Raw genomic sequence first — 57,671 nt, forward strand, 5'->3', positions numbered from 1 at the left:
AGGCATTGGTTTTTCACTGATGCCGGGGCGCATGAAGAGAGCCTATGAAAATTCAGTGCAGCTATTAACCCTCGCCACGCCTTACCAGATGCAGCAGCAGATAGCGATTGTCTTCGCCCGCAATCGCGAACATGACCCGAACCTGCTGGCGCTCGCCGCAGAAGGACGCATGTACGCCCGCAGGTTTCATTCAGCGACCTGATGGCGTTACGCGGTAAGCCGCTGCGCCAGGTGCAGCGCCACCTCCACGCCGCTACGCTCCAGCGCAATTGACTCGCCGACCCACTGCGCCTGCCGTGTCAGACAGGTCAGCACGCCACCGGGAGGCATCTCAATGGCGAGTCTGGCCTCACGCTCGTTCGCGGCCACCACCGCCTCCTGCCAGCGAACCGTGCGCGCCATGTTCATCGCCAGATCCTCGGCAATCTTTTCCGGTTGCCACAATACGCGCCCGGTACTGCCGCTGAGATAGGCCCGGGTCGGTCGATTAAGGTTCACGTTTGCAAACGCCGCCGCCAGTTTCTGCGCCGGTTCAGTCAGCAGCTCGCAGTGGGAAGGGACGCTCACGTCGAGACGGCGGACTTTGTTTGCCCCTTTCGCCAGCGCCTTATCACCCACGCGCGCCATATCCTCATCGCGGCCTGCAATCACAATCTGCGTTTCGGCATTGAGATTAGCCACATAAGCCCCGCTTCCTTCCAGCAGCGTTTCCACCTGCGTCAGCGTCAGACCCATGATTGCCGTCAGCCCATAACCGTGGGGGTAGGCCTGCTCCATCAGATCACCACGCAGGGCCACCAGTTTCAGCGCATCGGCGAAATCAAGCGCACCGGCAATCACCGCCGCCGGGTATGCCCCAATCGACAGGCCGCTGACGATATCCGGCGACACGCCGCGACGCATCAGCTCACGCGCCCAGGCCACACCGGCAATGAGCAGAGACAACTGCACGGCGCGGGTGTGGTGCAGGGCCTCTGCTGAATCCAGGGCCTCCGCTTTTACCCCTAACACTTCACATGCCTGCGTCAGTTCCGTACCCGGCAGGTTGTGTAACATTCCGGGGTGCTGGGTGCCCTGTCCCGGAAAGGTAAACAGAATTTTCATTGATGCCTCCCTTATGTTTCCTGGCACCAGGGGTCGCTCACCAGCCGTGGCCCCTGGGCTGTTTTCAGCAAGGTTTTCCCGTCGCGCAGCCACTCTGCCAGCGCAAAACCACCCTCAGGGGTATCCACCTGGGTATCTACACGGCACAGGACGCGGTTGAGCTGCGACTGCCAGAACAGCACATCGGTAACCGAGAGCGGAAGCGGCGCACGGATAATCAAATCCAGATCGCTGTCGGCATGAATCACCGGAATACCGGTTGCCAGCGCATAGCCCGTGCTGCCGGTAATGCCCCATGACCACGGCCAGGCCTGACGGGAAAGCTGTACTGCCACCTGAACCGGCGGCTGGGTGATAAAGGGTGAGCGCAGCAGGTCATCTTCAACCGCCAGTTGCTCAGGGGAGACCACACGTGCGACATTTCCAGGGTGAACCCACCCCGCCGCACGCTGGTCGCGTTTCAGGCCGCGCACCCCCACGGGGATGCGCCCGTTAGCATCAACATCACGCCGCACCACCACCGGTAGCCCGATATGCCATGCCTTTGCCACCCAGGGGTCGCTAATGTCTTCCAGTGCATCGGGGGTGGTCAGCCAGAGCAGATCGTGTGGGCGTGGTGTTGAGGTCATGATTACATTCCTGAAGTCAGCGAGATAAACAGCGGCAGCGACAGAATACACAGTACCGAACTTAACAGCAGCACCGCTTCCGCATCCGGCGACTGCACGCCAAAACGGTTACCAAACACCACGCCAAAGAAACCCGCAGACAGCGCAATCATCAGAATAGCGGTGATCGCAACGCTACCGTGCAGACCGAAGACCAGCACAATGCCCCAGGCAATCAGCGGCTGAATCAGTAGTTTAGCGATGGTGGAGGTCATCACCATAGTGTTGATTTGCAGCTTACGGGCCGACAGAATCACCCCGGTCAGGAACAGCGCCGCTGCGGTAGCGGACAGCCCCAGTGGTTTAATGGCTGCCAGCAGCAGTTCCGGCATGTTGATGCCAATCGCTGAGAGAATGACACCCAGCAGCGGCCCCATCACAATCGGTTTTTTCAGCGAACGCCACATCAGTACCGGCAGCATTGCCAGAGTGGAGCCGGTGTCTGCCCCTTCGGCGCGGGCTTTTTCACGTTCAAGGATCAACAGGCAGAACGGGGTCATCAGCACGGAACCACAGGCGATGGAGACCGCCACGGAGAGCGACGTTGAAGCCCCTTCACCCAGTACGCTGCCCAGAATCGGCAAGCCGAGAGCAGCATAGTTAGGCAGCGCCACGGTCAGTGTCAGCACGGCAGCATCCTGCGGCGACTTCCTGAAGACTTTTGTCGCAAGAAAGTAGATGGCGGCATAGGTCACCCACATCGCCAGCGTCAGTACCAGAATCAGCGGTGACTGGGCAACAATGCCCGCCCAGGGAGTTTGCACAGTGGCGCTGAACAGCGTCGCCGGTAAAGCGAAATCCATAACAAAAATGTTCAGCAGTGAGACATTTTTGTTATCAACCATTTTGGCTTTGCCTGCCCAGAAGCCCAGCAGCATGATGATGAAGATCGGTGCGAGGGCATGAACGATTACATAAGTCATAAAATCACCTGTAATAAGAAGTTTAAGCACTGTCGCGATGATTATTATTTTTCAGATGCAGTCACCCGCGCGGGCGCAGCAGGTGCGCCCACGGGGTGTTACATCTGGCAGGTCTCTTTTTTCTTACCAGCTTGCTTTCATGCGTTCGCGCACAAGAGCAGAACTGCGGCGGTTGTCAGCACCCAGACGGTTTTTGAGTGAGGTATCCTGACGAGCGTCATTGATGGCCTGGTGCAGCGTGGTGTTCACCAGCGTCAGATCGTTAGCGGATGGCGCATCCGGGTTGCTGATATCCAGCAGGTTTTCCAGCAGCCCCAGGGTGGCATAGTTACTGATGTCATATGCCATCGGCGGAATGGTCGCCGCCAGTTTTTCCAGCGCCTCTACGGTACGCAGGGTGATACGCGCCGCAGATTCTTTACCCATCGCGTGGATCAGCACCCCGTTGTCGTTGAAGGCGATCAGGCGGTTAGCCTGGTAGCCGTGCGCCAGAAACGCGCCGGACATCGCCTTGCCGACAATCAGGCCAATCACCGGATGACCGGCCAGGCGCGCATTAGCGTAAGCCGCAGCGGCACCAGCCAGCGCCTGGTGGATACCAAACGCCTCTTCACGACGACCATAGGCCTGACTGGGGACATCAATCACCGCCACAATCGGACGCTTAACGGCGTTATCGGCATCGGCGGCAACGGTTTCGCTGACCACTTTTGCCAGCGTCCAGCCTTCAAGCAGGCCAACTTCGCCTTTTGCTGCGCGCGGATAGTGGTTGTTGGCATCCGGGACCACAGCGATGAAATGCACCGCTTCACCGTTGATCTCACCCTCTGCCGCCTGCACGGACGGGCACAGCCCTTCCAGACGTTTGACGTTCGGGGCGAGGATTTCCAGCCAGCGTTCGCCACGGCTCATTGCATTACTCATCATTTCACCTCCCGGGCAAAAAGCGCGTTAATCTGTTCGGCATCCGCCTGTTTGCGGGTGTCGAAATGCGTCAGACGGTTCAGGTAATCGTCGTAGTTATCAGTACGGTGTTTCGCCGGCACGCCTTTCGCTATTGCGTCGTTCATTGCCGCTTTCACTGCGTTCACGCCGTCGCCGACTAACGCATCCACCAGCCCGCTTTGATAGCGCACTTCGCCGCCGGTCATGCTCCAGATAAACGGACGGTCGCGGGAGTCGTACTCTTCAATCCCCGCCTCCTGCTCGATAACCTGCGGACCGTTCAGGCCAAGACGCGCTTCGCGGGTCACAATCAGATAACTGCACAGCGCTGCGGCGATGGACATCCCGCCGAAGCAGCCCACGGTCCCGGCCACAATGCCAATCACCGGGGTGTAGCGACGCAGATCGACAATCGCCGCGTGGATATCGGCAATCGCCGCCAGGCCAAGGTTGGCTTCCTGCAAGCGCACGCCACCGGTTTCGAGGCACAGCACCGCCTGAGTCGGGATGCCGTTACGGTTATCTTCTGCCGCCAGCTCCAGCGCCGCCGCCATTTTGGCCCCGGAGACTTCACCCATACTGCCGCCCTGGAACGCGCCTTCGATGGCAACCACCACGGCAGGCTGACCGTTAATGGTCCCTTTCGCCACTACCATGCCGTCATCGGCCTGCGGCACGATACCCTGCGGCCCCAGCCACGGAGAAATAATGCCTTCAAACGGATCCAGCAGTTCACGGTAGCTGCCGTCATCCAGCAGCGCCTGCGCACGCTGGCGTGCTTTTAGTTCGATAAAGCTGCTGTCATCACGCATGGCTCACCCCCTCAAAAACCTGTTCGATACGAATGCGCGCCACGCCCGGCGTCGCGCCGAAGTCGTGAATGGTCAGTTTGCCTGCGGGCAGGCTGCTGACGGTTTGCAGGCGGGTAAACAGGGCTTCCCAGCGACCGCGGCTGTTGTCAACGGAAGTGGTGATATCAATGGTTAAGGTCTGGCCCGGTTCGGCGGCGAAAAGCACCTCCATATCCCCGGAACCGACAACCCCTGCCAGCGCCTTACCGCTTAACGCGCGGCTGGCGGGCATGGTTAATGTGATTTTTTCCATAACATCCTCTTAATGCTTTGAATAAGGCGTTGCGACGCGGTCGAGAAACAGCGTGGCGGCCAGCAGGTCGGCGGCACCGCCCGGTGAAGCGTTGAGTGCCAGCATCTGACGGTCCAACATCGCCAGCGCCTGCTCACCTTCTGGCGTTGCACTGCCTCCCGCGTTTAAGACTGCGCGAGCACCGTGCTGCATGGCCTCGAGTCCCTCCATTCCGGCGCGCGACAGCACGCAGGTATCGGTGAGCGACGTCATGATGGCCATCAGCGCATCAAGTCTCGCCTGCGCTTCGCTGCTGCCGCTAAGGCGGCTCAGGCGAAGCTGCGGCAGCGCACAGTGCAAAATATGCGGGAAAGCCTGCTGCGCCTCTTCACGCGCGCCGGGTACACGATAGCGATGCGTGGCGCGCAGCCCTTTGCTGAACACTTTCGGTGCGGCGTCATCCGGCAGTGTTGCCAGCCGGGCGGCGGTGTCTGCGATGGTTTGCGCAGAGGCGCCGCCGCCCTGCATCGCCACCGCGCTCACCAGCAATCCCAGCGCCCAAATCGCACCCCGGTGGGTATTGACGCCGCCGGTTGCCGCCATCATCTGCTGTTCGCCTTCACGACCGAGTCGCCCGATGGTTTGTCTGAGCGCGATATCAGCCGGACGCTGCCAGCTTTGCAGCGCCAGCGCCTGAAACGTGGGGGTCAGGCTATGAGCAGACCGCTCCATTAAAGCGAGCGTTAAGTCGTGATGTGCGCCGCTCCCCCGGCTGTCCACCAGACCGGGTTTCGGGCTCAGTCGCGCTTCGTCAATCAGACACTGCGTGGCGGTTCGCGCCAGCCATTCGGCACCGCCTTCAACCTGGATCCGGGGCAGAAGTTTCATTACCAGCTCCGGAATTTCGCAGGTGGGTTGTAGAGACCGTCAGACCACTCCACCAGGTCTGCCACGCTGCTTGCCGCCAGCAGAGAGCGGGTCGCATCGGTACGGCGAATACCTATATCTTCCGGGTAGACCACTTTTCCGCTACGCCGAAGTTCTGCGACACGTTTAGCGTCAACGCCCAGACCGATATCGGTTATCCCCGCCACGGCGGCAACCATTGCCCGCCGCTCTTCCAGATCGTTGGCGCGATAGAGGTAAGCAATCCCCTCTTCGGTCAGTACATGGGTCACGTCATCGCCGTAAATCATGACCGGTGCCAGCGGCATCCCTGAGGATTTTGCGACTTCAACAGCATCGAGGGTTTCAACAAAGCTGGGTTTTGCACCCGCCTGGAAGGTTTCGACCATCTGCACCACCAGTTTTTTACCGCGCTGCATCGGGTCTGGTTCGGTGATCATATTGAGCCAGGCCGGGGTAGCATGGCGGCGACCGTGTGGGTCATGGCCCATGTTGGGCGCACCGCCGAAGCCGGACAGGCGGCCACGGGTTACCGTAGAGGAGTTGGCCAGGCCATCAATTTGCAGCGTGGAGCCGATGAACATATCTACCGCGTACTGCCCTGCCAGCTGGCAGAAGGCACGGTTAGAACGCATGGAGCCGTCAGCGCCGGTAAAGAAAATATCCGGACGGGCGCGAATGTACTCTTCCATCCCCAGTTCACCGCCGAAGCAGTGCACGCTTTCGACCCAACCGCTTTCAATTGCCGGGATCAGCGTCGGGTGCGGGTTCAGCGTCCAGTGTTTACAGATTTTGCCTTTCAGGCCGAGCTGTTCACCGTAAGTCGGTAGCAGCAGTTCGATAGCGGCGGTGTTAAAGCCGATGCCGTGGTTTAACGACTGTACCTGGTGTTCAGCGTAAATCCCTTTGATGGCCATCATCGCCATCAGGATATGTTCCTGTTTGATCAGGCGCGGGTCGCGGGTAAACAGCGGTTCGATAAAGAACGGCTTGTCTGCCACCACCACGTAGTCTATCCACGAGCCGGGGATGTCCACACGCGGTAAATCACACTCGTCGTCCACCAGTTCGTTGACCTGAGCTATCACGATGCCGTCGCGAAACGCCGCAGCTTCCACCAGCGCCGGCGTATCTTCCGTACTCGGACCGGTATAGAGATTGCCCTTGCGGTCAGCTTTATAACCGGCAATCAGTGCCACGTTTGGCGAGAGGTCAACGTAGAGCCGGGAGTAAAGTTCGATGTAGGTATGAATGGCACCAATTTCCAGTAAGCCATCTTCCAGCAACTGCGAAATGCGCAGGCTTTGGGTGCCGGAGAACGAAAAATCCAGCTTGCGGGCGATGCCTTTTTCGAAGATGTCGAGATGCTCACTGCGCCCGACGCTTGGCATGATCATGTGCAGATCATGCACCCGTTGCGGATCCACCTGCGCCAGCGCACGAGAGAGGAAATCAGCCTGCTTTTGGTTGTTCCCTTCGAGAACCACGCGGTCACCGGGTGCGATGAGTTTTTCCAGCATGGCGACCAGGTCGTCGGTCGGCAGCACTTTGCCCTGCACCGGTACAGAGGCCAGACGGCGCTGCTTCTCGCTGCGTCTTGTGTTCCATACCCGTGGTGGCGTTTGCCCAGATAACATTATTAACCTCCTGATTCAGCTAATCATTTTGATTTGCTTAACGCTGAACAAAGTGTGCACGCTGATGAGAAAGTCATCAATTAAGCGTAGAGAAGAATCGTTAGCCTGAGGGTAATAATCAAAGCGACAATCTGTGATGAAGATCATTTTAAAGGGGGATGGGATGTAGCACGAAGGGGGCACAGTGCGCCCCCTGCATGGAGTAGAGCGGAAGATTAGCGTTGCGCGGCCAGTCGCTGGCGAATCTCTTCAAAATGGTCAGCGTTGAGCAGTTTTCCGTCGAGGAAGCGGGTTTTCAGTTCCCCTGTTTTTTCCTGCTCCTGGGTTTGTTCATCATGTAACACCAGTTCACCCCGGGCGTCCCTCTCCACCCGCAGCAGGCCGCGCGCTGAACGTTTAAGGCCATTATCAGTTTTCGGCTCTTTGAAGATCATGCGGCCTTCACCGTTAACCGCGCCCCAGGTTGCTTTCATGGCAAAACCGAAGGTGTCACGGGTATTGTACTGGTAGGTAAATGAACCTACCCCGAAGACCACGTTTGAGCTGGCGAAACCTTTTGCCTCCAGGCGACGCAGGATTTCATCGGCGCGCGCCAGGGTAATGGAATCACCATAAATCAGGCCAACATGTGGGTCGAGTACCTTGTAGCCCTTTTCATTCACGGTGCCGCCGAAGATCTCCCATAACACTTCCACTGAACCTTTCTCCTCCGGGGTGCGCGTGTCGCGGGTATCATCGTCCGCGCCGGTACCGCAGAGGATCTCAACCGGGTCACCGCTGTCCGGGCGGAACACCACGCGCCCTTCGCGACCGAGGATTATCTGTTTCAGCTCACGGGTATATTCCGTTATCACCCGCCAGTAATCCCAGGTATCTGAGACGATAGAGACAAAACCCTGCGGGTAGAGCTCGGCAATCAGGCGACGGAAGGTGTCGATTTCATGCTCTTTTTCGCCCATACACATCACGCTGTGTTCGGTCGCCGGGATGCTGGCACCGATAAAATAGTCTTCACCACCGGTGTAATAATCGCGGGCATAGAGCAGTGAGGGAATGCTGTCGGTACCTTTAAAGCTCAGTAAGTGCCCGGCCCCGGCCTGCATCGTATCCTGCAGCCCTGCCATGCCACGGAAGGAAAAATCATGGCACTGAAAATCCAGGTGCGACATATCGCTACAGGTTTTTGTCGCCCACTGTTCGCAGACCTTGCGATAGTGGTGTGCGATGGTGGCGTTGGTGGACGCCTTCCACAATTCAGCAGAGAGCACGGTTTCGAGGTAGTTCACCAGCCAGAAAAATTCATCACGGGTATTGGTGATGGTCAGCACCGGGACTTTCATCGGCACCGTGCTGCCTTCATCAAGTGATTTAATGTGCAGCGGCAGATAGCCCAGACGGTGCAGCGCGCGGATGTGATCCACCGGCACGGCATCCTTACCGAGGTAGCTGTCCATCACGGTTTTATATTCATTGGCTACTTCATCTTCCGGACGGGCAAAAAAAGCGTCGTTGAACAGATCGACCATAAACCACTTTAAAAATCCCTGCAGACCAAAGAACACCAGTTTGCCATCGGCGACGGGTGAGGAGAAAAAGCGGTCACTGCGCGGTGTAAAGTTGGAATAGACCTGCGTGGTGCCCTCAGGATACTGCGCACGATGGGAAACTTTGTAACCGTCGATGGCCAGAACTGGATTCATTTTCATGGTGTTATCTCCCTTATGCGTTAAAAATGGTATCGATATCGATAAGCTCAACACGCGGTTCACGCAGCGTGGCTGAAGCAAAAGAGGTGGTGGTATAAATAGCGTCAATGCCATTATTGAGCAGGTTTTCCACCCCTTTGGAAAACACACCATGAGTCACGTACAGGCTCACGCTGCGCGCACCGGCATCACGTAACACCTGGGCGGAGCCGATAAAGGTGCCGCCGGCATCGCACAGGTCATCGACAATCAGCAGATCTTTTCCAGCCACCTCACCAGAGACCAGCGCAAAGCCTGTCAGGTTACCGCTGGCGACATCCCGCTCTTTGGTCAGAATGGCATAGCCCTGCGCCCCGCTGGCTTTCGCCACGTTATGAATTTTCTTTAATGCCCCCGCATCGGGAGCCACCAGCATCAAGTTTCCCGTACCAATGGCTTCGCGCAGGGTATCGCTTTGCATCAGGCAGGTTTCCTGGGCAATCACTACGCTGTTATTGATGGCTGCGGCCGCGGCATCGCTGTGTGGATCCAGCAGAAAGACTTTACTGAAGTGCAGCGTATTCAACTGGCTGGCAAAGACTTTTAACGCAAAGCTGTCACCGTAAACCATGTGTCTGTCCTGACGAGCCCAGGGCAGCCAGGCCAGTTCAAGATGGCTGACCGTAACATCCGTGACATGGCGGACGGCATCAACCAGTTGCGCGAGCAGCATAAAATCGTTCATATCGCGCATGGCCGCTATGCGAACCCGCATCACTTGTGCAAAGCGAGGTAAGGTATCGACCACTTTCAGCCATACTGCCCCGTCAGGAAAAACACCGCGCTCAATTTCAATGTGCTGATTATCAAGGGTTAGTTCAATTTTGCTGGTCATGTGTTACCTCGCCGTTAATTAATGTCCTTAAGACACTTATAATATTGTCCATAAGACACTTACTGGCAAGATCTTTTTCATTAATCCTGCGAAAATGCTTTCAACGAACTGATTATTAAAGAAATAAAAGTTATCTTGCCGCCCTCTGGTGGACTGATAAACTTGTGGCGTGTTTATTACGGCGAGTAAGCGATGATCAGCGAAGCAGAATATCTGGACTCTTATGACGCCACCCGGTTTCCTTCGCCGCTGGTAACGGTGGATAGCGTACTGTTTACGCTGCATGAGAAAGCGCTTTGCGTTTTACTGGTAAAGCGAGCGAGTCACCCTCAGCAAGGACGATGGGGTCTGCCGGGGGGATTTATCGATATGGAACAGGATGAATCAACCCGCGCAACGGCACTGCGCAAGCTGACGGAGAAGACCGGCGTTTCTCCCTCCTGGCTGGAGCAGCTCGATACCTTTTCCGGGGCCGCGCGTGACCCTCGCGGCTGGAGCCTGACTATCGCCTGGTATGCTCTCATTTCGTGGGTGGCCTGCGCACCGCATATTGCGAGCGTCAGTGATGCCAGATGGGTTCCGGTCTCCGCGCTTGACGAAAACGACCTCGCTTTCGATCACCGGGAGATTATTCAGACAGCCCTGCAACGGTTACGGCAGAAAACCATGTACTCTTTACTGCCTGTTTATTGTCTGCCTGATACCTTTACCCAGACACAATTGCACGAGGCGACGGAGATTATCCTCGGCCAGCCTATCCAGCGAAAAAGCCTGATTCGTCGCTTTGAGGCGTCAGGTATGTTTGAAGAGACAGGCGAGAGCGTGGCGACAGGGGCGCGAAAAGCGCGCCTGTGGCGACGCAAGCCGGGCGTTGACATCCATCTCTTTTCCCGAAATTTACTGGCGGAATAGCCTGTTATCCTCACGCGGCCCTGAACTGAACAAACCAAACCGCCGCGTGTCGATATAGCCTCTCCCCCTCATTGATTGATAGTTAAGTACAATGGCTGACATTACACCTTCACGACTTTCGGAACATGAAGACAACCGGCGCGACTTCCGCCCGATGCGCGGTGGCCGTAATCCGCACTTCCAGACCATGCTGCCGCGTGTGATTCGCCGCAAGCTGGGTTTTACGCCTGTCTGGCAGCGCCTCGAACTCCCGGATGGCGATTTTGTGGATCTCGCGTGGAGCGAAGACCCTCATCAGGCAAAACATAAACCCCGTCTGGTCGTCTTTCACGGTCTGGAAGGCAGTCTGCACAGCCCGTATGCGCACGGCATGATTGAAGCGGCCAAAGCGCGGGGGTGGCTGGGAGTGGTCATGCATTTTCGCGGCTGCAGCGGTGAGCCTAATCGTCTGAACCGCATTTACCATTCCGGTGAAACCGAAGACGGCACCTGGTTCCTGCACTGGCTGAAACGCGAGTTCGGTGAGGCCCGTACCGCTGCCGTCGGTTATTCACTGGGCGGCAACATGCTTGCCTGCTTGCTGGCAAAAGAGGGAAACCGCGCACCGCTGGATGCCGCCGTTATTGTTTCCGCTCCTCTGGTGCTGGAAGCGTGCAGCGCGCATATTGAGAAGGGTTTCTCCCGGGTTTATCAGCACTATTTGCTCAATTTACTGAAAGCCAACGCGTCGAGAAAACTGCGGGCCTACCCGGGCACGCTGCCGATTGATCTGTTGCAGTTAAAACGGGTCCGTCGGCTGCGCGAATTTGATGATTTAATTACTGCCCGTATTCATGGCTTTGCCGATGCCATCGACTACTATCGTCAGTGCAGTGCCATGCCGTTATTAAATAAAATTGCTCGTCCTGCGCTTATTATTCACGCAAAAGACGACCCCTTTATGGATCACCACGTCATACCGGATCCGGCGACGCTGCCACCCTGCGTAGAGTATCAACTGACCGAACATGGTGGTCACGTCGGTTTTGTGGGCGGCACCTTGCTGCGACCAGAGATGTGGCTTGAAAAACGCATCCCTGACTGGCTTAACACCTGGCTGGAGTCTTAAGATGATTATTCCCTGGCAGGATCTGGCACCTGAAACGCTGGATAATCTTATTGAAAGCTTTGTCTTGCGCGAAGGCACTGATTATGGTGAACATGAGCGCGCGTTCGCACAAAAAGTGGCCGACGTGAAACGTCAATTAGTCAGTGGCGAAGCCGTGCTGGTGTGGTCGGAATTACATGAAAGCGTCAATATCATGCCCCGCACCCAGTTTCGTGATTAAAAGCTCACTGCGATAGTCATCGCTAATTTCTGGAGTCGCTATGTCTGCAAAACATCCCGTAATCGCTGTAACAGGCTCCAGCGGTGCAGGAACCACCACCACCAGCCTCGCGTTTCGTAAAATTTTCGCTCAGCTGGAGTTGCACGCGGCAGAAGTTGAAGGCGATAGCTTTCATCGTTACACGCGCCCAGAGATGGACATGGCTATCCGCAAAGCACGCGATCTGGGCCGTCATATCAGCTATTTTGGCCCGGAGGCCAACGACTTTAGTCTGCTTGAGCAGACGTTTGTCGATTACGGTCATACGGGCACCGGTCAGGCGAGAAAATATCTTCATACCTATGATGAAGCGGTTCCCTGGAACCAGGTTCCCGGTACTTTCACACCCTGGCAGCCGCTGCCTGAACCCACTGATGTCCTGTTTTATGAAGGTTTGCACGGCGGCGTAGTCACCCCGCAGCATGATGTGGCGCGTCACGTTGATCTGCTGGTGGGCGTGGTTCCCATTGTTAACCTTGAGTGGATGCAAAAGCTGGTGCGCGATACGGGTGAACGGGGCCATTCACGTGAAGCCGTGATGGATTCGGTGGTGCGCTCGATGGAGGATTACATCAACTTCATTACGCCGCAGTTTTCCCGTACCCATATTAACTTCCAGCGCGTTCCTACCGTTGACACCTCAAACCCGTTCGCCGCAAAAGTTATCCCCTCTCTCGACGAAAGCTTTGTGGTTATTCACTTTCGTAATCTGGAAGGCATTGATTACCCCTGGCTACTGGCCATGCTACAGGGTTCATTTATTTCACATATGAATACGCTGGTAGTGCCGGGCGGCAAGATGGGACTGGCGATGGAGCTTATTATGACGCCGCTGGTAGAGCGATTAATGGAAGGTAAGAAGATCGAGTGAGTTCAGTTCCCTATCCCCTTGAGCTGAAAAATCCCCGGTAATAGTACATCTTGCAGCGATAACATTGCGTGATGAGAATAATACAGCCACCGCGATAACAGGGTCCGGCTGAAAATCACCGACGTGTATCCGTAAGGCCGGGGGGCAGGGCTGTGGCGATGAGCCAACCCTGGCTCGGTCACGGGTTCTGGATCTCTGGAGAAACCAGGAACCTGAGGTGAGCGGAATGACTACCAGAGCCGCATGTTTCCCCTCCCCAAAGAGGAGAGGGGACTGTCCGTGCTCGCATTATTTTGTGGGAAATCCCTCAGCCCGGCGGGGGCAGGAAAGAATATCCACCACCAATCAGGCTTCAATCACTTCATACGAATGGGTGATATTCACCGCTTTTTCCAGCATCAGCGCCACTGAACAGTACTTCTCTGCAGAGAGATCTACCGCACGTGATACTGCCGCATCCTTCAACGCTTTTCCTGTCACAATGAAGTGCAGATTGATGTGGGTGAATAAACGCGGCGCCTCTTCCCGACGTTCGGAGGTCAGCTTGACTTCGCAGTCTGTCACATCGTGACGGCCTTTTTGCAGAATAGAGACCACATCAATCGCGCTGCATCCGCCCGCGGCCATCAGCACCATTTCCATAGGGCTTGGCGCTTTATCGCCCGCATTACCATCCATCAGGATCTGGTGCCCGGAAGCAGACTCCCCCAGGAACGTTAACCCTTCAACCCATTTCACACGCGCATGCATTTTTCTTCACTCCGCAGTAGCAACTTTCTCTACAGATTACGCGTACATAAGAAAACTCGCAACGGAAGGCGACCTGCATCAAGCTGAAGCGAGACACCAGGAGACAGGCGGCAAAACCTATGCTAAAACAGTCTGGATGCTACAGTGATATATTGATGTACTGCATGTACGCAGAGGACATCACATCTTAGAGGCCGCAGACACGTCTGACGGTGCACTTCCCAGGTATCGGGAAGACAGATTGCAACCCCAGTCACAGGGCGCAGATCCTGAGGCTGGAGCCAGCTTATAACAGAGGATAACCGCGCATGGTGCTTGGCAAACCGCAAACAGACCCGACTCTCGAATGGTTCTTGTCTCATTGCCATATTCATAAGTACCCGTCGAAGAGCACGCTGATTCACCAGGGTGAAAAAGCGGAGACGTTGTACTACATCGTCAAAGGCTCAGTGGCTGTGCTCATCAAGGATGAAGAAGGAAAAGAGATGATCCTCTCTTACCTGAACCAGGGCGATTTTATTGGTGAACTGGGTCTGTTCGAAGAAGGTCAGGAGCGCAGTGCCTGGGTACGCGCCAAGACCGCTTGTGAAGTGGCTGAAATTTCCTACAAAAAATTCCGTCAGTTGATCCAGGTAAACCCGGATATTCTGATGCGTCTCTCTTCGCAGATGGCGCGTCGCCTGCAGGTCACGTCGGAAAAAGTGGGCAACCTCGCCTTCCTCGACGTAACAGGCCGTATTGCTCAGACGTTACTGAATCTGGCGAAACAACCCGACGCCATGACCCACCCGGACGGTATGCAAATTAAAATAACCCGTCAGGAGATTGGTCAGATCGTGGGCTGCTCGCGTGAAACCGTTGGTCGCATCCTGAAGATGCTGGAAGATCAGAATCTGATCTCCGCGCATGGTAAAACTATCGTCGTGTACGGAACACGTTAATCCCCGAACGGCGCGCTGCTCAAGGCAGTGCGCCGTTTTTGTTTTCCGATGTGGCGCAGGCTGATTTACCACCCCGAAATCAACTACGCACTGCGACAAACGCTGGTGTTATGTCTGCCTGTGACCGTTGGCCTGATTGCCGGTCGACTGGATTTAGGGCTGCTCTTCTCGTTAGTACCTGCCTGTTGCAATATTGCCGGTCTCGACACGCTGCATAAGCGCTTCTTCAAGCGGGTGATCATTGGCGGTTCGCTTTTCGCCGGTAGCAGTCTCGCGGTGCAATTCCTCCTTTTCGAAAACGTCCCGCTACCGCTCATTCTGACCCTGCTGGCGCTGGTGCTGGGGGTGACGGCTGAGATAAGCGCCCTGCATGGCAGGTTGCTCCCCGCCTCACTGATTGCCGCCATCTTCACCCTGAGCCTTGCGGGAAATATGCCGGTCTGGGAGCCACTGCTCATCTACAGCCTTGGCACGTTGTGGTATGGCGCGTTTAACGCCTTCTGGTTCTGGCTGTGGCGGGAGCAGCCACTGCGCGAGTCGCTGAGTTTGTTGTATCGACAACTGGCCGATTATTGCGAGGCTAAATACAGCCTGCTGACTCAGCATGCGGACCCGGAAAAGGCCCTGCCGCCGCTGCTCGCCCGCCAGCAAAAAGCGGTAGATATGATAAGCCAGTGCTACCAGCAACTGCATATGCTGGCGGCAAATCATAACAGTGATTACAAGCGCCTGCGCCGCGTGTTTCAGGTGGCGCTGGATCTGCAGGAGCACATAGCCGTTAGCCTGCACCAGCCAAAGGAAGTCCAGGAGCTGGTAGAGCGTAGCCATGCAGAAGAGGTGATTCGCTGGAATGCGCAAACCGTGGCGGCACGGCTACGGGTCATTGCAGACGACATCCTCTATCATCGTTATCCCCAACGCTTCAATATGGACAAGCAGACAGGCGCACTGGAAAAAATTGCCCGTCAGCATCCGGACAACCCGGTAGGTCAGTTCTGCGCCTGGCACTTCAGTCAGATTGCCCGTGTCCTGCGCACCCAGCGTCCACTCTATATTCGTGATTTGATGGAGGAAAAGCAGCGACGCCTGCCACTCATTCCGGCGCTGAAAAGTTATCTCTCCTTCAAATCTGCTGCATTGCGTAATGCTGCACGCCTCAGCGTTATGCTGAGCGTGGCCAGTCTGATGGGCAGTGCGCTGAATCTGCCTAAACCCTACTGGATAATGATGACGGTGATGTTTGTCACCCAGAATGGCTATGGCGCAACACGGGTGCGCATCCTGCACCGGGCGGCGGGGACCATGGCGGGGCTTATTATCGCCGGTGCCACGCTGCACTACCACGTGCCGGAAGGCTACACGCTCACCACCATGCTTATCGTCACGCTGGTTAGTTATCTTATCATTCGCAAAAGCTACGGCTGGGCGATGGTAGGCTTTACCCTGACGGCGGTGTACACGCTTCAGCTACTGACCCTTAACGGCGAACAATTTATCGTTGCCCGGCTTATTGATACGCTGATTGGCTGTCTCATTGCCTTCGGCGGCGTCGTCTGGCTCTGGCCGCAGTGGCAAAGTGGACTGCTGCGTCGTAACGCCCATGACGCGCTGGAAACCTATCAGGACGCCATCCAGCTTATTCTCAGCAATGACCCCAAGGCTTCGCCGCTGGCATACCAGCGTATGCGCGTTAATCAGGCACATAACGCGTTATTCAACTCGCTTAATCAGGCGATGCAGGAGCCCGGCTTCGATACGCGCTACCTCTCCGACATGAAACTGTGGGTTACCCACAGCCAGTTTATCGTTGAGCATATTAATGCCATGACGACGCTGGCGCGCGAACACACCATGCTTACGCCGGACCTGGCCCAACGTTATTTGCAGTCATGTGAAATTGCCTTACAACGCTGCCAGCAACGGCTGGAGTATGACGGGCCGGGAGAATCAGGGGATGTGAACATTCTGGAGGCACCGGAGACCATGACCCAGGGTCCGATGAGCACGCTGGAGCAGCATCTCCAGCGTATTCTGGGACACCTGAGTACCATGCACACCATCTCTTCGGTAGCCTGGCGTCAGCGCCCCCATCACGGTATCTGGCTGGTTCGCCGGTTACGACGTTAACCGTTAACCACTTTCGCGACCGCCCGGGCAAAACGGCTCATGCCCTCTTCGATATCACTCTCTTCAACGATAAGCGCAGGCGCAAAACGCATCACGTCAGGGCCAGCGTTCAGTACCATGACGCCCGCATCCGCTGCGGCCAGCAGGAAATCACGCGCACGGCCTTTAAACTGTGGTTTAAGCCCGGCACCAATCAGCAGGCCCATGCCGCGAATATCACTGAACACATCGTATTGAGCATTGATGTTTTCCAGATGCTTCACAAACAGCGCGCGTTTCTCCATTACCCCGTTTAACACGTCTGGCGTATTGATAATATCGAACGCGGTACCGGCCACCGCACAGGCCAGCGGGTTGCCGCCGTAGGTGGAACCGTGAGAGCCAGGATGGAACGCGCTGGCTATCTCCTGCGTGGTCAGCATGGCGCTGACAGGGAACCCGCCGCCGAGCGCCTTCGCGCTGGTGAGGATGTCCGGTGTTACGCCATAGTGCATATAGGCAAAGAGCTCGCCGCAGCGTCCCATCCCGCACTGCACTTCATCAAACACCAGCAGCGCCTTGTGCTCATCGCACAGGTCACGCAGCCCCTGCAGGAACTCAGGCGTAGCCGCGGTCACGCCCCCTTCACCCTGAATCGGCTCTACCACCACCGCACAGGTATGGTCATCCATCACTGCTTTGACAGCATGCAGATCGTTAAACGGCACATGAATAATATCGGCTGGTTTTGGGCCAAAGCCGTCGGAGTATTTTGGCTGCCCCCCTACGGTGACGGTGAACAGTGAGCGGCCATGAAACGCGTTGTGAAAAGCGATGATTTTGGTTTTGTGCGGACTATGGCGGGTAGAGGCATAAAAACGGGCCAGCTTGAAGGCGGTTTCGTTGGCTTCGGTGCCGGAGTTCATAAACACCACGCGCTCAGCAAAGGTCGCATCAATTATTTTACGCGCCAGCCGCAGCGCCGGTTCGTTGGTGAACACATTGCTGATATGCCAGAGGGTTTCACCCTGAGTTTTTAACGTCTCCACCAGTGCCGGATGGCAATGCCCCAGCGCCGTCACGGCGATACCGCCTGCAAAATCCACGTACTCTTTACCCTGCTGATCCCAGACGCGGCTGCCCTTTCCCTTGACCGGGATAAACTCGGCTGGCGCGAAGATAGGTAAAATTACGTCGTCGAAGGTTGCGCGCGTGATTGCGTCGTGCTGAGTTGCCATGTGACCCCACCCTTGTTAAATAAGAAGCAGAAGTGAAAATATAATCACGAAATATGCATAAAAAATCACTTAATGGCAACTAAAAATCGGTGCGATGCAAAAAGTTATTCAGTAGCGCATGCCCCTGTTCACTGAGGATACTTTCCGGGTGGAACTGCACCCCTTCCAGATCCCACTGGCGATGGCGAATGCCCATAATTTCCTGTGTCTCACTGAAAGCCGTGATTTCAAAGCACGCTGGCAATGTGGCGGGGTCGATGAGTAACGAGTGGTAGCGGGTTACCGTGAGCGGATTGTTAAGTCCCCGAAACACCCCCTCTCCCGTATGCGTAATGGGTGAGGTCTTGCCATGCATCACCTGCTTTGCACGGACAATGCGCGCGCCAAAGGCCTGCGCAATGGCCTGATGCCCCAGACAAACGCCAAGGACAGGTAGCACACCCGCGTAGTGGCGGATAACCTCAAGGGAAACGCCGGCTTCATCCGGCGTACAGGGACCAGGGGAGATAACGATTTTTTCGGGAGCGAGCAGCGCGATGTCCGCCAGGGTAATGTCGTCGTTACGTCTGACGTCGACCTGCGCGCCCAGCTCGCAAAAGTATTGATACAGGTTCCAGGTAAAGGAGTCGTAATTGTCGATAAGCAGGATCATGGCGGCCTCGTTACTCTGTGCCGCCCTATTCTACTCCGTTTCGCCTGCTTCGCTTACCACTTTGCCAAAGATGGCCACCAGCCCAACGAGATCGCCCATCGCGCCAGCCTGATTCGCCTCCGCCCACGCCTGTGGGTCGATTCCACGCCAGTCGAGCTGATAACCGGCGTGCAGTGCCAGCTGCTCGAAGAAGATCCGCTGCGTAATACCATTGCCAATACGGAAAGGATGTAACACATTGATTTCGCAATAATAGTGTGCCAGCCGTTCAACAAAGGCTTCCTTTTCAAGCCCCTGTAGCCAGTCCTCACTTTCCAGACTGCGCATCAGCGCATTGCCCTCTTTTTCGATGTAAGCGAAATGGCAAAAGCGGGTATCGCCCTGGTAAATATCCACTTCACGGATTTCACCCGCCCAGTCAAAGACATCCTGGTAGATGTGGCGATGGATCGCACATAAATGTGGCAAACCACGCGCCTGTGGCCCCAGTTCCAGCGTAGCGGCACGCAGTGCGGTCAGCTCCCATGCCGCCTTCTCAAGACGCTGCGCCTGGCGAATTCCCAATACATTACGCATCACGTTAATGCCAGCGTAAAGATACGGGTCGCGGTCATCACCTACTTTATCGCTCATTGCGCCCCCTTAATCTCTGCCAGTCGGGTTTCAATCTCTTCGGCCGTTAGCGTGACCAGTGGACTGTCCACCCCTTCAAGGCGTCGGCTGGCCTGAAAATTGACGTTGCGTTGCTGCTCCCAGAGTCGGGATTTTTGTCGGTCGGTGAGTTTTTTGGTCATTGCGCCTCCCTGATATCTCGTTCATTTGCCACAAGTATAAGCAGCATTTTCGCGTTACGCAGGGAGGAAGCAGCAACACGGGTCAGCATCACCCGTGTTGAAAAGGATTAAGGCAGGACTTTCGCAGAGAGGATAACCACTGGTTTAGACGGCACATTCTGGTAGGGGCCAACGTCATGGGTTGGCACCTGAGAGATTTTATCGGCGACATCCATACCCTTTACAACTTTACCAAACACCGCATAACCGAAATCACGCTGACCGTGGTCGAGGAAGGCGTTATCCGCAACGTTAAGGAAGAACTGGCTGGTCGCGCTGTCTTTATCCGCCGTGCGGGCCATAGAGATAGTGCCACGCGTGTTTCTCAGCCCATTATCGGCTTCGTTTTTAATTGGCGCGTTAGGCTGTTTCTGCTGCATTTGCTCGTTAAAGCCTCCCCCCTGAATCATAAAGCCCGGTATGACGCGGTGGAAGGTGGTGTTGTTGTAAAACCCGCTGTTGACATAATCGACAAAGTTTTTCACCGAAATGGGGGCTTTCTGTTTATCCAGCTCCAGTTCAATGTTGCCAGCGGAGGTGGTGAGCAGAACATGAGGATCGCCTTTTGCCGCGAGCGCGGAAGGGGAGATCGCCGAAAGGGCACATACAGCCGCAAAAGCCGCCAGAGTCGATTTAACCATGAGGTTTCCTTAACGAAATGCAGGTAAGAAAGCAAGTGGCTTGATTCTAAAGAGCAGTCCGCCAGCAGGCCAGCCTTTTACTTAATTTTACGCAATTGAAACAGATGTAAACTGAACTGACCACGCACCGCATGGTCATTCTGTTACCTCCTTCACTTTGCCGGGCGGCTGAACAGCACTTCTTCTCCCCCGCTGTCCATTTGTACCCAACTCTGCGGTAACTGGGTAGTAGCAATAATTCTGCCCTGACGAATAGACCAGCGTACCGGTGACTGGCAGCGTACCGCATCAAAACCACTGCTCACCGGCAGAATAATCAAATTGGCCGGGTTGCCAGTGGCTATGCCGTACTCTTTCACGCCGAAGGTACGGGCGCTGTGGTGGGTGATAAGGTTCAGCCCGGCATCAATTTGCTGGTAGCCCATCAGCTGGCAGACGTGAAGCCCCATATGCAGCACCTGCAGCATATTGCCGGTGCCGAGCGGGTACCAGGGATCAAACACATCATCGTGACCGAAACAGACGTTGATCCCGGCCTCAAGCAACTCCTTCACGCGCGTCACGCCACGGCGTTTAGGATAGTCATCAAAGCGCCCCTGCAGGTGGATATTGACCAGAGGGTTAGCAACAATGTTAATGCCGGAGAGTTTGAGAAGGCGGAACAGACGAGACGTATAGGCGCCGCTGTAGGAGTGCATGGCCGTGGTATGGCTGGCAGTGACGCGCTCGCCCATCGCCATTTTCAGCGCCAGGGCTGCCACGGTTTCCACAAAGCGCGACTGCTCATCGTCAATTTCATCGCAGTGGATGTCCAGCGGACGATCGTATTTCTTTGCCAGTTCAAAGGCGATGTGTAGCGACTCAATGCCGTACTCGCGGGTAAACTCAAAATGCGGGATGGCACCCACTACATCTGCTCCCAGTACCAGGGCTTCTTCCAGTAAGGCTGCACCATTGGGGTAAGAGAGTATTCCCTCCTGGGGGAAGGCGACTATCTGCAGCGTTATCCAGGGCGCCACCTCCTGTCTGACCTCCAGCATCGCTTTCAGCGCGGTCAGACTGGGATCGGAGACATCCACATGGGTGCGCACATACTGGATACCGTTCGCCATCTGCCACTTCAGGGTTTGCCACGCGCGCTGCTTAACATCTTCATGCGTCAGCAGTGCCTTGCGTTCGGCCCAGCGTTCAATACCTTCAAACAGCGTACCCGACTGGTTCCAGGCGGGCTCACCGGCCGTCTGGGTGGTATCGAGGTGGATATGCGGTTCAATGAACGGCGGTAGTGCAAGGCCACCACGCGCATTTAACACTTCATAGCTTTCGTTCTGTACCGCCCCCATCGGCGAGATGTCACCGAAGCGACCCTTCTCAATGGCTATCTGCCATAACCCTTCTCGTCCCGGCAGATGAACGTTCTGGACCAACCAAAGCGGTGCTGCTGACATACCTCTACCCCCTGGGGTTAAGACTGAAACGATGTTTCAGGCAATTGCCATAAATCCACGTTCTTTTTTGTACACAATTTCCGCAAATCTGAAAAGCCTGACAGATCCGGCACTTAGAAAAACCATGAAAAATCAAACATCTACCCATTAAGTGGTAGGTGAAGGTGTAATTGATGTACATCAATAACTACCCCTGCTGAATCGTTAAGGTAGGCAGTAATAGAAAAGAAATCGAGGCAAAAATGAGCAAACTCAAACTCGCTATAATCGGTAACGGCATGGTCGGCCACCGTTTTGTTGAGGATCTTCTCGACAAAGCCGACGCCAGTCAGTTCGATATTACCGTTTTTTGTGAAGAACCCCGTAAAGCCTACGATCGCGTTCACCTGTCTTCCTACTTTTCGCACCACACTGCGGAAGAACTGTCGCTGGTACGTGATGGGTTTTATGAAAAACATGGCGTTAACGTCCTGGTGGGCGAACGTGCCATCACCATTAACCGTCAGGAGAAAGTGATCCACTCCAGCGCCGGTCGTACTGTCTACTATGACAAACTGATTATGGCGACAGGTTCTTACCCGTGGATCCCACCGATCAAGGGTTCCGAAACCCAGGACTGTTTTGTTTACCGCACCATCGAAGATCTGAATGCCATCGAGTCCTGCGCACGTCGCAGCAAACGCGGCGCAGTGGTCGGCGGTGGTCTGCTCGGCCTTGAAGCGGCTGGCGCACTGAAAAACCTGGGCGTAGAAACCCACGTTATCGAATTTGCCCCTATGCTGATGGCGGAACAGCTCGATCAGATGGGTGGCGAACAGCTCAAACGTAAGATCGAAAGCATGGGCGTGCGCGTGCACACCAGCAAAAACACCAAAGAGATCGTTCAGGAAGGGACGAGCGCACGCAAAACCATGCGCTTTGCTGACGGCTCTGACCTTGAAGTTGACTTTATCGTCTTCTCGACCGGTATTCGCCCACGCGACAAACTGGCTACCCAGTGTGGTCTTGAGGTGGCTCAGCGTGGCGGCATCAAAATTAACGATACCTGCCAGACCTCTGACCCGGATATCTACGCCATTGGCGAGTGCGCCAGCTGGGATAATCACGTCTATGGCCTGGTGGCTCCTGGCTACAAAATGGCGCAGGTTGCTGTTGACCATATCCTGGGTAACGCGAACGCCTTCGCCGGCGCAGACATGAGCGCCAAGCTGAAACTGCTGGGCGTGGACGTCGGCGGCATTGGCGATGCGCACGGTCGCACACCTGGTGCTCGCAGTTATGTTTACCTCGATGAAAGCAAAGAGGTCTACAAACGTCTTATCGTCAGCCCGGATAACAAAACCCTGCTCGGTGCCGTGCTGGTGGGTGATACCAGCGACTTCGGTAACCTGCTGCAGCTGGTGCTGAACGCCATTGAACTGCCGGAAAACCCGGACTCGCTGATCCTGCCGGCGCATGCCGGTAGCGGCAAACCGTCCATCGGTGTGGACAAACTGCCGGACAGCGCGCAAATCTGCTCCTGCTTCGACGTTACCAAAGGCATGCTGGTTGCGGCCATCAATAAAGGCTGTCACACCGTTGCGGCGCTGAAAGCCGAAACTAAAGCCGGTACTGGCTGCGGCGGTTGTATCCCGCTGGTCACTCAGGTGCTGAATGCGGAACTGGCAAAACAGGGCATTGAAGTCACCAACAACCTGTGTGAACACTTCGCCTACTCCCGTCAGGAGCTCTACCACCTGATTCGCGTGGAAGGCATTAAGTCCTTCGACGAATTACTGGCAAAATACGGTAAAGGCTACGGTTGTGAGGTCTGTAAACCGACCGTGGGTTCGCTGCTGGCCTCCTGCTGGAACGACTATGTTCTGAAACCCGAACACACGCCGCTGCAGGATACCAACGACAACTTCCTGGCAAACATCCAGAAAGACGGGACCTATTCCGTTATCCCACGTTCTGCGGGTGGCGAAATTACCCCGGAAGGGTTGATGGAAGTGGGCCGTATTGCCCGCGAATTTAACCTTTATACCAAAATCACCGGTTCTCAGCGTATCGGCCTGTTCGGTGCGCAGAAAGATGACCTGCCGGAAATCTGGCGTCAGCTGATTAACGCGGGCTTCGAAACCGGCCACGCCTACGCTAAAGCGCTGCGCATGGCGAAAACCTGCGTCGGCAGCACCTGGTGCCGCTACGGTGTAGGCGACAGCGTGGGCTTTGGCGTCGAGCTGGAAAACCGCTACAAAGGCATTCGTACCCCGCACAAAATGAAGTTTGGGGTCTCCGGCTGTACCCGTGAATGTGCGGAAGCGCAGGGTAAGGACGTGGGCATCATCGCTACGGAAAAAGGCTGGAACCTGTATGTGTGCGGTAACGGCGGTATGAAACCGCGTCACGCGGATCTGCTGGCAGCAGACCTGGACCGTGAAACCCTGCTCAACTACCTTGACCGCTTTATGATGTTCTACATCCGTACCGCAGACAAACTGACTCGTACCGCCTCCTGGCTGGATAACCTGGAAGGCGGCATCGATTACCTGAAAAGCGTCATCATCGACAACAAACTGGGTCTCAACGATCAGCTTGAAGCCGAAATGGCCCGTCTGCGCAACGCGGTTATCTGCGAGTGGACGGAGACTGTGAACAATCCGCAGGCGCAGGTTCGCTTCAGACACTTTATCAACAGCGACAAACGCGACCCGGCGGTGCAGGTGGTGCCAGAGCGTGAACAACATCGTCCGGCCACCCCGTATGAACGTATTCCGGTTATGTTAGTGGAGGAAACCGTATGAGCCAGTGGAACACTATCTGCAAAATCGACGATATCGTCCCGGCAACAGGCGTCTGTGCGCTGCTGAATGACCAGCAGGTGGCCATTTTCCGCCCTCGTCATGACGACCAGGTTTTTGCCATCAGCAACATTGACCCGTTCTTCCAGGCGAGCGTGCTTTCTCGTGGTCTGATTGGCGAGCACAACGGTGACTTGTGGGTCGCCAGCCCGCTGAAAAAACAGCGTTTCCGCTTACGTGACGGGCTCTGTATGGAAGATGAAAGCCGTTCTGTAGCCCATTTCGATGCCCGCGTGAAAGACGGCGTCGTGCAACTTAAAGCGTAATTTTTAGTGGGGGCGCAATGCCCCCGCTTTTTAACATTTTCTTTTTTAACTTTGGGTAATCAACACTATGTTTACAGACACTATTAATAAGTGTGCGGCTAACGCTGCGCGCATTGCACGACTCTCAGCCAATAATCCGCTCTCTTTCTGGATAAGCTCTGCCATGGCGGGGGCTTATGTGGGCTTAGGGATTATTTTAATTTTCACCCTTGGAAACCTGCTCGATCCGTCCGTGCGCCCGCTGGTCATGGGAGCCACTTTCGGCATCGCCTTAACCCTGGTCATTATCGCCGGCTCTGAACTCTTTACCGGTCATACCATGTTCCTGACGCTCGGTGTGAAAGCGGGCACTATCAGCCAGGGCCAGATGTGGACCATCCTGCCACAAACCTGGCTGGGCAATCTGCTGGGTTCAGTTCTGGTTGCGCTGCTTTACAACTGGGGTGGTGGCAGCCTGCTGCCGCTGGATACCAGTCTTGTCCATACCGCTGCGCTGGCCAAAACCAGTGCTCCGGCCGGGGTGCTGTTCTTTAAAGGGGCGCTGTGTAACTGGCTGGTATGCCTCGCTATCTGGATGGCCATTCGTACTGAAGGCGCGGCCAAATTCCTCGCAATCTGGTGGTGTCTGCTGGCATTTATCGCTTCCGGCTATGAGCACTCCGTTGCCAATATGACCCTGTTCGCCCTCTCCTGGTTTGGTCATCACAGCGACGCTTATACCCTCTCCGGTATTGGTCATAACCTGTTGTGGGTCACACTCGGGAATACTTTCTCCGGCGCCGTGTTTATGGGTCTGGGTTACTGGTATGCTACGCCAAAAGCCGAACGCCCTTCCGTAGAGAAGGCAGCGAAGAGCCAACCAATTACAACCAACTAATAAAGACACCAGTAATCGGGTTGCAGCCAATAAAACTGCGGCCCGAAAAATGACGTGTATTTGAGGTGATGTCGTGGACCATTTACCCATTTTTTGTCAACTACGCGAACGCGATTGCCTGTTGGTCGGCGGTGGCGATGTCGCAGAACGTAAAGCCCGACTTTTGATGGATGCTGGTGCACGACTTACCGTGAACTCACGCGCCTTCGTTCCGCAGTTCCATGTCTGGGCGAAGGAAGGCATGCTAAGGCTGGTGGAAGGCGATTTCGATGAAAGTCTGCTCGATCCATGCTGGCTGGTCATTGCCGCAACGGATGACGAAGCGGTTAACCAGCACGTCAGCGATGCGGCTGAATCCCGTCGTATCTTTTGTAACGTGGTCGATGCGCCGAAGCAGGCAAGCTTCATCATGCCCTCAATTATTGATCGCTCCCCTTTGATGGTCGCGGTCTCCTCGGGCGGCACCTCGCCTGTCCTGGCCCGCCTGCTGCGCGAAAAGCTGGAATCGATTCTTCCGCAACACCTGGGGCACGTTGCCCGCTACGCCGGTAAACTGCGCCGGCGCGTGAAAACGCATTTTGCCAGCGTCCCTGAACGTCGTCGTTTCTGGGAAAAGCTGTTTGTTAATGACCGCCTTGCGCAGTCACTGGCGAACCAGGACAGCGTTGCCGTTGAAGCCATTACCGAACAATTGATTGCCGAGCCACTGGATAATCGTGGGGAAGTGGTGCTGGTGGGAGCCGGTCCTGGCGATCCGGGTCTGCTGACGCTCAAAGGTTTGCAGCAGATCCAGCAGGCTGATGTGGTGGTCTATGACCGCCTGGTCTCCGATGAAATCATGAATCTGGTGCGCCGGGACGCGGATCGCGTCTTTGTTGGCAAACGTGCCGGATACCACTGCGTTCCCCAGGAAGAGATAAACCAGATCCTGCTGCACGAAGCGCAACAGGGCAGACGCGTGGTGCGCCTCAAGGGCGGTGATCCGTTTATTTTCGGTCGCGGTGGTGAAGAGCTGGAAACCCTCTGTCATGCGGGAATTCCCTTCTCGGTGGTCCCCGGTATCACTGCCGCCTCCGGCTGCTCCGCCTATTCGGGTATCCCTCTTACCCATCGCGATTATGCGCAGAGCGTGCGGCTGGTAACGGGTCATCTGAAAACCGGTGGCGAGCTGGACTGGGCGAATCTGGCCGCAGAGAAACAGACGCTAGTGTTCTATATGGGCCTGAATCAGGCAGCCACCATTCAGGAAAAACTGATTGAGCACGGTATGCAGGTCGATATGCCGGTGGCGCTGGTGGAAAACGGGACGTCCGTGAAACAGCGCGTGGTGAGCGGCGCGTTGACGCAGCTCGGAGAACTGGCGCAACAGGTGGAGAGCCCGGCGCTGATTATTGTCGGTCGGGTAGTCGGCCTTCGCGACAAGCTTAAGTGGTTCTGACCCATCCAGATAAAGGATCGCCCCGGCGGTCCTTTTTTATATCTATTAATCAGTAAGTTAATAAAAACACTCTGCCAGCCCGCCCTCCAGCTGCTGATTTTGTGATCTCTCTCCACAATACAATTCATCATGTGTTGTTATATTGATTATGTGTCGTCATATAGCAAAGCATCGTTTTACCTCCTGATGGCTACGGCGACCTTTTGACCCTACAACACATTCTAAAAAAGGTATTGATATGGAAAGCCAGGAACTCCAACGCAAGCTGGGCTTTTGGGCCGTGCTTGCTATCGCTGTCGGAACCACCGTCGGCTCCGGTATTTTCGTTTCAGTAGGTGAAGTTGCAAAGGCGGCGGGCACCCCGTGGTTAACCGTGCTGGCGTTCATTGTGGGTGGGCTGATTGTCATTCCGCAGATGTGCGTGTATGCGGAGCTGTCCACGGCCTACCCCGAAAACGGTGCGGATTATGTCTATTTAAAAAATGCCGGCAGTCGCCCGCTGGCATTTTTGTCCGGCTGGGCCAGCTTCTGGGCGAATGATGCTCCTTCACTGTCCATTATGGCGCTGGCGGTTGTCAGCAACCTCGGCTTCCTGATGCCGCTCGACCCGCTGACCGGCAAGCTGGTGGCAACCGCGCTCATCATTATGTTTATGCTGTTGCACCTGCGTTCCGTTGAGGGCGGTGCCGCGTTTCAGACCCTGATTACCATCGCCAAGATCATTCCGTTTACCATTGTTATCGGCATCGGCATTTTCTGGTTCAAAACAGACAATTTCACGGCCCCGTCCGGCGCCGCGACCGTGACTGCCGCCTCCGGCATCATGGCGCTGCTGGCAGGTGTCTCAGCAACCAGTTGGTCTTATACCGGCATGGCGTCAATTTGCTATATGACCGGCGAAATCAAAGACCCTGGCAAGACCATGCCGCGCGCCCTGATTGGCTCCTGCTTACTGGTACTGGTGCTCTATTCGCTGCTGGCGCTTGTTATCTCCGGTCTGATGCCGTTTGAGAAACTGGCCGCCTCGGGAACCCCCATCTCTGATGCACTGACTTATATCCCTGCGCTGGGCAGTATGGCGGGCATCTTTGTAGCGGTCACCGCGATGATCGTCATCCTGGGCTCCCTTTCAAGCTGCGTGATGTACCAGCCGCGTCTGGAGTACGCGATGGCGAAAGATAAGCTCTTTTTCAAATGCTTCGCCCACGTCCATCCCAAATACAACACCCCGGATGTCTCAATTGTTCTCCAGTGCGCGCTCGGGATCTTCTTTATCTTTGTTTCCGACCTGACCAGCCTGCTCGGCTACTTCACGCTGGTAATGTGCTTTAAAAATACCCTCACCTTCGGCTCAATCATCTGGTGTCGCAAACGCGACGACTACAAACCGCTCTGGCGGACACCCATGTTTGGCCTGATGACGTTCCTTGCCATCTGCTCAAGCCTGATCCTTGTCGCCTCCACTTTTGTCTGGGCGCCCATTCCTGGTCTGGTCTGCGCCCTGATTGTTATCGCCACCGGCTTGCCCGCCTACGCCTTCTGGGAAAGGCGCAATCGTCGTCTGGCCGCACTTTCGTAAACCCATCTGGAGAAACGTTACATGTTGAATATTGATAAAAGCACCGTGGACTTCCTGGTCACTGAAAATATGGTGGCAGAAGTAGAGAAAGTTCTGCAGCAGGACGTTCCTCGCGTTCATGGCATTGTCGATGAGATGATCCGTCGTGATATCGACCGAATCTACTTCGTTGCCTGCGGATCGCCGCTAAATGCGGCGCAAACGGCGAAGCACCTTGCAGATCGTTTTTCAGATCTTCAGGTTTATGCTCTCTCCGGCTGGGAGTTCTGCGATAACACGCCGTACCGTCTGGATAGCCGCTGTGCCGTGATCGGCGTGTCGGATTACGGCAAAACCGAAGAGGTCATTAAAGCGCTGGAACTGGGCCGGGCCTGTGGCGCACTCACCGCTGCTTTCACCAAAAAAGCGGATAGCCCTATCACCGAGCCGGTGGAGTATGTGGTGGATTACCAGGCCGACTGCATCTGGGAAATTCACTTGCTGCTCTGCTATAGCGTGGTGCTGGAGATGATTACCCGCCGCGCACCGCACGCCGAAATCGGCAAGATCAAAACCGACCTGCAAAAACTGCCCCAGGCGCTGGGCCATTTGGTGCGCAACTGGGAAGAGAAAGGCCGTCAGTTGGGTGAGCAGGCAAGCGCATGGCCGATGATCTACACCGTGTCTGCCGGGCCGCTGCGTCCATTGGGCTACAAAGAGGGGATTGTCACCCTGATGGAGTTTACCTGGACCCACGGTTCAGTCATCGAGAGCGGCGAATTCCGTCATGGTCCGCTCGAAGTCGTTGAACCCGGCGTTCCCTTCCTCTTCCTGCTGGGTAACGACGAAAGTCGCCACACCACCGAACGCGCCATTCGCTTCGTGAAAGCGCGTACCGATAACGTCATCGTCATTGATTACGCCGACATTGCCCGGGGGCTGCACCCGTGGCTGGCGCCGTTCCTGATGTTCGTGCCTATGGAGTGGCTCTGCTACTACCTGTCCATCTACAAAGATCACAACCCGGATGAACGCCGCTATTACGGCGGTCTGGTTGAATATTGATTTTATCTGGCCGGTCCGTCAGAGACCGGCTTTCTTTAAAAGGAGAACAGCAATGAAAACAGGCATGTTTACCTGCGGTCACCAGCGTTTACCGATTGAAGACGCCTTTCGCGACGCGCATGAACTGGGCTATGACGGTATTGAGCTGTGGGGCGGGCGTCCGCACGCCTTCGCACCCGATCTGAAAGCGGGCGGGATTAAGCACATCAAAGCCCTCGCCCGAACTTATGATTTACCGATCATTGGCTATACCCCGGAAACCAACGGCTATCCGTGGAACATGATGCTGGGTGACGAGAGGATGCGCCGCGAGAGTCTCGACATGATTAAACTGGCAATGGACATGGCCAAAGAGATGAACGCAGGCTTTACGCTCATTTCTGCCGCGCACGCAGGGTATCTGACGACACCGGATATTATCTGGCAGCGCCTCGCCGATAATCTGCGCGAGCTGTGCGACTATGCGCAGGAGATTGATATGGATTTGGTGCTTGAACCGCTTACGCCGTATGAATCAAACGTGGTCTGCAACGCCAATGACGTACTGCGCGCCTTCTCCCTTGTTCCGTCACCCCATCTGTACAGCATGATAGATATCTGCGCCCCCTGGGTGCAGGGCGAGCCGGTCATGAGCTATTTCACCAAGCTTGGCGATAAGCTCCGCCACCTGCATATCGTCGACAGCGATGGGGCAAGCGATAGCCACTACATTCCTGGGGAAGGAAAGATGCCGCTAACGGAGCTGATGCGCGATGTTATTGCCAGCGGCTACAAAGGTTATTGCACGATAGAGCTGGTGACTATGTACATGAATGAGCCGCGGCTGTTCGCCCGCCAGGCGCTGGAACGCTTTCGCGCCTTACTACCGGAGGCCGTCGCATGAAAAGGCTGGTAACCCTCGGCGATAACTGCGTCGATATCTATCCTCACCTGGGCAAAGCGTTTTCCGGCGGCAATGCGGTAAACGTAGCGGTTTACAGCACCCGCTACGGTATGCAACCCGGCTGTATTACCTGGGTAGGGGAAGATGAGTACGGGCGGATGCTGAAAGCGGATTTGGTCAGAACAGGTATCGACACCAGCCACGTGCACGTCAAATGCGGCATCACGGCACAAACGCAGGTGGAGATGAAAGGTAACGATCGGGTGCTTGGTGATTACACTGAAGGCGTCATGGCAGATTTTACGCTGGAAGAGAGCGATTTTGCCTGGCTTGATAGCTTTGACATCGTGCACTCCGCTATCTGGGGACATGCGGAGATGGCCTTTCCCCGTCTGCACGCCGCAGGTAAGCTCACCGCCTTCGATTTCGCCGATAAATGGGACAGCCCGCTCTGGCAGACGCTTTTACCCCATCTGGACGTTGTTTTCGCCTCGGCGCAGCAGGAAGACGCGGCATTACGGGAAAGGATGCAGGAGAGTGTGGCGCGGGGTGCCGGCACGATGATTGTGACGTTGGGTGAAAACGGCAGCATTGCCTGGGATGGCAGGCAGTTCTGGCGTCAGGCTGCTCTTGCGGTAAACGTGGTCGATACCATGGGAGCAGGCGATTCGTATATTGCAGGCTTCCTGTGTGCCGTCGCCAGCGACCGCACGCTTGTAGAGTGCATGGCGCAGGGAACGCAGAGTGCGGCACGCACCATTCAATACCACGGCGCATGGTAGTTAAACGCAGGCATGAGTGATGGCAACTTCATGCCTGCGCGCTATGACTGGCTGATAAACAACCCTATAATCGCTCTATTCTCTTCTTATCAGGGTTGAGTCATGCCAGCTTTGGATCGCTATTCTCATCAATTACTCTATGCCACGGTACGCCAGCGTTTACTGGATGATATTGCGCAGGGCATCTACAAAGCCGGGCAGCAGATCCCGACCGAAACCGAACTGTGTACGCTTTATAATGTAAGCCGGATCACGATACGTAAAGCCATCAGCGATCTGGTGTCGGATGGGGTGCTGATTCGCTGGCAGGGTAAAGGCACCTTCGTACAGAGCCAAAAGGTGGAGAACGCGCTCCTGACCGTGAGTGGTTTTACAGACTTTGGGGTATCGCAAGGCAAACCGACCAAAGAGAAAGTGATTGAGCAGGCCCGGATAAACGCAGCGCCCTTTTGCGAGAAGCTCAACATCCCCGGAAACGGCGAGGTCTTCCACTTAAGCCGGGTAATGTATCTCGACAAAGAGCCTTTGTTTATCGACAGCTCCTGGATCCCACTGTCACGCTACCCGGCATTTGATGAGAATTACCGTGAAGGCATCTCGACCTACCAGATCTTTCAAAAACATTACGACACCCAGGTTATCAGCGATAACAAAACGATCGACATCTTTGCAGCGACCCGTACTCAGGCCAAATGGCTAAAATGCGAACTCGGGGAGCCGCTGTTTCGCATCAGTAAAATCGCGTTTGATCAGAATGATAAACCGGTACACGTGTCGGAACTGTTTTGTCGCGCTAACCGCGTTACGCTCACCATTGATAACCATCGACATTAAGCTGCGCCGATAAGACGAAAAAAGAGGGCCGTAGCCCTCTTCATCATGTCGATGTCGCGATTACGGCTTGCCGACAAACCCGATGGCGTCATAAACGGCTTTTAAGGTCCGGGAGGCATGGGCGCTGGCTTTCTCTGCACCCTCTTTCATGATCTTCTGCAGGAAAGCTTCATCGTTACGGTAACGATGGTAGCGCTCCTGAAGCTCAGTCAGCATGCCGGAAACGGCATCCGCCACTTCCCCTTTCAGATGACCATACATCTTGCCTTCAAAGTGCTGTTCCAGCTCAGGAATGCTCTGGCCCGTCACACCGGAGAGAATATCAAGCAGGTTAGAGACCCCCGCTTTCTCTTTGACGTCATAACGGACAACGGGTGGCTCATCGCCATCGGTCATCGCGCGTTTGATTTTCTTAACGACCGATTTCGGATCTTCCAGCAGGCCTATCACGTTATTACGGTTATCGTCAGACTTGGACATCTTTTTGGTCGGTTCCAGCAGGGACATCACGCGGGCACCGGATTTAGGGATGAAGGGTTCCGGCACTTTAAAGACGTCACCGTAAATCGCATTGAAACGCTGCGCGATATCGCGGCTCAGCTCAAGATGCTGTTTCTGATCTTCACCCACCGGCACCAGGTTGGTCTGGTACAACAAAATGTCCGCCGCCATCAGCACCGGGTAGTCAAACAGACCGGCGTTAATGTTTTCGGAGTAGCGTGCTGATTTGTCTTTGAACTGCGTCATGCGGCTCAGTTCGCCGAAATAGGTGTAACAGTTCAGCGCCCAGCCGAGCTGCGCATGTTCTGGCGCATGGGACTGAACAAAGATGGTGCTTTTCTCAGGATCGATACCACAGGCCAGATAGAGCGCCAGGGTGTCCAGGGTGGCTTTACGCAACTTCTCAGGGTCCTGACGCGCAGTGATGGCATGCAGATCGACGATGCAATAGATGCAGTGGTAATCATCCTGCATGTTTACCCACTGTCGCAGCGCACCCATGTAGTTACCAATGGTCAATTCACCTGAGGGCTGTGCGCCACTAAATACGATGGGCTTAGTCATGTTTCACGTCCTGATTTTCACTGTGCGAAAGCCCGAGAGCGGGCAGTAATTCGTTAAAGCGGTCGTATACATAGTCCGGCTCGCTTAACGTAATAGCTTCGCCGTAATTGTAACCATAAGTCAGCCCCACGGAGCAACATCCTGCCGCCTGAGCTGCCTGAATATCGTTACGGGAATCCCCAACAAACAGTAGCTGGTCAGGCGTCAGACCCAGCTTTTCTGCCACCAACAGCAACGGCTCCGGATGGGGCTTTTTGTTCTTCACGTCATCACCGCCGATGACGTGGCTGAAATAGTGGGCAATGCCGAGTGCTTCGAGCAAAGGCGCGACAAACGGTGTGGGCTTATTGGTTACCAGCGCCAGCGGCAAACCTTGCGCATAGAGAACCTCGAGCGTTTCGGCCACATCCGGGAACAGGAAGCTCCCCGCTTCAACCGACTCAGCGTAGTAGCGGTCAAACAGCTTACGCAGCATGAAAGCCTGCTCGTCTTCTGGAATATCCGCCGCGTTAACCGCTGGTTTACCCGATGCGGCACGCTGCGCATTGCGCTCCTGTAATGACCAGGCCAGTGCGCGCGACATCAGCACATCGGCGCCGTTACCAATCCAGGTAATGACCCGCTCCTCACCCGCCTGTGGCAGTTCGAGTGCATACAGCGCGTTATCGACTGCTGCGGTTAAACCCGGTGCGCTGTCAACCAGCGTCCCGTCGAGGTCAAAGGCTACCCCGCGAATTGCCTGCAATTTATCCATGACTTACCTTTGCCAGTTCACTGCGCATCTCATCAATCACTTTCTTGTAGTCCGGCTGACCAAAAACTGCAGAGCCAGCAACAAACATATCCGCACCAGCAGCAGCGATTTCACGGATATTACTCGCCTTCACCCCCCCATCTACTTCAAGACGGATGTCAAACCCTGAGGCGTCAATACGGCGACGCACTTCACGCAGTTTATCCAGCGTATGCGGAATGAAGGACTGCCCACCGAAACCGGGGTTCACGGACATCAGCAAAATGACGTCCAGCTTATCCATGACATAATCCAGATAACTCAGCGGCGTGGCCGGGTTAAAGACCAGTCCTGCTTTGCAGCCATGTTCTTTAATGAGCTGCAGGGTGCGGTCAACGTGTTCTGATGCTTCCGGGTGAAAGGTGATAATGCTTGCGCCCGCATCAGCAAAATCCGGGACCAGACGATCAACGGGTTTCACCATCAGGTGCACATCAATAGGTGCGGTGATGCCGTAGTTACGCAGTGCTTTCAGAACCATCGGCCCGATAGTCAGATTGGGCACGTAATGGTTATCCATCACATCAAAATGCACCACATCTCCACCAGCAGCCAGCGCATTGGCCGTGTCCTCTCCCAGACGAGCAAAGTCAGCCGAGAGAATCGAAGGGGCAATCAAATACTGTGTCATCCGCATCTCCTTGAGAAGAAAATAAAGTCATTTTACCGGCTAAGGTGAACGCGTAACGACGGCGATTAAACAGGGCTACACGGTCGTCGGGCGATACAGCGCCAGTAATTCATCCACCTTTTTGCGTGTACCACCGTTGCTGCTGATGCTGCGCCGCACTTTCACCACATGCAGTTTTGCCTGACTGTACCATTCACGGGTGAGCGCCGTGTCATGGTTGGAAATCAAAACCGGAATTCGATTACTTACCAGGCTCTCAGCAATGGAGGCCAGATGGGCCTGCTGTTCAAGGGTAAAACTGTTGGTGTGATAAGCCGTGAAGTTCGCCGTCGCAGAAAGGGGGGCGTACGGCGGATCGCAATACACCACGGAACTGGCATCCGCACGCGCCATGCTGTCAGCGTAAGATTCGCAGTAGAAAAAGGCATTCTGCGCTTTTTGCGCAAAATGATACAACTCTGCTTCCGGGAAGTAGGGCTTTTTGTAACGACCAAAAGGTACGTTAAATTCGCCACGCAAATTGTAGCGACATAAACCGTTGTAACCGTGGCGGTTGAGATACAAAAATAACGCCGCACGACGGAGCGGGTCGCGGCTCTGATTAAACTCGCTGCGAAGCTGGTAGTAGATTTCCGATTGATTGTTATCGGGCGTAAAAAGCGCCCTTGCGGCGTCCACATAACCGTCAACATTTTCTTTGACGATATTGTAAAGGCTAATCAGATCGCTGTTGATATCCGCAAGGATATAACGGGAATATGAAGTATTGAGGAAAACAGAACCCGCACCGACAAAGGGTTCAATAAGACAATCGCCCGAGGGCAGATGTCGTTCAATATCGGTAAGCAGGGGGTACTTCCCCCCTGCCCATTTCAGAAAAGCGCGATTTTTTTTCATGCTGGATGATTGATTACACTCTCTCCGGCTGTGGAGACAGCTCCGACAGCATCCTGCGCTTTAAACATTACTTAAGATCGGCCTGCACCTGGTGCAGCGGCTTCGCCCACGGATTTTTCGCCTGTACATCTGATGGCAGAGTTGCCACTGCGCGCTTGGCGTCTTCTTTTGAGGCATAAACGCCACTTACCAGCACATACCAGGGCTGACCGTTACGGGTCGTCTGATAAACCACAAAGTTTTTCAGATTTTCTTTCTTCGCCCAGGCATTCAGATTGGTGGAATTAGACGAGCTGCTCAGCTGCAAAGTGTAGTGGCTGCCCGGTGCCGACTTCAGCGAACCGACATTGCCGGTCGCGCCCGCGCCTGCCGAAGGTGCTGCAGCCGTTGCTGTTGGCGCAGCCGTAGACGCTGGCGCTTTCGGAGCGGCGGTAGAAACAGGGGCTTTCGGAGCAGCAGTTGACGCAGGTGGCGTTTTAACGGGTGCAGCCGCTACGCTTTCAGTGCGTTTAGGTTGTTGAGCAGCCGGAGGCGTAACCGTCTTAGGCTCAGCTTTCGCAACGGGTTGCTTAACCTGGGGTTTAGGCTCAATAACCATCTGCTTACGTTCAGGACGCGCGCTGCTGCTATTATTTTCAGCCGTGGCGTGTGCTGCATTGCTGTTACCACCGCGTACCGGTGCAACGGTTGCAGGTTCAGTGGGCAGGGTACTGTTCGCCACCGCATTATTGAGCTGCGCCTGATCCTGCGGTGAAGATAATGCGCTGTTTAAATCACCCTGCACTTCAAGACGCTGCTGACCTTCCGGTGTTGCAGAAGCCTGGCTTTGTGACGGGGTGGAGGAGATGGGCGGCAGGGAGACATCGCGTGACGTATTCGCGTTAGCCGCAGTGTCCTGAGCCGGGGTATTACCTGGTGCCGGTTGCGCACCGTTCGCCTGATCAGCAGCGGCATTCGTGCCATTGCCGGAGAGATCGATATTTTTTTCCGTTGATGCGGAGTCACCAGCTGCAGGGGTGGACGGTGCCTTAAGGGAAGAACCGATTCCCACAATGAGCAGCAGGAGCACCAGAATACCCACGCCCATCATCACATACTGGCGTGAAGCAGGCTTCGCGGCTACGGCTTTTTTACGCTTGCGCGGACGGCGTTCTGCACGCTCCTCGTCAAGTGACTCTTCTTCCGCTTCGTAATCTTCTTCGTACTCCTCGCGCTCATCACGCGCTTTACGTGCACGTGAAGGACGACGATCGTCTGCATCGACATCAACATCATCAAAGTTGATCTGCGGATCATCGATACGTTCAGAAGATTGACGAGAACGACCAGTACGACGATCGCTTGGATCGGGTTTCAGATCGTCTTCTGGTTTGAATTCATCCATTTAACACCCCACTCAAAGGCTTATGCCAACCACCTGTGCATAAAGCCCGACTTTAAAAGCCGCGCATGCGCAGCAAACCTTTCTAGTTGTTACGCCTGCTGGCAATCAGCAATAGCGCTAAGTACGACCTCTTGTGACACTCCGCCACGAACTTCACTCTTCCCTATTGCCAGCGGGAGCACTAAACGTAGCTCACCTGCCAACACTTTTTTATCACGCAGCATATGGGGAATGTATGCCTGAGCAGACATCTCCTGCGGCCCACATACCGGTAGCCCGGCACGTTGAAGCAGCGTAATGATGCGTTGCGTGTCTTCAGGGTTAAACTGACCCAAACGTTCAGACGCGCGTGCGGCCATCACCATACCCGCAGCGACGGCTTCGCCATGCAGCCAGTTGCCGTAACCCATTTCGGCTTCTATTGCGTGACCAAAGGTATGTCCCAGATTGAGTAAAGCACGTAAGCCTGTTTCCCGCTCGTCAGCTGCCACAACTTCGGCTTTTAGCTCACAACAACGGCGAATACAGTAAGCCATCGCCTTACCATCCAGGCGCAGCAATGCATCAAGATTGTCTTCCAGCCAGTCGAAAAAGGCGCCATCAAGAATGATGCCGTATTTAATGACCTCAGCCAGACCAGACGACAATTCACGTGCCGGCAGTGTTGAAAGGCAGTCGAGATCCACCACGACCGAAGCCGGCTGGTAAAACGCGCCAATCATATTTTTGCCAAGAGGGTGGTTAACCGCTGTTTTCCCGCCAACGGAAGAATCCACCTGGGAAAGCAACGTAGTAGGAACCTGGATAAAACGAACGCCACGCTGATAGCTTGCTGCCGCAAAGCCGGTAAGATCGCCAATGACGCCTCCCCCCAGCGCAACAAGCGTGGTGTCACGACCATGGGGTTTTTGCAATAGCGCCGTAAAAACAGTGTCAAGCACCGTCAGGCTTTTGTACTGCTCGCCATCCGGTAATATCACACTGTCAACATTGACCCCTGCGCTTTCCAGCACCTGACGGACTTTATCAAGATAGAGCGGTGCCAGTGTCTCGTTGGTAACCAGCATTACCTGGTCACCAGACTTCAGGGGCAGGAAGGAAGCTGGATCGTTGAACAAACCAGCCGCGATGGTAATAGGGTAACTACGTTCCCCAAGAGTGACGGTAATCCTCTCCATGACGCGACATCCACCTTAATTGCTTAAACCCGCAGGCCTGTGAGTTGAGCCAGAATTAGTTGCTTTCCAGCATATGGATAATCTGGTTTGCGACCACTTTCGCGCTCTGGTCATCAGTGCGAATGGTAACGTCAGCAATCTCTTCATAAAGAGGATTACGTTCATCAGCCAGCGCCACCAGCACTTCACGCGGCGGCGTTTCCACCTGCAGAAGTGGACGTTTTTTGTCACGTTGAGTACGAGCCAATTGCTTTTCGATGGTGGTTTCCAGATAAACCACGACACCTCGGGCGGAGAGACGATTACGGGTTTCGCGAGATTTCACAGAGCCGCCGCCGGTAGCCAGTACAATTCCCTGCTTTTCCGTTAGCTCGTTGATGATCTTTTCTTCGCGATCGCGGAAACCTTCTTCACCTTCTACATCGAAGACCCAGCCCACATCAGCTCCGGTTCGTTTCTCAATCTCTTGATCAGAATCGTAAAATTCCATATTCAGTTGTTGAGCTAACTGACGCCCAATAGTGCTTTTGCCGGCACCCATAGGCCCAACCAGAAAGATATTGCGTTTCTCTGCCATTTTTTCGGTATTACTAAGACTATTCGTTGATGATAAACCTGCTTCGTTGACACCTTTTTAAGCAGGACATGAACTGAAACCTCATATACGTAAGTTCGAGAGTCAGACCAAAAATTATCTCAGTACAATGACTGGTTTGGCAACTGATTAAATTACTAACCGCATAGAGACCGTTTTAGGGTAGTAGGTATTCGCTGACTCTCAAATCGGTACTCCTTGTAAGCTAAATCATCTCTCACGTCAAACACCTGTATCGAGTTAAGCAGAAAAAGCGGTACGGAATATGTATCAATTAACGAACCGCCACCAGCCGTGGCGTAATGAAGACCACCAGTTCACGCCGTTCATTGTCTTTACCATCATGACGAAACAGGCGGCCAACCCAGGGAATACTCCCTAAAACGGGCACGCTGTCGGTTCCCGCTTTGTTCTTTTGCGAGAAAATACCGCCAAGCGCCAGCGTCTCACCGCTTTTTATTTCCACCTGGGTTTCAATTTCCTGTTTATCGATGGCAAGGACTTCGCCATCGGCTTGCTGGAGAACCTGACCGGGGACGTTCTGGGTGATGCGAAGTTTCAAACGCACCCGCTCATCGGCCAGAACCGTTGGGGTAACTTCCATTCCCAACACCGCTTCTTTAAATTCCACCGACGTGGCGCCACTTTCACCGCTGGAAACCTGATAAGGAATCTCACTGCCCTGCTTGATACTGGCTGGCTGCATATGTGAAGTGAGCAACCGTGGGCTGGCAATGATCTCCAGCTGTTGTTTTTGCTCCAGCGCAGAGAGCTCAAGATCCAGCAGACGTCCGTTGATACTGCCAATATTAAAGCCTACCCGCGTGCTGGCCGTTTCCACCGACAGGTCGGCTGAAAGGGTCGAGACCTGTCCTCGTTGAGCCGGTTTTGTCGCTTCGCCTAACCCCCACTTCACCCCCAGTTCCCGCAGGCTTTTTTCATTAATAGTGACGATATACGCCGCCAGCTCAACCTGCTCCACGGGTAGGTCCATTTGAGCCACCCATTTTTCGAGTGCATTAAGTGCCGCTTTGTTGTCGCGCAGCAACAGGCGATTTAGCCGTTTATCAACGGTGATAGCCCCCTTAGGGCTAAGCAGCTTCTCCCCGGCTTTCGCCAGCTCATCTGCATCGGCATACCGCAACGTAAAACTACGCTCCTCAAGCGGCTGGTTTTGCTTTTGTTTTTCCCTTGCTACCTCCTGCGCGTCACGCTGCTGTTGCTGCCAGGTCGCGGAGCGCACGTGCAAAATATTTCCCTCCTCGCGCAGCGATAATCCGGTACTTGTCAGCACCGTTTGTAGCGCCTGCTTCCAGGGCACCTCCACCAGATGCAGCGACAGGGTGCCGCTGACATCGGGGGTAATAATCAGATTTTTGTTTTCCTGCTCAGCCAGCGCCTGCAGCACCTGCGCTACTGGCACGTCGTCCATGATAAGCGTTACCAGTCGTGTCGCTTTGTCTGTGGATTTCTCTTTCTCCTTCGCGTGCAGACCTGGCATCAGGATGCAGAGGCACAGCATGACCACCATGCGTTTTATCATTTTGAGTTCCTTCTCGTTTCAGATGCCAGCGATCCGGTGAGCAGCCGTCACCATTTTCAAGTATGGCCTCTTCCTTATTAAGGCGAACCACTCGCCAGTTGGCAAAGAGCCTGTCACCCTCCCGTAACCGGTGCCAGCGGCCCGTGGGATCCCGTACCAGTCCAACAGACTGCCCGTTGATGGTGACAGCACCCTGCAACTGCCAGAGCGACTGTTGGGAAAACAGGCATCTGTCCGGAACAGGCTGAAAAGGATCACGCATACCGAGGATCAGCGGCAACATCAGCAGACAGACAGTGAGCGACGATTTATCGGCCATTATTGCGCTCCAGTTGCAAAGCGAAATGCAGGACATTTTCCTTTAACGCCAGAGAAAACCCTTTGGCCAGCATGTTTTCTTCAGACAGTTGAAGGAAGGTCTGCGGCACTGCGCTCCATCGGGTTTCCAGCAACATCTCTCCGCCCGTCGGCGTGGGTTCCCAGCTAAGCAGTTGCCTTCCTGCGGAATGAAACGACAGCGGGGAAAACGCCTCCCTGACAGCAGTAGTTGGTACCGCATCGCCCGCGGGCGGTTTTAGCTCCATCAGGGTCCGCCAGCGATGCCGGAGTGCGTGCTGCTGCGTTACCCTTTTCCCGTCCAGCGCCTGCTGTTCTGCCTCTGCAGGCCGCAGGATCCCAAACCAGCAACACATCAGGCAAAGGGTGAGGAGCATGACGCCGCAAAACCCACGAAGCCAGGGAGCGAGGCCATACCAGGACTCAACATCACGGGGCATGGTTTACCTCCTGGTCGAGTCGATAGTGAAACAGCCAGCGTCCCTTTGGATCGCGCTTAGCGGAGTGCGTTTGTTGCAAATGAAAGCCATCCACGGTGCTTAGCGTTTGCTCAAAGTCGCGTAGGGCCTCAAATGAGTGAGTCAGACCAGAAAGGGATAGCTGGCCCTGACTAAAGCTCAGGGTCGTCAGCCACAGGCTCTCAGGCAGGGTCCGTGCAAGCGTCACTAAACGATCCTGCCAAAGGCGGGTCATATGCCGCTGCTTAGCAAGAGCCTGCTGCGTAACCCATTTTTCGTGCGCAGCTTTTAATTGGGGTTCTCTGGACGCGATGGCCGCCAGTGCCGCGCTGTCAGAGGCCAGCCAAAGAAGGACAATTTGCCGCTCGGCATTGACGCGGATTTTTATGTTCGTTACCACCAGGACTAACAGCACGCCGGTAATAACGAGAAACATGGCCCAGAATCGCCTGCAGCGTTGCCGTCGCGCTTCTCGCCAGGGCAACAAATTCACCGCTGCCTTGCTCACAGCACACTCCCGAGCGCCAGACCAATCGCCACGGCAAAACAGGCGCCTTGCGAGGGTAACGGAGGATGGCGTTGCGTAACCGCACTCCAGGGATCAAATCCTCCCTTCTCATCCGCACACTGAATGACCTCTTCCTCTGCGATGCCGAGGCGGCTGGCGACCTGGGAAAGGGGAACTGATGCTTCGCAGGCGTGCCTGCCCCACTCCCCACGCGTCGCCCATAGCCATTGCGACGCCTCCCGCCAGAGCAAACAACGGGCCGGTGGACTCAGGAAGGGAATGAGCTGCTGCAACGCACAGGCATCCGGCGTGACAGCCGCGACATTGAGCCGCAGGGCGGTTGTCAGGTTAAGAAGTTCGGCTATCTCTTTGGTCTGGACCGCGGTAACACTGTAAGCCGTCGCCAGGGTGTCTTCGGTGTAATCGAAACGGAGATCGCCTGCCGACATCGCCAGTTCACGCGAGACAGTATGGGAAAGCCAGTGGCTAAGTTCGCTTTCACGAAGCGTCATTGCCGGTCGCGGCACCCGCTTTTGCAATGTTCTCGCGGCAGGAAAAGCCAGACGTATCCGGTGTCTTTGCGGAAGGGACTTACGCCAAGGAGCCAGAACCTTGATCAACTGCTGAGGCAGCGATAGCTGCCCGGCGTCCATCGTCCCGGCAGGCAGCGGTATCTGCCACCACCGGCGTAGCGTCCAGCCTGCACGTCCCGGTGTCAGTGCAACGCTTACAATGCTATCTTGCTGAATATGCAGGCCTATCTGCCATTGCCCGAATGCCATAATTAACGATCTCCTTATCGTTGCGAGAGATAACTGCTCTATCAATGCATCAGGCTTGCATTTATACTACCGCGCGGTTGTTTATAAACTGCCCAAATGAAACTAAATGGGAATCCTCCGGTGAAGTTCGTAAAGTATTTATTCATCCTTGCAGTCTTTTGCATTCTGCTGGGAGCAGGTTCGATTTATGGCTTATACAAGTACATCGAGCCACAGCTACCCGATGTCGCCACGCTCAAAGACGTGCGTCTCCAAATTCCGATGCAGGTCTACAGCGCTGATGGCGAACTGATTGCACAATATGGGGAAAAGCGACGAATTCCGCTGACGTTGGGCCAAATCCCACCAGAAATGGTAAAGGCGTTTATTGCCACTGAAGACAGCCGTTTTTATGAGCATCATGGTGTCGACCCGGTTGGGATATTTCGTGCGGCAAGCGTGGCACTCTTTTCCGGTCATGCGTCTCAGGGTGCCAGTACCATTACTCAGCAGCTGGCGCGTAACTTCTTCCTCAGTCCTGAACGCACCCTGCTGCGTAAAATTAAGGAAGTTTTTCTCGCGATCCGTATCGAACAGCTCCTGACGAAAGATGAGATTCTCGAACTCTATCTGAACAAAATTTATCTCGGCTACCGGGCTTATGGTGTCGGGGCGGCTGCACAGGTCTATTTCGGTAAACCTGCAGATAAGCTAACCCTGAGTGAAATGGCGGTTATTGCTGGCTTGCCTAAAGCACCGTCCACCTTTAACCCCCTCTATTCGCTGGACCGGGCAACCGCGCGACGTAACGTTGTGTTGTCCCGTATGCTTAGTGAAGGCTATATCACCAGGACGCAATACGATCAGGCCCGTGCGGATACCATTGATGCTGACTATCACGCCCCGGAAATCGCCTTCTCTGCCCCTTATCTCTCCGAGATGGTGCGTCAGGAAATGATGACCCGCTACGGCGAAAAAGCCTATGAAGATGGTTATCGGGTGTACACCACCATCACCCGTAAAGTGCAGCAATCCGCGCAAGCTGCCGTGCGTAATAACGTGATGGATTACGATATGCGACACGGTTACCGCGGTCCTTCAAATGTGCTGTGGAAGCCGGGCGAAACCGCATGGGACAGCAGGAAAATTACCGAGTCGCTAAAAGGCCTCCCCTCTTATGGCCCGTTAGAGCCTGCGGTTGTCACCGCAGCAAATCCGCAGGAAGCGATGGCGATGTTAGCGGATGGCACTTCGGTTTCCTTACATATGGAAGGCATGCGCTGGGCACGGCCTTACCGTTCTGACACACAGCAAGGCCCGACACCTCGTAAAGTCACTGACGTTGTGCAGACAGGCCAGCAAATCTGGGTGCGCCCGGTAAATGAAAACTGGTGGCTGGCGCAGGTGCCCGATGTCAATTCTGCATTAGTGTCGATTAATCCACATGACGGTGCGGTGCTGGCGCTGGTTGGCGGTTTCGACTTTAATCAGAGCAAATTTAACCGTGCGACTCAGGCGTTGCGTCAGGTGGGTTCCAACATAAAACCCTTCCTTTATACCGCGGCGATGGATAAAGGCCTGACGCTGGCAAGTATTCTGAATGACGTTCCGATTTCCCGCTGGGATGCCGGTGCGGGTTCTGACTGGCAGCCCAAAAACTCCCCGGCCGAGTATGCCGGGCCGATTCGTCTGCGTCAGGGACTGGGGCAGTCAAAAAACGTAGTGATGGTACGAGCAATGCGCGCAATGGGTGTCGATTACGCAGCAGAGTATTTGCAGCGTTTCGGCTTCCCGGCACAGAACATTGTGCATACCGAATCGCTGGCGCTGGGTTCCGCTTCATTCACCCCGATGCAGGTCGCACGCGGCTATGCGGTGATGGCAAACGGGGGGTTCCTGGTTGATCCCTATTTCATTACCAAAATCGAGAACGATCAGGGTGGGGTGCTATTTGAAGCCAGGCCCAAAATCGCCTGCGCGAACTGCGATATTCCTGTGATTTATGGCGATACGCCAAAATCCAACGTGCTTGAAAATAAAGATATGGAAAACGTGGCGACCTCTCAGGAGCAGCCAAATTCCGGCGTCCCAATGCCTCAACTGGAGCAAGCGAATCAGGATCTGGTCGCCAGAAGCGGTGGGCAGGAGTACGCGCCGCACGTTATCAATACGCCACTGGCGTTCTTAATCAAAAGTGCGCTTAACAGTAATATCTTTGGCGAGCCCGGCTGGCAGGGTACGGGCTGGCGCGCGGGCCGGGATCTGAAACGTAGCGATATTGGCGGTAAAACCGGCACCACTAACAGCTCGAAGGATGCCTGGTTCTCAGGGTATGGTCCGGGCGTAGTTACCTCGGTATGGATTGGTTTTGACGATCATCGCCGTGATCTGGGGCGCACGACGGCCTCAGGTGCGATTAAAGATCAGATTTCCGGTTATGAAGGCGGGGCCAAGAGTGCGCAACCAGCGTGGGATGCCTACATGCAGGCAGTGTTAGACGGGGTGCCAGAAGACCCTCTCACGCCGCCGCCAGGTATTGTGACAGTGAACATTGACAGAGGCACCGGTCAGTTGGCCAGTGGTGGCAGTAGTCGCCAGGAATACTTTATCGAAGGTACACAACCGACCCAGCAGGCGGTGCATGAGGTGGGCACGACCATCATCGATAACGGTGAGACCCACGAACTCTTCTGACAAAAAAGGCGCGATAAGCGCCTTTTTTTATAGCCTGCCCTGGCCTCTCAGCCACTCCCGGAGGAGGAACAGCGCGCTGACGTTACGGGCTTCGTGAAAATCAGGCTCTTCCAGCAGATCCATTAAATGGGCCAGCGGCCAGCGAACCTGCGGTAGCGGCTCCGGCTCATCCCCCGGCAACGATTCGGGATAGAGGTCTTCTGCCAAGAGGATGTTCATTTTGCTGGAGAAGTATGAGGGTGCCATGCTGAGTTTTTTCAGGAAGGTCAGTTCATTAGCGCCAAACCCCACCTCTTCTTTGAGCTCGCGGTTTGCTGCCTCATACATGTTTTCGCCGGGGTCTATCAGCCCTTTGGAAAATCCCAGCTCATAAGATTCAGTTCCCACCGCATATTCACGAATAAGGATTATATGATCGTCGATAATGGGCACGATCATGACCGCCTCGCGGTTGGAGGGGCGCATACGTTCATAAACGCGACGTACACCATTACTGAATTCCAGATCCACACTTTCAACGTTAAATAGTCGTGAAGAGGCCACGGTTTCAACACTGAGAATGGTGGGCTTTTGCAGTGATTCGCTCATTATTATCGGTCTTTCCAGAGAATACTGACATTATTGTGCGACACACTACCGCACTTGAGCAATGTCATTTGCCAGGCATTTACATTTTCGCAACCTTACTCTATGCATTGACCAAATAAACCTAAAAGTCAAGAGGTTGAAATAATTCCAGGAATTTGCTGATATTCGCTATGTGAGCACTTTGCTACCCTTTCAAAGGCTGTGAAGCACTAACACATTAAGAATATGATTTCACCTATTAACATGTTGATTAAACTGATAATATTGATGGGAAAAGGTGCGACTGACTACACCTGCTGCTAAAAGTAAGATGGGGAAAGCATGAGCACCATTTTGATTTTTTTCGCTGCTATGCTGGCCTTAGCACTTGCCATTGGGTGGGTGTACCGGATGAGATCGCAGCGGCGATTTCGTTTACCACACCTTCAGGCTTTTGCAGGTGCGACAACGCGTAAATTAACCCCGGAAGAGCGCAACGCCGTTGAAAGCTATCTGGAAGCCCTTTCCCGTACCCGTCAGGCGCCAGGCCCGACAGGCGCGACCACCGCGCCAGTCTCTCTGGCGTTAAATCCTCAAAGTAATACGGTTATCCACCTCACTCAGGCCATCACCCGCTACGGCATTACTACGGATGCGCCAAACAAATGGCGTTACTATCTCGACTCCGTAGAAGTGCATTTGCCCCCCTTCTGGGAACAGTACATTACCGATGAGAACAGTGTTGAGCTGATTCGCACGGATACTCTGCCGCTGGTGATTTCGCTCAATGGTCATACGCTGAGTGAATCGCGGTATGACGAGCAGGGGCTGATGCCTGAGCGTGTGCAGAAAACGCATTCTGCTATTCGCGGTGAAGAGACAGAGCAAATTGAGTTGCTCAATATTCGCCATGAAACCCCGCAAGAATATGCGCTCGGTCGCCCGGATGGTATGCGCGAAGCCTTGCTTATCGCAACATCGTTTGTCCTGTTCTTTTTATGCCTTGTCACGCCAGAAGTGTTTGTTATCTGGCTTGCCGGAGGGGGCATTCTCCTTCTCGCCGCAGGCATGTGGGGCATGTTTGCCCCACCGGCTAAAAATGCCCTGCGGGAAATACATTGTTTGCGTGGCACTCCTAAACGCTGGGGTCTGTTTGGTGAAAACGATCAGGAGCAAATCAATAATATCTCTTTGGGAATCATTGATTTAATCTATCCACGCCACTGGCAGCCCTTCATCGCCCAGGATCTGGGTCAGCAAAGCGATATTGATATCTACCTGGACCGTCATGTCGTGCGTCAGGGACGTTTTCTCTCCCTTCACGATGAAGTTACCCATTTCCCGATACAACACTGGGTCCGCAGCGCGGTCATTGCGCTGGGCGCACTGGTCGTGCTGGTGATGCTACTGGTTTGGGTACCGCTGGATATGCCCATTAAGTTCACCCTCTCCTGGATCAAGGGGGCACAAACGCTTGAAGCCACAAAAGTGAGTGAGCTTGAGTCTGCCGGCCTGCGTGTGGGCGATTCGCTGCGCATTCACAGCACTGGCATGTGTAGTATTCCGGCCACCGGTAGCTGGACATCACGTCAAAGCTCACCTTTTGCGCCGTTCGACTGTTCACAGATTATCTGGAACGATGCGCCGCCATTGCCCCTGCCAGAGTCTGAAACCGTCAACAAAGCCACCGCGCTGGTGCAGGCCGTCAACCGCCAGTTGCACCCCAAGCCTGAGGACGACTCCCGGGTAAGTCCGGCTTTGCGTACGGCAATTCAGAAATCTGGCATGGTGTTGTTAGATGACTTCTCAGAAATTGTGCTGAAAACCCAGCAGCTTTGTGCCGCAGATGACGACTGCCTGCGTCTTAAAAATGCACTCGTTAATCTGGGGAATAGTAAAGACTGGGATACGCTGACCTCACGCGCCAGCGCGGGTAGACTGACGGGCGTTAATGTCCTGTTGCGGCCCGTTAGCGCCGAATCACTCGATAATCTGATAACCACCTCCACCGCCCCCTTTATTCAGCGGGAAACCGCGCGGGCGGCCCAGTCGCTCAATAGTCCGGCACCAGGTGGTTTTATCATTGTTAGTGAAGAAGGTAGCGAACTGGTCGATCAACCCTATCCCCCGGTCGCGCTCTATGACTACCCTGCTACCGAACAATGGAAAGAATTTCAGCGCTTAGCTGAAATGCTCATGCGCACACCGTTCAGTGCCGAGGGTATTATCACCAATATCTCCACGGACGCGAATGGTACACGCCATATCAGCCTTCATCGCATTCCGGATGCATCTGGTCTGTGGCGTTATGTCAGCACCACCCTCTTACTGCTGGCAATGGTGGTTTGTACACTCTATAACGGCATCCTGGCCATCCGCCGCTACCAACGCAACCGCTCACGCCTTGCGGATATTCAGCAATATTATGAAAATTGTCTGAATCCCACGCTGATCTCCGCTCCTGATAGCCTGACCTGATAAAACGGATGCGCGTCGGGTGTGGTAATCTGGCGCGCATTTTCCTTCTGGCTGGAGTTGCCTATGCATTTTGATATTGACTGGCGGGATGTGGACACCGTCCTGCTGGACATGGACGGTACGCTGCTCGACCTCGCTTTTGACAATTACTTCTGGCAGACGCTGGTTCCAGAGACGTTCGGCGCAAAGGAAGGGATCACCGCAACCGAAGCACAGGCCATTATTCGCAAGGAATATCACGCGGTGCAGCATACGCTAAACTGGTACTGTCTGGATTTCTGGAGTGAACGTCTGGGGCTCGATATCTGTGCGATGACAACGCAACAAGGGCCACGCGCCGTGCTACGTGAAGATACCGTGCCCTTTCTGGATGCGCTGCAAAAATGCGGTAAGAGACGCATCCTGTTAACCAATGCGCATCCGCACAACCTGGCCGTGAAACTTGAGCATACCGGCCTTGCGGCACACCTTGATTTATTGCTTTCCACCCACACATTTGGTTATCCCAAAGAGGATCAGCGTTTGTGGCAGGGCGTAGTAGACGAAACAGGCCTGGATCCTGAACGCACGCTGTTTATTGATGACAGCGAACCGATTCTGGATGCCGCCGCAAAATTTGGTATTCGTTACTGCCTTGGGGTGACCAACCCTGACTCCGGGCTTGCAGATAAAACCTATCTGCGCCATCCCGGCATGAACGATTATCGCCACCTGATTCCCTCGCTCAGCGAGAAGGAGAGGTAATGAAACCACAGCCCGCGCAGGACGTCCGACTGGATAAATGGCTCTGGGCCGCGCGCTTTTACAAAACGCGTGCCCTGGCTCGTGACATGATCGAAGGCGGCAAAGTGCATTACAACGGCCAGCGTAGCAAGCCGAGTAAAACCGTCGAACTGAATGCCACCCTGACCCTTCGCCAGGGAAACGATGAACGCACGGTGATCATTAAGGGCATTACTGAACAGCGACGTCCCGCAGAGGAGGCTGTTTTGCTCTATGAAGAAACGGCTGAAAGCATTGAGAAGCGGGAAAAAATGGCGCAGGCACGTAAACTGAATGCGCTGACCATGCCTCATCCTGACCGTCGACCGGATAAGAAAGAACGCCGCGACCTGATGAAATTTAAACACGGTGACAGCCAGTAGTGCGCACCTGCAAGAGAGAAAATTATGGCTCAACATGACCAACTACACCGCTATCTGTTTGAAAACTACGCCGTGCGCGGCGAACTGGTAACCGTCTCGGAAACCTGGAAACAGATGCTGGAAAATCACAATTACCCCTTGCCGGTGAAAACGCTTCTGGGTGAGCTGCTGGTTGCGACCAGCCTGCTCACGGCGACGCTGAAGTTTGCGGGTGATATCACGGTGCAATTGCAGGGTGATGGCCCGATGAGCCTGGCGGTGATTAATGGCAACAACCGCCAGCAAATGCGTGGCGTAGCCCGCGTACAGGGCGAGATTCCTGAAGGCGCTGATCTGAAAACGCTGGTAGGTAATGGTTATCTGGTTATCACCATTACGCCTGAAGAAGGTGAACGCTATCAGGGCGTTGTCGGTCTGGAAGGCGATACCCTGGCCGCCTGTCTGGAAGACTATTTCCTGCGCTCTGAGCAGTTGCCGACGCGCCTGTTTATTCGCACCGGTGAGGTCGCAGGCACGCCTGCTGCGGGCGGTATGCTGTTGCAGGTGCTCCCTGCTCAGGAAACCCAGGCGGAAGATTTCGAGCATTTGGCCATTTTGACGGAAACCATTAAAGCAGACGAACTCCTTACGCTGGCGGCAGAAGAAGTGCTGCATCGCCTTTACCACGATGAAGAAGTTCGCCTGTACGATCCGCAGGACGTGGAGTTTAAATGCACCTGTTCCCGCGAGCGCTGCGCAGATGCCTTAAAAACGCTGCCGGATGAAGAAGTCGACAGCATCCTTGCTGAAGAGGGTGAGATTGATATGAACTGCGATTACTGTGGTAACCATTACCTCTTTAATTCTATGGACATCGCAGAAATCCGCAACAACGCCTCCCCTGCCGATCCGCAAGTGCATTAATCCTTCATCTTTAGTCGTCTTCAGGTGCCACCCTCGCGGTGGCATTTTTGTCTGACGCGTCACGTTTCCGCTAAAATAGTTTATGAAAGGCTTACGTAATTTTCTTTCATGAAAGCGATTACAGTCACAATCTCACCGTTTAAAATATCGCTTTATGTCGCTTTAATAACATTTTCCCGATCATAATGGCTATCATTGCCAGAATCTGTCTCGTTTCATGACGGATATCACAGTGTTTTACATCGCTAAGGGTTCGTCGAGATGCGTAAATCTATGAGCCGTGTCGCGGTCAGGGACGGGATAACAACCCTACAATTTCAGGCAGTACATATTGGCTAAGGAGAAGTGACATGCGCGTTAAAGATTTAACCCCGCAGGAGCTCAAGGCTTATGGTATCAACGATGTTCAGGATATCGTTTACAACCCCGACTACGATACGTTGTTTCAGGAAGAGCTCAGGGATGACCTCGAAGGCTACGAGCGAGGCGTGTTAACCGATTCAGGTGCGGTCGCCGTCGACACCGGTATTTTCACTGGTCGCTCGCCGAAAGATAAGTATATTGTCCGCGATGACACCACGCGCGACAGCGTCTGGTGGTCCGACAAAGGCAAAGGTAAGAACGACAATAAGCCGCTCTCACCCGAAACCTGGCAACATCTTAAAGGCCTTGTGACCCGCCAGCTCTCCGGTAAACGTCTGTTCATCATTGACGCCTTTTGCGGGGCAAACCCCGATACCCGTCTCTCCGTACGGTTTGTCACTGAAGTGGCCTGGCAGGCACACTTCGTGAAAAATATGTTTATCCGTCCTACCCCTGAAGAACTCGCTGATTTCGAACCCGATTTCATCGTCATGAACGGCGCAAAATGCACCAACCCCTTATGGAAAGAGCAGGGGCTGAACTCGGAAAACTTTGTGGCATTTAACCTCACCGAGCGCATCCAGCTTATTGGCGGCACCTGGTACGGTGGCGAGATGAAAAAAGGGATGTTCTCAATCATGAACTACCTTTTGCCGCTCAAGGGTATTGCCTCAATGCACTGCTCTGCGAACGTGGGCGAGAAGGGCGATGTGGCCGTTTTCTTTGGTCTTTCTGGCACGGGCAAAACCACGCTCTCTACAGATCCGAAGCGCCGGCTGATTGGCGATGACGAACACGGCTGGGACGATGACGGCGTGTTTAACTTCGAAGGTGGCTGCTACGCCAAGACCATCAGGCTGTCTGAAGAAGCAGAACCGGATATCTTCCACGCCATTCGTCGCGATGCGCTGCTGGAAAACGTGACCGTGCGTGCCGACGGTAGCATTGATTACGATGATGCCTCTAAAACCGAAAACACCCGGGTCTCTTACCCTATCTATCACATCGACAACATCGTTAAACCCGTGTCAAAAGCAGGACACGCCACTAAGGTCATCTTCCTCACCGCGGATGCCTTCGGCGTGTTGCCGCCGGTGTCTCGTTTAACCGCAGACCAGACGCAATATCACTTTCTGTCTGGCTTTACGGCGAAATTAGCGGGCACCGAACGCGGCGTCACTGAGCCTACTCCGACCTTCTCCGCCTGTTTCGGCGCAGCGTTCCTGTCGTTGCACCCGACGCAATACGCCGAAGTGCTGGTAAAACGAATGCAAGCTGTCGGCGCGCAGGCTTATCTGGTTAACACCGGCTGGAACGGTACGGGTAAACGTATCTCCATTAAGGATACGCGGGCGATCATTGACGCGATTCTTGATGGCGCGCTGGACGAGGCTGAAACCTTTACGCTGCCGATGTTTAATCTGGCTATCCCGACGGAATTACCCGGCGTAGATACCCGGATCCTCGATCCAAGAAACACCTACGCGTCACCAGAACAGTGGCAGGAGAAAGCCACGCAGCTGGCGAAACTTTTCATCAGTAACTTTGAGAAGTACACCGACACCGCCGCAGGAGCCGCACTGGTGAGCGCCGGTCCCAGACTGTAATTTTGCAACACGCGTTAAACAAAACCCGCCGGATGGCGGGTTTTTTTCAGGCATTGTCTTTAGGTTGTACGCTGATTCGCGTGACCGGGATCGGCAACCAGGCACGAATAGAGAGCCCGCCTCGCTCACTGACACCCAGCTCAAGCAGACCGTTGTGATTATCAATAATACGCTGCACGATAGCTAACCCAAGGCCGGTACCGCTGGTGCTGCGGGCACTGTCACCACGAACGAAAGGCTGGAAAAGGTGTTTCCGTTGCTCAGGTTTGATCCCCGGCCCATCATCCTCAACCTGGAACCAGGCGCGATTGAGTTCAGTACCACTGCTGACTTTGATCCACCCATTACCATAGCGGGCAGCATTAACCACCATGTTGGCTAAGGCACGTTTAATGGAGAGCGGATGCATGCGCACCTGGATATCCCCCTCATTCAGCGCTGTCTCAATTTCCCGCTCATAGCCGCTTTCTGCTGCAACCACCTCGCCCAGCACCGCGTTAAGTTCAGCAAGCTCCATCGGCATCTCCTGCCCGGTGCGCAGGTAATCAATAAACTGCTCGATAATGGCGTTGCACTCTTCGATATCTTTATTGATCGATTCCGCGAGATAGCCGTCTTCTTCGGCCATCATTTCAGTCGCAAGGCGAATACGTGTTAATGGCGTGCGCAGATCGTGACTCACCCCCGCCATCAGCAGCGTGCGATCGTCAGCCAGTTGCTTCACCCCTGCGGCCATCTGATTAAAAGCACGGGTGACGGAGCGCACTTCTGACGCACCATACTCACGCAGCGGCGGTGGAATATGGCCTTTGCCCACCTTAAGCGCCGCATGTTCAAGGTCAACCAGAGGCCGGTTTTGTATTCGAATAAACAGCCATGCCCCGCCAATCGCCAGCAGCATGATGGCCAGGGTGTAGCGGAACAGCGGCGAAAAATCGCCCTGATGGATTTCGGTAAGCGGAACACGAACCCAGATATTGGGTGAGAGCCAGGTTTTCAGCCAGACCACTGGCGAACTTTTGTTAACCTCAACGCGAACTTCCGTCGGGCCCCCCAACTGCTGCGCCATCTGCTGGCTTAAGAATTCATAATGCTGCGCCCAGCGCAAACCCGCGTCTTCGGCGGCTTCGTTCGAATAAAGCGAGATGCCGAGCTCACGATAAATTTCACGCCGGAACGCCGGAGGAACGACAAGTTGCGTCCCGTCCTCCAGTTGCAGCTTATCGGTCATCAGCATACGGACTTCGTAAGCAAGCACCTTATTAAACTGCTGGAGGCTGGGCAAAATCGCGAAGTTCAGCACCACGAGGTAGGTTGTCACCAGGCTGACAAACAGCAAGGTGACAATCAATAACAGCGTGCGGGCAAACGAACTTCGCGGCGAGAAGCGCATTCGCCTCATGCTTTAGAACCGTCCGGCACGAAGACGTAGCCCAGACCCCATACGGTCTGGATATAGCGTGGATGGGCCGGATCTTCTTCCACCATGCGGCGCAGGCGGGAGATTTGTACGTCGATTGAGCGTTCCATTGCGGAGTACTCACGACCACGGGCCAGGTTCATCAGCTTGTCGCGGGAAAGCGGTTCACGGGGGTGGCTGACCAGGGCCTTCAGCACCGCAAACTCACCGCTCGTCAGCGGCATCGGCTCATCTTCGCGGAACATTTCGCGGGTGCCGAGGTTGAGCTTAAATTTACCGAAGGCAATCACCGCTTCTTCCTGAGAAGGGGCGCCCGGCAGTTCGTTGGCCTGGCGGCGCAGTACGGCACGGATACGGGCCAGCAGTTCACGCGGGTTGAACGGTTTTGGAATGTAGTCATCCGCCCCGATTTCAAGCCCCACAATCCGGTCTACCTCTTCCCCTTTTGCCGTCACCATAATGATGGGCATTGGGTTGCTTTGACTGCGCAGACGGCGGCAGATAGAGAGACCATCTTCGCCCGGTAACATCAGGTCAAGAACCATGAGATGAAAAGACTCACGCGTCAGCAAGCGATCCATTTGTTCAGCATTGGCGACGCTACGAACCTGGAAGCCTTGTTCGGTGAGATAACGTTCAAGCAAGGCACGCAGGCGCATGTCGTCATCCACGACCAGGATTTTATAATTCTCTTGCATTGTTTTTACTCCCAAAGGTTCCGACAATTATGATGACGTATTCTAAAAAAGTGCACGTTAACAACCAGCGAAATCTGGTATAAATTCTAGTCGAAATTGTTACAAAGCATATTTAACAGTAGCTTATATGCATATAGCATCACATAAATGATGATTAATCCGCACCTTAGGGCGTTAATTTGTAAAGACAACGATGAATAAAGAATAAGGCAGGAAAATGAAAACGCCGCTGATTACCCGTGAAGGCTACGACAAATTGAAACAGGAGCTGGATTTCCTCTGGCGACAGGAGCGCCCGGAAGTCACAAAAAAAGTCACCTGGGCGGCAAGCCTTGGCGACCGCAGCGAGAATGCCGACTATCAGTACAACAAAAAGCGCCTGCGCGAGATCGACCGCCGGGTGCGCTATCTGACGAAGTGCCTCGAAAACCTGAAAATCGTCGATTACTCCCCGCAGCAGGAAGGCAAAGTCTTTTTTGGTGCCTGGGTTGAGATTGAAAACGATGACGGCAACACCCTGCGTTTTCGTATCGTCGGTTACGACGAAATCTTTGGTCGCAAGGATTACATCTCCATTGACGCTCCGATGGCCCGCGCGTTGCTGAAAAAAGAGGTTGGCGATGTAGCCGTGGTCAACACGCCTGCCGGGGAAGCGACCTGGTATGTGAACGAGATAACCTACGTAAAATGAGCAGGAACAATCTGAAGCCCCTGCCGATGGCTGGCATTTTTGCTGGTCAATCCGTATAACTGTCCCTTAATTTTTTACTCGGATGAAGCAAAATCCATGATGAATGATTCTTTCTGCCGCATTATCGCCGGTGAAATTCAGGCGCGTGCTGAACAGGTTGACGCTGCCGTTCGTCTGCTCGATGAAGGGAACACCGTACCGTTTATTGCACGTTATCGTAAGGAAGTGACCGGCGGTCTGGATGACACGCAACTGCGTAATCTGGAGACACGTCTGGGGTATTTGCGTGAACTGCAGGATCGCCGCCAGGCCATTCTTAAATCTATCGGCGAACAGGGTAAGCTGACGGAGGCGCTGGAGAAAGCGATTAACGGTACGCTGAGCAAAACCGAGCTTGAAGACCTGTACCTGCCTTTTAAACCGAAGCGCCGCACGCGCGGGCAAATCGCGATTGAAGCTGGCCTCGAACCGCTGGCCGATCTGCTCTGGAACGACCCGTCGCACGATCCTGAAACCGAAGCCGCGAAATTTATCGATGTCGATAAGGGCGTGGCTGACAGCAAAGCCGCGCTTGATGGCGCGCGCTATATCCTGATGGAGCGCTTTGCTGAGGACGCCACGCTGCTGGCCAAAGTGCGTGATTATCTGTGGAAAAATGCCCACCTCGTCTCCACCGTAGTCAGCGGGAAAGAAGAGGAAGGGGCGAAGTTCCGCGACTATTTCGACCATCACGAACCTGTCGCCACCGTCCCGTCTCACCGCGCGCTGGCCATGTTCCGTGGACGTAACGAAGGCATTTTGCAGCTCTCACTGAACGCCGACCCTCAATTTGACGAGCCGCCCAAAGAGAGCCAGGGCGAACACATCATCAGCGAACATCTTGGCCTGCGTCTGAATAATGCCCCGGCAGACGGCTGGCGCAAAGGCGTGGTGAGCTGGACCTGGCGCATCAAAGTGCTAATGCATCTTGAAACCGAATTAATGGGTACGGTACGCGAACGCGCGGAAGAGGAAGCAATTAACGTCTTCGCCCGCAATCTGCACGATCTGCTGATGGCGGCCCCTGCCGGGCTGCGTGCCACTATGGGTCTCGATCCGGGCCTGCGCACCGGGGTGAAAGTTGCGGTGGTTGACGCCACCGGCAAACTGGTTGCTACCGACACCATTTATCCCCATACCGGCCAGGCCGCGAAAGCCGCCGCCGTGGTCGCGGCCCTGTGTGAGAAACACAACGTTGAACTCGTTGCCATCGGCAACGGCACGGCGTCACGTGAAACCGAGCGTTTCTACCTTGATGTGCAAAAACAGTTCCCGCAGGTTAAAGGGCAGAAAGTGATCGTCAGCGAAGCCGGGGCCTCCGTCTACTCTGCCTCTGAGCTGGCGGCACTGGAGTTCCCGGACCTTGATGTCTCTTTGCGTGGTGCCGTCTCTATCGCCCGTCGTCTACAGGATCCGCTGGCAGAACTGGTGAAAATCGATCCGAAATCCATCGGTGTCGGCCAGTACCAGCATGATGTCAGCCAGACACAGCTTGCCCGTAAGCTTGATGCCGTGGTCGAAGACTGCGTTAACGCCGTGGGCGTGGACCTGAATACAGCTTCCGTCCCGTTGTTAACGCGCGTTGCCGGTCTGACCCGGATGATGGCGCAGAATATTGTCTCCTGGCGTGACGAAAACGGTCAGTTCCGGAACCGACAGCAGCTGCTTAAAGTCAGCCGGCTGGGGCCAAAAGCGTTTGAACAGTGCGCCGGCTTCCTGCGGATCAACCACGGCGATAACCCCCTGGACGCCTCCACGGTACACCCGGAGACCTACCCGGTGGTGGAGCGCATCCTGGCGGTAACCGCACAATCCTTGCGCGAGTTGATGGGCAACAGCAGCGAACTACGCAAACTCAGTCCAGCGGATTTCACCGATGAGCATGTCGGACTTCCTACGGTGACGGACATTATTAAAGAGCTGGAAAAACCAGGCCGTGACCCACGCCCTGAGTTTAAAACCGCCACCTTTGCTGACGGCGTGGAAACCATGAACGACCTGCTGCCGGGCATGGTTCTTGAAGGCGCTGTAACCAACGTTACTAACTTTGGTGCCTTTGTTGATATTGGCGTACATCAGGATGGCCTCGTGCATATCTCTTCACTGGCCGATAAGTTTGTCGACGATCCACATACCGTCGTTAAAGCGGGCGATATCGTCAAAGTGAAGGTGCTGGAAGTGGATTTGCAGCGCAAACGTATTGCCCTGACCATGCGTCTGGATGAACAACCTGGTGAAACCAGCGCACGGCGCAGCAATGGCGGTGGGCGTGATCAGGCTCGACCGGCGGCAAAAGCAGCCAAACCTCGCGGGCGAGACGCACAGCCCGCCGGAAACAGCGCGATGATGGATGCGCTGGCAGCTGCAATGGGTAAAAAACGCTAATCAATCACCCCTCCTTTTCAGGAGGGGTCTCCCCGACCGTTCATTATTCAAAAAAATGAACTGATAAACTCTCACCCAAATCTCGCCTTTCATTAAACAGTGGCCTGCTGCCGGTGTAACTCTTCAAAATAACTCATCAGTGATTAGAATTATTTTATTTCCTGAATAATTGTAGGGAAATCTATTAACAAGACAATAACGTTAATGCTTAATTAAACATTAAGATGACGAAATAAATATACGTATTAATTCATAATTTTTAAGTCCTTATAGCCAGTGCGAAAATTAAAAAAATTTTGCGCCACGTCAACGATGCGACGAATTATGATTTCACTCCGTCTTTTATCGCGGTTTAATAAGTGATGATAAAAACTATTCTCA

General features: G+C 54.6%; 56 protein-coding genes (1 of these 56 only partly in view). 24 read left to right on the forward strand and 32 right to left on the reverse strand.

Features of this window, described 5'->3' with window-relative positions; genetic code table 11:
* Positions 1-202: the final stretch of a LysR family transcriptional regulator gene (locus tag M1D91_RS21365; protein WP_437432835.1), read on the forward strand. 731 nt of this gene lie to the left of the window's left edge; only the last 202 of its 933 coding nucleotides appear in the window; its start codon lies off the left edge, out of view; its stop codon occupies positions 200-202.
* Positions 203-207: 5 nt separating this feature from the next.
* On the opposite strand, the gene mdcH is transcribed toward M1D91_RS21365, so the two are convergent.
* From mdcH to prs, 10 genes are all read right to left on the reverse strand, one after another.
* Entirely contained in the window at positions 208-1,104 is an 897-nt protein-coding gene (gene mdcH / locus M1D91_RS21370; RefSeq protein WP_437432834.1) for a malonate decarboxylase subunit epsilon, read from the reverse strand.
* 11 nt (positions 1,105-1,115) lie between these two features.
* The gene (locus M1D91_RS21375) at positions 1,116-1,733 is read right to left on the reverse strand and encodes a malonate decarboxylase holo-ACP synthase (protein ID WP_437432833.1); all 618 of its coding nucleotides are present in this window, start codon (positions 1,731-1,733) and stop codon (positions 1,116-1,118) included.
* A gap of 2 nt (positions 1,734-1,735) precedes the next feature.
* Positions 1,736-2,695, reverse strand: a complete 960-nt coding sequence (locus tag M1D91_RS21380) for an AEC family transporter (RefSeq protein ID WP_437432832.1) — start codon at positions 2,693-2,695, stop codon at positions 1,736-1,738.
* Between the two features lie 123 nt (positions 2,696-2,818).
* Entirely contained in the window at positions 2,819-3,619 is an 801-nt protein-coding gene (gene mdcE / locus M1D91_RS21385; RefSeq protein ID WP_437432850.1) for a biotin-independent malonate decarboxylase subunit gamma, read from the reverse strand.
* Complete coding sequence (locus M1D91_RS21390) at positions 3,619-4,452, reverse strand: biotin-independent malonate decarboxylase subunit beta (protein WP_395304826.1); 834 nt, start codon at positions 4,450-4,452, stop codon at positions 3,619-3,621. The genes mdcE and M1D91_RS21390 overlap by 1 nt, the downstream gene beginning before the upstream one ends.
* Positions 4,445-4,744 carry a malonate decarboxylase acyl carrier protein gene (gene mdcC, locus M1D91_RS21395; RefSeq protein ID WP_006177845.1) on the reverse strand — a complete coding sequence of 100 codons (300 nt, stop codon included), beginning with the start codon at positions 4,742-4,744 and terminating at the stop codon, positions 4,445-4,447. Before mdcC ends, M1D91_RS21390 begins: the two co-directional genes overlap by 8 nt.
* Positions 4,745-4,753: 9 nt before the next feature.
* Positions 4,754-5,611 (reverse strand): triphosphoribosyl-dephospho-CoA synthase, encoded by an 858-nt coding sequence (locus M1D91_RS21400; RefSeq protein ID WP_437432831.1) that lies wholly within the window; start codon positions 5,609-5,611, stop codon positions 4,754-4,756.
* The gene (mdcA, locus tag M1D91_RS21405; protein WP_437432830.1) at positions 5,611-7,266 is read right to left on the reverse strand and encodes a malonate decarboxylase subunit alpha; all 1,656 of its coding nucleotides are present in this window, start codon (positions 7,264-7,266) and stop codon (positions 5,611-5,613) included. Before mdcA ends, M1D91_RS21400 begins: the two co-directional genes overlap by 1 nt.
* 215 nt (positions 7,267-7,481) lie before the next feature.
* Entirely contained in the window at positions 7,482-8,972 is a 1,491-nt protein-coding gene (locus M1D91_RS21410; protein ID WP_437432829.1) for a nicotinate phosphoribosyltransferase, read from the reverse strand.
* Between the two features lie 13 nt (positions 8,973-8,985).
* On the reverse strand, positions 8,986-9,846 hold the full coding sequence (prs, locus tag M1D91_RS21415) for a ribose-phosphate diphosphokinase (protein WP_437432828.1): 861 nt from the start codon (positions 9,844-9,846) through the stop codon (positions 8,986-8,988).
* A 192-nt stretch (positions 9,847-10,038) separates the two neighbouring features.
* Here prs and M1D91_RS21420 point away from each other — a divergent pair, with 192 nt between their 5' ends.
* The 4 genes from M1D91_RS21420 to M1D91_RS21435 all read left to right on the forward strand — a co-directional run bounded on the left by M1D91_RS21420 (position 10,039) and on the right by M1D91_RS21435 (position 12,996).
* Positions 10,039-10,758 (forward strand): NUDIX hydrolase, encoded by a 720-nt coding sequence (locus tag M1D91_RS21420; RefSeq protein WP_437432827.1) that lies wholly within the window; start codon positions 10,039-10,041, stop codon positions 10,756-10,758.
* A gap of 91 nt (positions 10,759-10,849) precedes the next feature.
* Positions 10,850-11,866, forward strand: coding sequence for a hydrolase (locus M1D91_RS21425; protein ID WP_437432826.1), 1,017 nt, complete (start codon positions 10,850-10,852; stop codon positions 11,864-11,866).
* Between the two features lies 1 nt (position 11,867).
* The gene (locus tag M1D91_RS21430; protein WP_437432825.1) at positions 11,868-12,086 is read left to right on the forward strand and encodes a YheU family protein; all 219 of its coding nucleotides are present in this window, start codon (positions 11,868-11,870) and stop codon (positions 12,084-12,086) included.
* 40 nt (positions 12,087-12,126) lie between these two features.
* On the forward strand, positions 12,127-12,996 hold the full coding sequence (locus M1D91_RS21435; protein ID WP_437432824.1) for a phosphoribulokinase: 870 nt from the start codon (positions 12,127-12,129) through the stop codon (positions 12,994-12,996).
* 345 nt (positions 12,997-13,341) lie between these two features.
* Here M1D91_RS21435 and M1D91_RS21440 read toward each other — a convergent pair whose 3' ends face one another.
* On the reverse strand, positions 13,342-13,746 hold the full coding sequence (locus tag M1D91_RS21440; protein WP_437432823.1) for an OsmC family protein: 405 nt from the start codon (positions 13,744-13,746) through the stop codon (positions 13,342-13,344).
* A gap of 308 nt (positions 13,747-14,054) precedes the next feature.
* Here M1D91_RS21440 and crp point away from each other — a divergent pair, with 308 nt between their 5' ends.
* Together crp and M1D91_RS21450 are read left to right on the forward strand one after the other, a co-directional pair.
* Positions 14,055-14,687, forward strand: a complete 633-nt coding sequence (gene crp / locus M1D91_RS21445) for a cAMP-activated global transcriptional regulator CRP (protein ID WP_000242758.1) — start codon at positions 14,055-14,057, stop codon at positions 14,685-14,687.
* 48 nt (positions 14,688-14,735) lie between these two features.
* Positions 14,736-16,814, forward strand: coding sequence for a YccS/YhfK family putative transporter (locus tag M1D91_RS21450; protein ID WP_437432849.1), 2,079 nt, complete (start codon positions 14,736-14,738; stop codon positions 16,812-16,814).
* Here the strand turns inward: M1D91_RS21450 and argD are convergent.
* The 6 genes from argD to M1D91_RS21480 form a co-directional block, all read right to left on the reverse strand.
* Entirely contained in the window at positions 16,811-18,031 is a 1,221-nt protein-coding gene (gene argD, locus M1D91_RS21455) for a bifunctional acetylornithine/succinyldiaminopimelate transaminase (RefSeq protein WP_437432822.1), read from the reverse strand. The two genes, M1D91_RS21450 and argD, sit on opposite strands and share 4 nt — an antisense overlap.
* Positions 18,032-18,110: 79 nt before the next feature.
* Entirely contained in the window at positions 18,111-18,683 is a 573-nt protein-coding gene (gene pabA / locus M1D91_RS21460) for an aminodeoxychorismate synthase component 2 (protein WP_437432821.1), read from the reverse strand.
* Positions 18,684-18,713: 30 nt separating this feature from the next.
* Complete coding sequence (locus tag M1D91_RS21465; RefSeq protein ID WP_437432820.1) at positions 18,714-19,316, reverse strand: putative adenosine monophosphate-protein transferase Fic; 603 nt, start codon at positions 19,314-19,316, stop codon at positions 18,714-18,716.
* A complete protein-coding gene (locus M1D91_RS21470; protein WP_437432819.1) occupies positions 19,313-19,477 on the reverse strand; it encodes a YhfG family protein in 165 nt (54 codons plus the stop codon). The genes M1D91_RS21465 and M1D91_RS21470 overlap by 4 nt, the downstream gene beginning before the upstream one ends.
* Positions 19,478-19,584: 107 nt before the next feature.
* Positions 19,585-20,157, reverse strand: a complete 573-nt coding sequence (gene ppiA, locus M1D91_RS21475; RefSeq protein ID WP_437432818.1) for a peptidylprolyl isomerase A — start codon at positions 20,155-20,157, stop codon at positions 19,585-19,587.
* A gap of 152 nt (positions 20,158-20,309) precedes the next feature.
* The gene (locus M1D91_RS21480; RefSeq protein ID WP_437432817.1) at positions 20,310-21,605 is read right to left on the reverse strand and encodes a cytosine deaminase; all 1,296 of its coding nucleotides are present in this window, start codon (positions 21,603-21,605) and stop codon (positions 20,310-20,312) included.
* Positions 21,606-21,847: 242 nt separating this feature from the next.
* On the opposite strand from M1D91_RS21480, the gene nirB reads away from it, so the two are divergent.
* The 9 genes from nirB (at position 21,848) to M1D91_RS21525 (ending at position 32,151) form a co-directional block, all read left to right on the forward strand.
* Positions 21,848-24,391, forward strand: a complete 2,544-nt coding sequence (nirB, locus tag M1D91_RS21485; RefSeq protein WP_437432816.1) for a nitrite reductase large subunit NirB — start codon at positions 21,848-21,850, stop codon at positions 24,389-24,391.
* Positions 24,388-24,714, forward strand: a complete 327-nt coding sequence (gene nirD / locus M1D91_RS21490) for a nitrite reductase small subunit NirD (RefSeq protein WP_437432815.1) — start codon at positions 24,388-24,390, stop codon at positions 24,712-24,714. The genes nirB and nirD overlap by 4 nt, the downstream gene beginning before the upstream one ends.
* A gap of 67 nt (positions 24,715-24,781) precedes the next feature.
* The gene (gene nirC, locus M1D91_RS21495; RefSeq protein ID WP_437432814.1) at positions 24,782-25,591 is read left to right on the forward strand and encodes a nitrite transporter NirC; all 810 of its coding nucleotides are present in this window, start codon (positions 24,782-24,784) and stop codon (positions 25,589-25,591) included.
* A 73-nt stretch (positions 25,592-25,664) separates the two neighbouring features.
* Positions 25,665-27,029, forward strand: a complete 1,365-nt coding sequence (cysG, locus tag M1D91_RS21500; RefSeq protein ID WP_437432813.1) for a siroheme synthase CysG — start codon at positions 25,665-25,667, stop codon at positions 27,027-27,029.
* A 238-nt stretch (positions 27,030-27,267) separates the two neighbouring features.
* Positions 27,268-28,608, forward strand: a complete 1,341-nt coding sequence (gene frlA / locus M1D91_RS21505; RefSeq protein ID WP_437432812.1) for a fructoselysine/psicoselysine transporter FrlA — start codon at positions 27,268-27,270, stop codon at positions 28,606-28,608.
* Between the two features lie 21 nt (positions 28,609-28,629).
* Entirely contained in the window at positions 28,630-29,652 is a 1,023-nt protein-coding gene (gene frlB / locus M1D91_RS21510; protein ID WP_437432811.1) for a fructoselysine 6-phosphate deglycase, read from the forward strand.
* Positions 29,653-29,704: 52 nt separating this feature from the next.
* Positions 29,705-30,535 (forward strand): fructoselysine 3-epimerase, encoded by an 831-nt coding sequence (frlC, locus tag M1D91_RS21515; RefSeq protein WP_437432810.1) that lies wholly within the window; start codon positions 29,705-29,707, stop codon positions 30,533-30,535.
* Complete coding sequence (frlD, locus tag M1D91_RS21520) at positions 30,532-31,317, forward strand: fructoselysine 6-kinase (RefSeq protein WP_437432809.1); 786 nt, start codon at positions 30,532-30,534, stop codon at positions 31,315-31,317. The genes frlC and frlD overlap by 4 nt, the downstream gene beginning before the upstream one ends.
* A gap of 102 nt (positions 31,318-31,419) precedes the next feature.
* Positions 31,420-32,151: a GntR family transcriptional regulator gene (locus M1D91_RS21525; protein ID WP_437432808.1), complete on the forward strand. Its 732-nt coding sequence runs from the start codon at positions 31,420-31,422 to the stop codon at positions 32,149-32,151.
* A 60-nt stretch (positions 32,152-32,211) separates the two neighbouring features.
* Here the strand turns inward: M1D91_RS21525 and trpS are convergent, their stop codons facing one another.
* The 12 genes from trpS to M1D91_RS21585 form a co-directional block, all read right to left on the reverse strand.
* Positions 32,212-33,216 (reverse strand): tryptophan--tRNA ligase, encoded by a 1,005-nt coding sequence (gene trpS / locus M1D91_RS21530; RefSeq protein ID WP_437432807.1) that lies wholly within the window; start codon positions 33,214-33,216, stop codon positions 32,212-32,214.
* The gene (gph, locus tag M1D91_RS21535; protein ID WP_437432806.1) at positions 33,209-33,970 is read right to left on the reverse strand and encodes a phosphoglycolate phosphatase; all 762 of its coding nucleotides are present in this window, start codon (positions 33,968-33,970) and stop codon (positions 33,209-33,211) included. Before gph ends, trpS begins: the two co-directional genes overlap by 8 nt.
* Positions 33,963-34,640, reverse strand: coding sequence for a ribulose-phosphate 3-epimerase (gene rpe, locus M1D91_RS21540; RefSeq protein ID WP_437432805.1), 678 nt, complete (start codon positions 34,638-34,640; stop codon positions 33,963-33,965). The genes gph and rpe overlap by 8 nt, the downstream gene beginning before the upstream one ends.
* 75 nt (positions 34,641-34,715) lie before the next feature.
* Positions 34,716-35,537, reverse strand: a complete 822-nt coding sequence (dam, locus tag M1D91_RS21545; protein WP_437432804.1) for an adenine-specific DNA-methyltransferase — start codon at positions 35,535-35,537, stop codon at positions 34,716-34,718.
* Between the two features lie 67 nt (positions 35,538-35,604).
* Positions 35,605-36,921: a cell division protein DamX gene (damX, locus tag M1D91_RS21550; RefSeq protein ID WP_437432803.1), complete on the reverse strand. Its 1,317-nt coding sequence runs from the start codon at positions 36,919-36,921 to the stop codon at positions 35,605-35,607.
* Between the two features lie 89 nt (positions 36,922-37,010).
* Positions 37,011-38,099 carry a 3-dehydroquinate synthase gene (gene aroB / locus M1D91_RS21555; RefSeq protein ID WP_437432802.1) on the reverse strand — a complete coding sequence of 363 codons (1,089 nt, stop codon included), beginning with the start codon at positions 38,097-38,099 and terminating at the stop codon, positions 37,011-37,013.
* A gap of 55 nt (positions 38,100-38,154) precedes the next feature.
* Positions 38,155-38,676, reverse strand: coding sequence for a shikimate kinase AroK (gene aroK / locus M1D91_RS21560; RefSeq protein ID WP_185668982.1), 522 nt, complete (start codon positions 38,674-38,676; stop codon positions 38,155-38,157).
* Between the two features lie 292 nt (positions 38,677-38,968).
* The gene (gene hofQ / locus M1D91_RS21565) at positions 38,969-40,195 is read right to left on the reverse strand and encodes a DNA uptake porin HofQ (RefSeq protein ID WP_437432848.1); all 1,227 of its coding nucleotides are present in this window, start codon (positions 40,193-40,195) and stop codon (positions 38,969-38,971) included.
* A complete protein-coding gene (locus tag M1D91_RS21570; protein WP_437432801.1) occupies positions 40,083-40,556 on the reverse strand; it encodes a HofP DNA utilization family protein in 474 nt (157 codons plus the stop codon). Before M1D91_RS21570 ends, hofQ begins: the two co-directional genes overlap by 113 nt.
* Positions 40,546-41,013, reverse strand: coding sequence for a HofO family protein (locus M1D91_RS21575; RefSeq protein ID WP_437432800.1), 468 nt, complete (start codon positions 41,011-41,013; stop codon positions 40,546-40,548). Before M1D91_RS21575 ends, M1D91_RS21570 begins: the two co-directional genes overlap by 11 nt.
* Positions 41,003-41,539, reverse strand: coding sequence for a PilN domain-containing protein (locus tag M1D91_RS21580; RefSeq protein ID WP_437432799.1), 537 nt, complete (start codon positions 41,537-41,539; stop codon positions 41,003-41,005). Before M1D91_RS21580 ends, M1D91_RS21575 begins: the two co-directional genes overlap by 11 nt.
* Entirely contained in the window at positions 41,536-42,321 is a 786-nt protein-coding gene (locus M1D91_RS21585) for a DNA utilization protein HofM (protein WP_437432798.1), read from the reverse strand. The genes M1D91_RS21580 and M1D91_RS21585 overlap by 4 nt, the downstream gene beginning before the upstream one ends.
* A gap of 120 nt (positions 42,322-42,441) precedes the next feature.
* Here M1D91_RS21585 and mrcA point away from each other — a divergent pair, with 120 nt between their 5' ends.
* A complete protein-coding gene (gene mrcA / locus M1D91_RS21590) occupies positions 42,442-44,994 on the forward strand; it encodes a peptidoglycan glycosyltransferase/peptidoglycan DD-transpeptidase MrcA (RefSeq protein WP_437432797.1) in 2,553 nt (850 codons plus the stop codon).
* 27 nt (positions 44,995-45,021) lie between these two features.
* Here mrcA and nudE read toward each other — a convergent pair whose 3' ends face one another.
* Positions 45,022-45,582, reverse strand: a complete 561-nt coding sequence (gene nudE / locus M1D91_RS21595; RefSeq protein ID WP_437432796.1) for an ADP compounds hydrolase NudE — start codon at positions 45,580-45,582, stop codon at positions 45,022-45,024.
* 321 nt (positions 45,583-45,903) lie between these two features.
* Between nudE and M1D91_RS21600 the strand changes: the two genes are divergently transcribed.
* From M1D91_RS21600 to pckA, 5 genes are all read left to right on the forward strand, one after another.
* Positions 45,904-48,039 (forward strand): intracellular growth attenuator family protein, encoded by a 2,136-nt coding sequence (locus M1D91_RS21600; protein WP_437432795.1) that lies wholly within the window; start codon positions 45,904-45,906, stop codon positions 48,037-48,039.
* 63 nt (positions 48,040-48,102) lie between these two features.
* Positions 48,103-48,783, forward strand: coding sequence for a GMP/IMP nucleotidase (gene yrfG / locus M1D91_RS21605; protein ID WP_437432794.1), 681 nt, complete (start codon positions 48,103-48,105; stop codon positions 48,781-48,783).
* The gene (gene hslR, locus M1D91_RS21610; protein ID WP_437432793.1) at positions 48,783-49,184 is read left to right on the forward strand and encodes a ribosome-associated heat shock protein Hsp15; all 402 of its coding nucleotides are present in this window, start codon (positions 48,783-48,785) and stop codon (positions 49,182-49,184) included. Before yrfG ends, hslR begins: the two co-directional genes overlap by 1 nt.
* A gap of 24 nt (positions 49,185-49,208) precedes the next feature.
* Positions 49,209-50,087 (forward strand): Hsp33 family molecular chaperone HslO, encoded by an 879-nt coding sequence (gene hslO / locus M1D91_RS21615; protein ID WP_437432792.1) that lies wholly within the window; start codon positions 49,209-49,211, stop codon positions 50,085-50,087.
* A 350-nt stretch (positions 50,088-50,437) separates the two neighbouring features.
* Positions 50,438-52,057, forward strand: coding sequence for a phosphoenolpyruvate carboxykinase (ATP) (pckA, locus tag M1D91_RS21620; RefSeq protein ID WP_437432791.1), 1,620 nt, complete (start codon positions 50,438-50,440; stop codon positions 52,055-52,057).
* A gap of 46 nt (positions 52,058-52,103) precedes the next feature.
* Here pckA and envZ read toward each other — a convergent pair whose 3' ends face one another.
* Together envZ and ompR are read right to left on the reverse strand one after the other, a co-directional pair.
* Positions 52,104-53,459, reverse strand: coding sequence for a two-component system sensor histidine kinase EnvZ (gene envZ / locus M1D91_RS21625; protein ID WP_437432790.1), 1,356 nt, complete (start codon positions 53,457-53,459; stop codon positions 52,104-52,106).
* Entirely contained in the window at positions 53,456-54,175 is a 720-nt protein-coding gene (gene ompR / locus M1D91_RS21630) for an osmolarity response regulator transcription factor OmpR (RefSeq protein WP_001157751.1), read from the reverse strand. The genes envZ and ompR overlap by 4 nt, the downstream gene beginning before the upstream one ends.
* A 217-nt stretch (positions 54,176-54,392) precedes the next feature.
* Here ompR and greB point away from each other — a divergent pair, with 217 nt between their 5' ends.
* On the forward strand, positions 54,393-54,866 hold the full coding sequence (greB, locus tag M1D91_RS21635) for a transcription elongation factor GreB (protein WP_437432789.1): 474 nt from the start codon (positions 54,393-54,395) through the stop codon (positions 54,864-54,866).
* 96 nt (positions 54,867-54,962) lie between these two features.
* Complete coding sequence (locus tag M1D91_RS21640) at positions 54,963-57,290, forward strand: Tex family protein (RefSeq protein ID WP_437432788.1); 2,328 nt, start codon at positions 54,963-54,965, stop codon at positions 57,288-57,290.
* Positions 57,291-57,671 lie beyond the last annotated feature (381 nt).

The sequence above is a fragment of the Enterobacter sp. SA197 genome, from assembly GCF_054131575.1.

Bases quoted from the DNA above. Each gene is read 5' to 3' on its own strand.
- mdcH (WP_437432834.1), bottom strand. From the start codon at position 1,104: ATGAAAATTCTGTTTACCTTTCCGGGACAGGGCACCCAGCACCCCGGA.
- M1D91_RS21375 (WP_437432833.1), bottom strand. From the start codon at position 1,733: ATGACCTCAACACCACGCCCACACGATCTGCTCTGGCTGACCACCCCC.
- M1D91_RS21380 (WP_437432832.1), bottom strand. From the start codon at position 2,695: ATGACTTATGTAATCGTTCATGCCCTCGCACCGATCTTCATCATCATG.
- mdcE (WP_437432850.1), bottom strand. From the start codon at position 3,619: ATGAGTAATGCAATGAGCCGTGGCGAACGCTGGCTGGAAATCCTCGCC.
- M1D91_RS21390 (WP_395304826.1), bottom strand. From the start codon at position 4,452: ATGCGTGATGACAGCAGCTTTATCGAACTAAAAGCACGCCAGCGTGCG.
- mdcC (WP_006177845.1), bottom strand. From the start codon at position 4,744: ATGGAAAAAATCACATTAACCATGCCCGCCAGCCGCGCGTTAAGCGGT.
- M1D91_RS21400 (WP_437432831.1), bottom strand. From the start codon at position 5,611: ATGAAACTTCTGCCCCGGATCCAGGTTGAAGGCGGTGCCGAATGGCTG.
- mdcA (WP_437432830.1), bottom strand. From the start codon at position 7,266: ATGTTATCTGGGCAAACGCCACCACGGGTATGGAACACAAGACGCAGC.
- M1D91_RS21410 (WP_437432829.1), bottom strand. From the start codon at position 8,972: ATGAAAATGAATCCAGTTCTGGCCATCGACGGTTACAAAGTTTCCCAT.
- prs (WP_437432828.1), bottom strand. From the start codon at position 9,846: ATGACCAGCAAAATTGAACTAACCCTTGATAATCAGCACATTGAAATT.
- M1D91_RS21420 (WP_437432827.1), top strand. From the start codon at position 10,039: ATGATCAGCGAAGCAGAATATCTGGACTCTTATGACGCCACCCGGTTT.
- M1D91_RS21425 (WP_437432826.1), top strand. From the start codon at position 10,850: ATGGCTGACATTACACCTTCACGACTTTCGGAACATGAAGACAACCGG.
- M1D91_RS21430 (WP_437432825.1), top strand. From the start codon at position 11,868: ATGATTATTCCCTGGCAGGATCTGGCACCTGAAACGCTGGATAATCTT.
- M1D91_RS21435 (WP_437432824.1), top strand. From the start codon at position 12,127: ATGTCTGCAAAACATCCCGTAATCGCTGTAACAGGCTCCAGCGGTGCA.
- M1D91_RS21440 (WP_437432823.1), bottom strand. From the start codon at position 13,746: ATGCATGCGCGTGTGAAATGGGTTGAAGGGTTAACGTTCCTGGGGGAG.
- crp (WP_000242758.1), top strand. From the start codon at position 14,055: ATGGTGCTTGGCAAACCGCAAACAGACCCGACTCTCGAATGGTTCTTG.
- M1D91_RS21450 (WP_437432849.1), top strand. From the start codon at position 14,736: ATGTGGCGCAGGCTGATTTACCACCCCGAAATCAACTACGCACTGCGA.
- argD (WP_437432822.1), bottom strand. From the start codon at position 18,031: ATGGCAACTCAGCACGACGCAATCACGCGCGCAACCTTCGACGACGTA.
- pabA (WP_437432821.1), bottom strand. From the start codon at position 18,683: ATGATCCTGCTTATCGACAATTACGACTCCTTTACCTGGAACCTGTAT.
- M1D91_RS21465 (WP_437432820.1), bottom strand. From the start codon at position 19,316: ATGAGCGATAAAGTAGGTGATGACCGCGACCCGTATCTTTACGCTGGC.
- M1D91_RS21470 (WP_437432819.1), bottom strand. From the start codon at position 19,477: ATGACCAAAAAACTCACCGACCGACAAAAATCCCGACTCTGGGAGCAG.
- ppiA (WP_437432818.1), bottom strand. From the start codon at position 20,157: ATGGTTAAATCGACTCTGGCGGCTTTTGCGGCTGTATGTGCCCTTTCG.
- M1D91_RS21480 (WP_437432817.1), bottom strand. From the start codon at position 21,605: ATGTCAGCAGCACCGCTTTGGTTGGTCCAGAACGTTCATCTGCCGGGA.
- nirB (WP_437432816.1), top strand. From the start codon at position 21,848: ATGAGCAAACTCAAACTCGCTATAATCGGTAACGGCATGGTCGGCCAC.
- nirD (WP_437432815.1), top strand. From the start codon at position 24,388: ATGAGCCAGTGGAACACTATCTGCAAAATCGACGATATCGTCCCGGCA.
- nirC (WP_437432814.1), top strand. From the start codon at position 24,782: ATGTTTACAGACACTATTAATAAGTGTGCGGCTAACGCTGCGCGCATT.
- frlA (WP_437432812.1), top strand. From the start codon at position 27,268: ATGGAAAGCCAGGAACTCCAACGCAAGCTGGGCTTTTGGGCCGTGCTT.
- frlB (WP_437432811.1), top strand. From the start codon at position 28,630: ATGTTGAATATTGATAAAAGCACCGTGGACTTCCTGGTCACTGAAAAT.
- frlC (WP_437432810.1), top strand. From the start codon at position 29,705: ATGAAAACAGGCATGTTTACCTGCGGTCACCAGCGTTTACCGATTGAA.
- frlD (WP_437432809.1), top strand. From the start codon at position 30,532: ATGAAAAGGCTGGTAACCCTCGGCGATAACTGCGTCGATATCTATCCT.
- M1D91_RS21525 (WP_437432808.1), top strand. From the start codon at position 31,420: ATGCCAGCTTTGGATCGCTATTCTCATCAATTACTCTATGCCACGGTA.
- trpS (WP_437432807.1), bottom strand. From the start codon at position 33,216: ATGACTAAGCCCATCGTATTTAGTGGCGCACAGCCCTCAGGTGAATTG.
- gph (WP_437432806.1), bottom strand. From the start codon at position 33,970: ATGGATAAATTGCAGGCAATTCGCGGGGTAGCCTTTGACCTCGACGGG.
- rpe (WP_437432805.1), bottom strand. From the start codon at position 34,640: ATGACACAGTATTTGATTGCCCCTTCGATTCTCTCGGCTGACTTTGCT.
- dam (WP_437432804.1), bottom strand. From the start codon at position 35,537: ATGAAAAAAAATCGCGCTTTTCTGAAATGGGCAGGGGGGAAGTACCCC.
- damX (WP_437432803.1), bottom strand. From the start codon at position 36,921: ATGGATGAATTCAAACCAGAAGACGATCTGAAACCCGATCCAAGCGAT.
- aroB (WP_437432802.1), bottom strand. From the start codon at position 38,099: ATGGAGAGGATTACCGTCACTCTTGGGGAACGTAGTTACCCTATTACC.
- aroK (WP_185668982.1), bottom strand. From the start codon at position 38,676: ATGGCAGAGAAACGCAATATCTTTCTGGTTGGGCCTATGGGTGCCGGC.
- hofQ (WP_437432848.1), bottom strand. From the start codon at position 40,195: ATGCCAGGTCTGCACGCGAAGGAGAAAGAGAAATCCACAGACAAAGCG.
- M1D91_RS21570 (WP_437432801.1), bottom strand. From the start codon at position 40,556: ATGGCCGATAAATCGTCGCTCACTGTCTGTCTGCTGATGTTGCCGCTG.
- M1D91_RS21575 (WP_437432800.1), bottom strand. From the start codon at position 41,013: ATGCCCCGTGATGTTGAGTCCTGGTATGGCCTCGCTCCCTGGCTTCGT.
- M1D91_RS21585 (WP_437432798.1), bottom strand. From the start codon at position 42,321: ATGGCATTCGGGCAATGGCAGATAGGCCTGCATATTCAGCAAGATAGC.
- nudE (WP_437432796.1), bottom strand. From the start codon at position 45,582: ATGAGCGAATCACTGCAAAAGCCCACCATTCTCAGTGTTGAAACCGTG.
- M1D91_RS21600 (WP_437432795.1), top strand. From the start codon at position 45,904: ATGAGCACCATTTTGATTTTTTTCGCTGCTATGCTGGCCTTAGCACTT.
- yrfG (WP_437432794.1), top strand. From the start codon at position 48,103: ATGCATTTTGATATTGACTGGCGGGATGTGGACACCGTCCTGCTGGAC.
- hslR (WP_437432793.1), top strand. From the start codon at position 48,783: ATGAAACCACAGCCCGCGCAGGACGTCCGACTGGATAAATGGCTCTGG.
- hslO (WP_437432792.1), top strand. From the start codon at position 49,209: ATGGCTCAACATGACCAACTACACCGCTATCTGTTTGAAAACTACGCC.
- pckA (WP_437432791.1), top strand. From the start codon at position 50,438: ATGCGCGTTAAAGATTTAACCCCGCAGGAGCTCAAGGCTTATGGTATC.
- envZ (WP_437432790.1), bottom strand. From the start codon at position 53,459: ATGAGGCGAATGCGCTTCTCGCCGCGAAGTTCGTTTGCCCGCACGCTG.
- ompR (WP_001157751.1), bottom strand. From the start codon at position 54,175: ATGCAAGAGAATTATAAAATCCTGGTCGTGGATGACGACATGCGCCTG.
- greB (WP_437432789.1), top strand. From the start codon at position 54,393: ATGAAAACGCCGCTGATTACCCGTGAAGGCTACGACAAATTGAAACAG.
- M1D91_RS21640 (WP_437432788.1), top strand. From the start codon at position 54,963: ATGATGAATGATTCTTTCTGCCGCATTATCGCCGGTGAAATTCAGGCG.